Genomic DNA, 52004 nt, shown 5'->3' with positions numbered 1-52004 from the left:
AATGATTATGAGTTGTTTAGCAACAATCACTATATCACCGTGGTCGCGTCCGACGGGGTTAATGAAACCCCAATCAACGTGTTATTGATTGAGCGTGATGTTAACGAAGCACCTGTGTTTGAGTTGCCTGATGGTGAAGAAGAGTACTGTTTCCACTATGACGAAAACTCCGCTGAAGAGTATGTCATTGGTACGGTGAGTGCGTTAGACCCTGAGGGGGGCAATGTCACTTACAGTATTGATTACGCGGCGAATGATCCGCTCAATGGCTTGTTTGAGGTGAACAATAACGGTCAAATCAGTTTAACCGATGCTGGCGTAGAAGCGTTTACCAATGATTATGAGTTGTTTAGCAACAATCACTACATCACAGTGGTCGCATCTGATGGAGTAAAAGAGACCCCGGTTAATGTGCTACTTAGTGAGCACAATGTTAACGAAGCCCCAGTTGCGAAGGATTTCAACATAAATGGTATGAATCAGACAATCATTCCGATTATTTTTGATTCTGCAGATGACTTGCTTGACCGGATTTCTGATGAAGATGACGATTTTGATGATGTTCCACTGAGTATCATGATCACCTCACTGCCGAGTGAGGGGCAGTTACTTTATACCGATGATAATGGTGAAACTCGAATTTTGACCGAAGCGGATCTGCATATTTCTGGAAGTGCGGTCGACCCCTCTCTATTGCTAAATCCTAATAGTTTAGTTTATGTCCCAGGGGGCGGAGCACCTTTTGAAATTGGTTATAGTGGTGATCCCGATGATATTGTTCCTGATGATGATTGCTTTTATAACTGGGGTGTCTATGTGTCTGACACCGAGCGTCTAGTGACATTAGATAATGGAAATACTATCGGTCTAAGTTTGACCGATAACAATGGTAAGGCTTTTAAGCAGTACTTTAATCAACGCAGTCACGTAGGCTATGGATTAGGTGATACGGATGGTTATGGTATGAACAAAAATGAGACCATCGTTATCGACTTGAGCAATAACCCATTAGGTACGGTTAATTTTGGACTTGATGGTTTGGGTGGTCTATTTGTGGCAAATTGTGGTATTTATGTTGAAGTAACTTATTTGCTTGCCGATGGGTCTCAACATATTGAAAAATATCAAAAGGATGTAGGAGATACCGGTAATTCGCAATTGTTGTATGACTTTAGTTATTCTTCACCAGAAAATCCGATCGTTGGGATGGAAATGCGATCCAATGGTGGTAGTTGGGAATTGCGTTATTTGTCTGGAGAACAGTCTCCTGTTGATGAAGTGACTTTTGATTATCTTGCCGTTGATTCGGATCATGCGGTAAGCAATGAAGCGACGGTCGTGATTGATACCTCAGACTCACCAATTTATGAGGTCTTGGCTGCTGCCAATGGCGATGAATTGTATGCCGATTTAGGTAATCAGTTATTGGTGGGGGATGAGCAAGAAAATGTGTTCCAGTGGTTAGATAATTCATTGGATAGCGGTGTTGATGTGATTCTTGATTTTGAATTGGAAGAGGACATCATCGATCTTGACCTCGTGCTTGATGATACAGAAAGTGCTGATATGGCGGAACTATTGGCAAAAATTGGGGTTGATATTGTTGATCAAAATATAGAATTAACAATCCCATTTTCTGATGGAATACAAACCATCGTTATTCAAGATGGAGCCACAATTTTAGATGACTATATTGCTCCTGATAATTCGTTTGACTCAATAGAGGTGCTAACTCACTTGATTAAAAACGATGCAGCTTAGTGTAGCGTTTGGTTAGAAAACTCAAAATTAAGTTAATTAAAAAGAGCAGGTGAATAAACCTGCTCTTTCTATTTGAGGAATCGAATCTCGATAGTTATTCATACATACATCATTAAAGGTTACATCTATGGGTGAAAATTATTGCAAAAAGGTTTCTTGGTGTGGTATTTTTTTGCGCAATCTCGGAGGGGTAAAGGTATTACCTATTTTCTGGGGGATACGCGTAATAATAACTCAAGTTAACAGTGTTATTACGTAGGGTAGGTATTGGCCAGGCTTGAGCCAATAGACGGGATACTTATGCTGCGTAACCGCAGTATGTAAAAGGGAAACCCAACATTGAAACCACATAAAAAACACACATTTATCCACTTCATTCGACCGAAGTGCCCCGTAGTACAAATCAGCTGTATTACAGAACCGTGATCTCCCTGTAATTTCATAACGTCATGTTTTTATGACGGTTTTCCTGTGTTTGTTAGTTAGCCATTTCATTAGAAATGAATTTTGGTATTAACATCGCAGTCAATAAACTACGCCTCCAAATAAGCCATCCCTTTATAAGAGTTTGGATAGAGAGGCATGATTACTATTCAAGGGATTATGGTATGAGTACTGCTTTTGACGTCGATAGCCTTATCGCAACTGGAAACAGACTAAGTCCTATAAATAAATTAAGTTCTATAAATAAGCAGCGTACTGCGAATAAATGGAAAGAGCACTTTATCCACACTGGGCAACAGAGTGGAGAAGAGTTTTCGTCGATGATGAATTACACAACGCACGTGATGGCCGATCTATTTTCGCAAGTGAAAACGCCTTACTCTGGACTTGCTCCTCAAGTACTGGAAGAGGCGATCAACGCGATTGATATGGATAAAGGTAATCAACCATTATCGTCGGTTATTGATCAAACTGCTGATTTAGTGGCGAAGCATGCCATATTCACTCAGCATCCTCATTGCATCGCGCACTTACACACGCCACCATTGCTCTCTTCTGTGATTGCGGAAGCGATGATTGCTGCACTTAATCAATCGATGGATTCTTGGGATCAAGCGTCATCCGCAACTTATGTTGAACAGAAAGTTGTGGATTGGCTTTGTGACAAATTTGAGTTAGGACAATACGCAGATGGCGTGTTCACCAGTGGTGGGACTCAAAGTAATCAAATGGGCTTGATGTTGGCTCGTGATTGGATAGCAGAACGTATTAGTAATCACTCAATTCGAGAGCAAGGTTTACCTGATTACGCCAATAAGCTTCGCATCATTTGCTCACAAAAATCCCACTTTACTGTGCAAAAATCGGCTGCATGGATGGGGCTTGGGGAACGGGCGGTATTGACAGTTGATACGCACCCGAACGGTACATTAGACGTCTCAAAACTGGATAGCACAATTAAGCAGTTAAAAGCACAAGGATTGATTCCTTTTGCCATTGTGGGAACCGCTGGTACGACAGATCACGGAGCGATTGATGATCTTGATGCAATTGCTGATATTGCCCAGCAACAGACTTTGTGGATGCATGTCGATGGCGCATATGGAGGGGCACTGATCTTGAGTCGCCATAAAGACCGTCTCAAGGGGATTGAACGAGCAGATTCTATCAGTGTTGATTTCCACAAATTGTTTTATCAAACCATTAGTTGTGGTTCGTTACTTCTGAAACAAAAATCCCATTTTAAATACTTACTTCATCATGCTGATTATTTAAATAGAGAACATGATGAGTTGCCTAACTTAGTCGATAAATCCATGGCGACCACTCGACGTTTTGATGCGCTGAAAGTCTTTATGACGATGCAAAACGTTGGGCCTGATGCTCTCGGTGAAATGTACGATCACCTACTTGAACAAACGTTACAAGTCGCAGATTTAGTGCGAGAGCATCCAGGATTTGAACTGTTAGCGGAGCCGGCATTATCGACAATACTATTTCGAGTAAAGCGTCGGGAATTGTACCGTAATGATTTAAGTCACTTGTATTTGGATAGTGGCAGCTTAAATCGTAATCAGATAAACGACGATGGTTTGAATAAAGCAGTGCGCCTTGAAGCGTTAACTCGAGGTATTGCAGTCCTTGGCGAAACGAAAGTTGGTGACCAAACCGCACTTAAATTTACGATTTTAAATCCTTGTCTTGAACTGGCAGATTTTGAATCACTACTTTCTAAAATTGATCAGCTAGCGGTTGAGCTAACGAATAAAGGTGATGGATAACTATGGCAATTTTACAGATTGGTGCTGGCGGCGTTGGTTGGGTTGTTGCACATAAAGCAGCGCAGAATAATGATGTCTTAGGCGATATCACTATCGCATCTCGTACCCTGAGTAAGTGTGAGGCGATCATTGAATCGATTCATAAAAAGACCAACCTCAAAGATAGGGGTAAAAAACTCACTGCACGAGCAGTGAATGCTGATGATGTAGATGCACTAATTCGATTGATTGATGATGTTCAACCTGATCTTGTTATCAATGCAGGCCCTCCATGGGTGAACATGACAATTATGGAAGCATGCTATCAAGCCAAAGTCTCTTATTTAGATACGTCAGTAGCGGTTGATTTGTGTTCAAAGGGACAACAAGTTCCACAAGCGTATGATTGGCAGTGGGCGTATCGTGAAAAATTCGAACAAGCAGGGATTACAGGAATTTTAGGCGCAGGTTTTGATCCAGGCGTGGTATCTGTCTTTGCTGCCTACGCGGTAAAACATCTATTTGATGAGATTGATACCATCGACGTTATGGATGTGAATGCGGGCGATCACGGGAAGAAATTTGCGACTAACTTTGATCCAGAAACTAATATGTTGGAAATCCAAGGTGATTCCTTTTATTGGGAAAGTGAACAATGGCAGCAAGTCCCTTGTCATTCAAGAATGCTTGAATTTGATTTTCCTAATTGTGGAACCCACAAAGTCTACTCCATGGCACATGATGAAGTACGATCGATGCAAGAGTATATCCCTGCAAAACGAATTGAGTTTTGGATGGGCTTTGGTGACCAATATTTGAATTACTTTAATTGCATGCGTGATATTGGACTACTAAGCCCTGAACCACTCACTTTACATGATGGAACAGTTGTCCAACCTCTACATGTATTAAAAGCACTCTTACCTGATCCAACTTCATTGGCTCCCGGTTATACCGGTTTAACTTGCATCGGTACTTGGGTTCAAGGCCGTAAAGATGGTAAGCCTCGCTCAGTATTTATCTATAACAATGCCGATCACGAAGTGGCTTACGAAGATGTTGAGCACCAAGCAATTTCTTATACAACAGGTGTACCTGCCATAACTGCTGCTCTACAGTTTTTCCGAGGCGAATGGGCAGCTCATGGTGTATTTAATATGGAGCAGCTTGATCCAGATCCTTTCTTAGAAACCATGCCTCTAATTGGTCTTGATTGGCGAGTGCAAGAATTAGAGCCAAAACAGCCAGTGATTCATCTTTTAAAATAGTGAAATTCTAAAACACAACAGTCACAAAGCTAAAAGGCAGTATTTCAGCTTTGTGAAAGTGAGGAATGAGAGCATGCAAAAAGATCAGATGAAGACGCCATATTTTATGATCAACGAAGATAAGTTGATTGAGAACTTGGAAAAGGCAAAACAGCTTAAAGAGATGTCAGGAATAAAACTGGTGCTGGCGCTCAAGTGTTTTTCGACTTGGGGCGTATTTGACATTATTAGCCCCTATTTGGATGGCACGACAAGCTCGGGACCGTTTGAAGTTAAGCTGGGTTATGAAACGTTCGGTGGAGAAACGCATGCTTATAGCGTTGGCTATAGTGAGGATGATGTTCGTGAAGTCGCTAATATTTGTGACAAAATGATTTTTAACTCTCAAAGTCAATTAGCCGCTTATCGGCATATTGTCGAAGAAAAAGCATCGATTGGCTTACGGCTCAATCCGGGGGTAGGCTATGCGGGGCAAGATCTAGCAAACCCCGCTCGACAGTTTTCTCGTTTGGGCGTGCAGGAAAATCAGATTGACCAGAGCGTTTTCGATACGATAGATGGCGTGATGTTTCATATCAATTGTGAAAATAAAGACGTAGACGCTTTTATTCATTTGCTTGAATCGATATCGGAGCGTTATTCAGAGCACTTAAATAAATTGGATTGGGTGAGTTTAGGCGGTGGCGTGTTTTTTACATGGCCGGAGTATGATATTCAAAAATTGGCATTAGCATTAAAAGCATTTTCTGAAAAATATCGGGTACAGCTCTATCTTGAACCTGGTGAAGCGATCATTACTCAGACGACGGATTTAGTCGTTACTGTGGTTGATATTGTTGAAAATGGTATGAAAACAGCCATTGTAGATTCAGCGACAGAAGCCCATAGATTAGATACCTTAATCTACAATGAGCCGGCGACGATTTTTGAAGCAAGCGATAGTGGTGAATATCGATATATTATCGGCTCTTGCTCCTGTTTGGCGGGTGATCAATTTTGCGTAACAAATTTTGATAAGCCTTTGGAGATAGGGCAGCAATTGCGCATCCAAGATAGTGCAGGATACACCATGGTGAAACTGAATTGGTTTAATGGTTTAAGAATGCCCTCAGTCTATTGCGAACGTTCAAATGGTCAAATCCAGAAATTGAATGAATTCACTTATGAAGATTTCAAACGGTCACTTTCACAATGGAAAGTGACCTAATTATTTGAGTCGCCTAGTGTTGAATGTAGGAAAAATGGTATAGCTGATATTTAATAGCACAAAAGAGCAGCGAGAGGCTGCTCTTTTGTGCTAAACGGTCAGTGGATATTTAATAAGAGAAGATTAGGACTCGACGATGACTCGAGTATCTTCACCGAGAGATTCGAGCTCTTTCGCAATATCTTTAATGAGCAAGTCTTTCGGTAGTCTTAGAGCGATGTTTGCTGTAAATAAACTGGAACTGATGCCGCCACCACCAGCGATGAAAACACGTTGGCAATCCATATCGAGAATTTGAATGTTTTGGCCATCCAATACTTGCGTGATTTCGTTAACGATACCGGAACGATCACTAGCATCGAGACGTAGCTGATAGATTGTCTCTTCACCATGTCGACTTTGACCCGCATCGGCAAATTGTACGATTAAGTCAGGTTGACTGCTGAATTCAGCTTTCACGGCGGCTTCATTCTGTTTCGGTAATTCGACTTTAATTACAGCGGCAACTTGGTCTTCAATGAAATTCACTTTACTGATAAGCCACTTACCATCATTTTCATGAGTCGTAGCCGCGAGATGCTTGATGGTAGCAGGGGTTGCTTTTCCGACGAAGTTGACAATAAAAGTACGGTTCATATAGGCCTCCTGAATGCAGCTATAGGAAAAATGTTGCTTAATTTTTCGTGGATTCATCCTTGAATCAACATAAATTGATTAAATTTAAATACTCAATTTATAGTTTCAGTGTAGAAGCCTATAGGGGAATATGCTTGATTTAGGTCAATTTTTTCACCTAATCTGAGTTTGCAGTTGTGAGAATCAAACGCTGGACACAAAAAAACGGCACTAGTGCCGTTTTTGAGTTTATGTTGCGTAGTTAGATAAGGTTAGAAAGTGATTTTCATTTCCATACCAACAAATTGCGAGTCATAGGCGGCGCCAGCATCTAGTGCAAATTTAGCGGCATCTTGATTGCCAAACCATGGCTTACTGCTAAATTGGAAATCAGCAGAGCCACCCCAAGCATTCGTAACCCAACCATGGATATGACCAACAGGGTTTAAGAAGAACAGCGTCACATCACCCATACTGCGAGATCCCCAGACTTCGCCGCCAGTCGCAACAATATCTTGTTCAGCTTCAAACATCATTTCACCGACAATGGCACCAAAGAACGGCGTAATGAACAGGTCTTGCCAAGATGGGACTTCTGCAAACGACTCAACACCATATTCCCAGAAAAAAGTAGAGAGAAAAGCAGAGTATAAAAATGAGTCGAATTCATTGAAGCCAGCGTGACGTGCAGCAGTATAGTAAACACCACCAAAATATGGGTGCATCACATAATTTAGGTAGTGTTCGTCGCGATCCCAAACCGGACCTGCGCTGACATTGTCTTTCCATTTCTTACCTAAACCACTTATGTTACGAGATTCACCATCCCATTTCGTGATTGATTCAGGAAGTAGAGTCATCAAACCGACAGTTGCGACACTTAAACCAAGAACAGTATAGGTCTGCTCTTTTAGGTAGTCCCAGTCTTCTTCTGATTGTACAGTTAAGTATTTTGGTAGGGGCGCTTCATCAAGAGTTAATTCATTCTCATCTAAAGCCAAGGAAAAGTTCGACTTAGGTTGAGAATAAGAATAGGTATTGATATAAAGGTCAGAGTCTGGCCCTGAGTCTACCGTATAAGAGAACTCAATGTGTTGGTTGACGTTGTAATTATTAGCGTTTGCGCAAGCCGAAAACAGTAACACCAACGTAGCGATGCTCTTTTTATACACGGATGACTCCACAGTTATATTTTTTAAGATCAATTTCACAATTATCTAATAAAGCGTACTACTTTGAAACTAAAAACTTGGTAGGGCCATAAAAATAATTTGAATTCTCAGCATATTATAGTCAAGTGCACTCGAAATTCTTGGGACCATAAGAATGGTTAGATATGACAGTTTAGTCATTCTAAATTAATGCCCAGTCATGTTGCTGCGAATCTAATCAACTTGTTCTTTGGTGTCGGTCAATGATCCCCGTATCTTTAAGCCACTTAGGTATATAACTTTAGGTTACTCGTGCATAATTGTCTCATCAATGTTTCGCCAAAAAGTGTGAACTTATAAAGGAAGTCTTATGTTAAAAATCGCGATGCTAAGTACTGGGGAAGAAGTGCTGCACGGTGATATTTTAGATACCAACGCTGCTTGGCTGTCGAAACGCTTTTTTGAACAGGGGTTTTCTCTAACAAAACGCTCGACTGTTGGGGATGCGCAATCAGCATTGATTGAAGAACTATTGATGCTGAGCTTTAACACCAATATTGTCGTCGTGAATGGTGGCTTAGGCCCAACGTCCGATGATCTAAGCGCAGAAGCCGCCGCAGAGGCTGCTGAAGTTCCTCTGGTTTTATTCCCTGAATGGTTGGAAAAGCTGACCGCATTTTTTGCGGCGCGTGGTATGACAATGCCAGAAAGCAACCATAAACAGGCTATGCTACCGCAAAATGCGACCATTATAGATAACCCAATAGGTACAGCCTGTGGTTTTAAAATGGAGATCAACGGCTGTACGTTCTATTTCACCCCAGGCGTTCCAAGTGAATTCAAACGCATGGTTGATGAGCAAATATTGCCAGACATGAGAGTAAATTACCCTGATGTTCTTGGTCAGGAGTGTAGCCGTTGGTATACGTTCGGAACGTCAGAGTCTGGCTTGGCAGATAAGCTAGATAAGATGGTATTACCGGATGGTTATATGCTTGGCTATCGCTCTTATTTGCCTTATATCGAAGTGAAGCTTTTTGGGCCTAAAGGTGATCTGGATGTGCGAATTAAACTGATGCAGATGATCACGCGTTTAATTGATACGCATGTTGTCTCTATTGATCAACCGATGCAGCATCATGTTGGACACCTAATTAATGAGCGAAAGCAATCCATTTCAGTTGCAGAACAATCTACATTAGGCCGATTATCAACTTGGCTTCATTCTAGTCCTGAGGCTTCGAACTATTGTGGTCATGGCTGGGTATTAGGACATCAGGTTGATGTGGGCTATGCCGGCAGTGATTCGCTGGCTGCGGTATTGGCTTTAGTTGGAGCTACACGAGATAAGTGCGCTACCGATATAGCGCTTGCGACCGGAAAAGTGACGGATCGTTCTTTCTCTGTTGCTATTGCTACTCCAGAGGGGGAGTGGGGGCAGATGTTGTCATTTAATCGACAGTTCAGCGCCGATGATCAAGCGACACTCATTACAACGGTAAGCGTTGATATGTTGCGTCGCTACTTATCCGGAAAAACGATGTTTGTTAGCTATAGCTCGCTCAACAGAGAAAAAGAAATGTACGTGCCTCATAACTTATTAGCCAATTAGGTGCGATTCAATTTGGCAAGCAAACTAGCCGATAGCATTTTATTTTGTTGTTGTCGATTTGGGTACTCAGGAGCGCTATGTTAAGCGCAGTAGTTTTTGAAAATTTGATTCATTTTTGGTTGTAACTATAACCAAATATCATAAGGGTTAACTAGCTGATTTATTTTAGATTTATAGGTTGTGATTAAAATAGTCGCTTTTCTCAGCGACTATTTTTCAATAAGGATCCTAAACTGAGAGTTGTTTCGATGTTTTGCGCAGGGAGGGCATTGCATGGTTCATCAATCTCGCATTCAAGTCTGGTATCAAATCGCGAGTCAAAAGGTGATATTGGGTGAAGCACTAAGTAGTGAACGACTCAATGTGTTATCCCTTTGGCGTACATTACCTCATGAGAGGAGTGCCATAGCACATATGGGATATCGATTATCATTGTTTGATGATGATGGGCGAGAAATTGGTGACAAATCCGTCTCAACATCGACGGTTGATTCATTTCTTTTAGAGATAAAAAAGACCAGCGTTTAGCTGGTCTTTTTTTAGTCGATTCATTTTCTATGTCGATTAAGCGCGTTTTTCTTTCAACTTGTAAACTACGTCTTCAAGTTCAATATCGCTCTTTGCTCTGCAAATACAAGGCAGTACTTCGCGTCCTTGAGTGTAAGCCATAGCAAAACCAACGTATTCAACCTCACCTGAAACTAGGGTACAACGACAAGCACCGCAATGCCCATCACGACAATTATATTCAGGTGCAAGCCCAGCACGCTCCATCGTTTCCAACAAAGTATTTGAAGGGTTTGATTGGAGGTTAGTGACTCCGTTGATTTTGATTGATGGCATTACAGTTCAAAGTCCTTAAAGTCATCAGCACGAACATCACTTTCAATTTGACCAACAAGGTAAGATGAAATTTCTGCTTCTTGTGGTGCAACTTGTACGTTATCTGAAGATAGCCACGCATTGATCCAAGGGATCGGGTTTGATGTAGCGCCCGGATAAGCGATACCTAAACCGACTGCTTGCATGCGAACGTTAGTAATGTATTCCACGTATTGACAAAGAATATCTTTGTTTAAACCAATCATAGAGCCATCTTTAAATAGGTATTCTGCCCATTCTTTTTCTTGCTCTGCTGCTGCTTTAAATAAATCGAAACACTCTTGCTTACATTCTTCAGCAATTTGCATGAATGAAAAATCATCTTGGCCGTTACGTAGCAAGTTGATCATGTGCTGAGTGCCGGTTAAATGAAGAGCTTCATCACGTGCGATTAGCTTGATGATTTTTGCATTACCTTCCATCAGTTCACGTTCTGCGAACGCAAACGAACAGGCAAAACTCACGTAAAAACGAATCGCTTCTAGTGCGTTTACTGACATTAAGCATAAGTAGAGTTGCTTTTTCAGCGCATGCAGAGAAACCGTGACACTCTCACCATTGATCTCGTGTGTACCCTCGCCATAACGATGGTAATCATTAGTCAGTTGGATCAGAGTATCGTAATAGTGAGAAATATCTTCAGCACGCTTTAGAATGTGCTCGTTCTCTACGATGTCATCAAACACAATACCCGGATCATTAACGATATTACGGATAATATGCGTGTATGAACGAGAGTGGATTGTTTCAGAGAATGACCATGTTTCGATCCATGTTTCAACTTCAGGAAGTGAAACTAAAGGCAATAATGCAACGTTAGGGCTGCGGCCTTGAATGGAATCAAGTAGTGTTTGGTACTTCAAGTTTGAGATGAAAATGTGTTTTTCATGATCAGGTAACTTGTTGTAATCAATGCGGTCGCTTGAAACGTCTACTTCTTCTGGACGCCAGAAGAAAGAGAGTTGCTTTTCAATTAACTTCTCGAAGATCTCAAATTTTTGTTGATCGTATCGTGCAACGTTGACCGATTGACCTAAGAACATTGGTTCTTTTAGTTGGTCGTTTTTGTTCTGGTTAAAAGTACTGTAAGCCATGATGCTCAATTCCTTTTAAGCCCCTTGATACTCAAGGGGCGATAGTTCTGTTTATACTTTGAAACGCTAGCTTTAAGCTCAAACTGCCATTTTTCCCCAAGAGGAATAGGGCTTGTCAAAGTACGTTAAATCTTACAACCGCCGCCTTCACAATCTTCATCTGCAGGTTGTACTGCGTCTTTCTGATCGTCTTTAGCGCCATCACGGGTGTTATGGTAGTAAAGCGTTTTTACACCATATTTGTAAGCGGTTAATAGGTCTTGAATCAGTCTTGTCATCGGCACTTTGCCAGTTTCAAAACGTGATGGGTCATAGTTTGTATTTGCAGAAATTGCTTGGTCAACAAACTTTTGCATGATCCCAACTAAATGTAGATAACCATCGTTATTACCGATGTCCCACAACAGTTCATAGTTCTCTTTTAATGAGGTGAACTCAGGAACAACTTGCTTCAAGATACCGTCTTTTGATGCTTTAACCGATACATAGCCACGTGGTGGCTCAATACCGTTAGTTGCATTCGAAATCTGAGATGAAGTTTCTGATGGCATTAGCGCTGTTAGCGTTGAGTTGCGTAGACCATGTTCCATGATCTCTTTACGTAACTCGTCCCAGTCGTAATGCAATGGTTCATCACAAATTTGGTCAACCGCACTTTTGTACGTATCGATTGGGAGTAAACCTTTCGAATAGTTGGTTTCGTGGAACAACGGGCATTTGCCTTGTTCTTTTGCAAGTGCAACCGACGCTTTCAGCAAGTAGTACTGAATCGCTTCAAAAGTACGGTGAGTTAAGCCATTTGCGCTGCCGTCTGAGTACTTCACACCATTTTTCGCAAGGTAATATGCGTAGTTGATTACGCCTACACCTAAAGTACGACGATTCATGGTTGACTTATACGCCGCTGGTAGCGGGTAGTCTTGGTAATCAAGTAGTGCGTCTAGTGCGCGTACCACTAGATTGGATAGCTCTTGTAAATCGTCTAGTGAAGTAATAGCACCTAGGTTAAACGCAGAAAGCGTACATAGGGCGATTTCACCAGATTCATCTTCAACGTTAACCAAAGGTTTTGTTGGCAAAGCAATCTCTAAACATAGGTTCGATTGACGAACAGGTGCTACACGTGAGTCAAACGGACTGTGTGTGTTGCAGTGGTCTACGTTTTGAATATAAATGCGGCCTGTTGAAGCGCGTTCTTGCATAAGAAGCGAGAACATTTCGACAGCTTTCATTGTTTCCTTCTTGATAGAAGGATCATTTTCATAGCTAACGTATAGACGTTCAAATTCTTCTTGGTCTTCGAAGAATGCATCATACAAACGTGGTACATCTGATGGTGAGAACAAAGTAATGTTGCCACCTTCAACCAAGCGTTGATACATCAGACGGTTCAGCTGTACACCATAATCCATATGACGAACACGGTTCTCTTCAACACCACGGTTGTTTTTCAAAACAATCAGTGATGGAGCTTCTCGGTGCCAAATTGGGTAAAATACAGTCGCAGCACCACCACGAACACCGCCTTGAGAGCAGCATTTAACGGCTGTCTGGAAGTATTTGTAGAATGGAATACAACCCGTGTGGAATGCTTCACCACCACGGATTTCAGAACCTAGCGCACGAATACGACCAGCATTGATACCGATACCGGCACGTTGAGAAACGTAACGAACGATAGAGCTTGCTGTCGCATTAATTGAGTCAAGGCTGTCACCACACTCAATCAGAACGCATGAGCTGAACTGACGAGTAGGGGTACGCACACCTGACATAATCGGTGTAGGCAAAGAAATTTTGAACGTTGACGTCGCGTCGTAGAAACGTTTGATGTAATCAAGACGAGTTTCTTTTGGATAATTCGCGAATAGACATGCCGATACAAGAATGTATAGGAACTGCGCACTTTCGTAGATCTCACCAGAAACACGGTTTTGAACGAAGTACTTGCCCTCAAGCTGTTTAACTGCAGCGTAAGAGAAATCTAAATCGCGTTTATGATCAAGATAAGCATCAAGTTCATCCAGTTCTGCTTTTGAGTAGTCTTCTAGAATATGCTTGTCGTACTTACCTAAGTCGACTAAACGAGAGACGTGATCAAATAGCGTCGGTGGCTCATATTGGCCGTACGCTTTTTTACGCAGATGGAAAACAGAAAGACGCGCAGCCAAATATTGGTAATCAGGCGTTTCTTCTGAAATCAGATCAGCGGCGGATTTGATGATAGTCTCATGAATATCCGATGTAGTAATGCCGTCATAGAACTGAATGTGAGCTCTTAGTTCTACTTGTGATACTGATACATTGTCTAAGTCTTCCGCTGCCCAAGCAATTACGCGGTGGATCTTTTCAAGATCAATGTTCTCTTTACGGCCATCACGTTTAGTGACGGTGAGTTGTTGATTCATTCTGCTTTATTTCCCTAGAAAAACTGATAAAAGCCGTATTTTTGTGTAATTCTTGTAAATAATGTCTCGGCTTTGTGATCGAAATCTATTCATACATTGTAGTGCAAACACAAGATATAGGGGTAGCTTGCTCTGCGGATTACAAGATAGTGCTATCTGAGGATATTTTCAAGGAACAGATTTGGGATGAGTTGTGGATAACTAGCAAAATAAAAAAAAAGCGTAAGTAGTCACTAACTGATGGAAATAGGTGTGGTTTGACGGCAGATAATTGGAGTTTTTGAATCGCTTTATTGTTAACCACGATCAAAAAAAAACTTCTTGATCTTTGACTAAAGTTGAAGACGAATAATAGCTTGATTATTTTGAGAGCGATCGCGCGAAAACTACGCAAACTATGGTTAAAAAGCGGCGCATATATGCGACCGCCTTCATTGGAAATAATAGAATGGTACTAAGGTGATTTTTGACCATTCAATTTCGACAATCAAAATCGTTGAGTATGAACAATGTAATTTACATCGACATTGTTTCCGAGTTTATAGCTGTCGGTTAACGGGTTGTAATGTAATCCTGTAATGCCTAATTCAACTAACTCCGTCTGGTCGACCATTTTGATAAGTTCTGATGGGCGGATGAACTTATCATGGTCGTGGGTACCATCAGGGACAATCTTGAGGAGTTTCTCTGCACCTACGATTGCAAACAGATAAGACTTGATATTGCGATTCAACGTAGAAAAGAATACATGTCCGCCAGGCTTGACTAATTTCGCACACGCTTGAATAACTGAGAGGGGGTCCGGAACGTGCTCTAACATTTCCATACAAGTGACGACATCGTAATGACCTGGGTTCTCTTGCGCATGATTCTCAATGGTGCTTTGAATATAAGTTAGCTTAGTTCCCGTTTCTAACGCGTGTAGACGAGCGACTTCAAGTGGTTCTTTACCCATATCTAGCCCAGTTACGGTCGCGCCTTCTTTTGCTATACTTTCTGATAATATGCCGCCACCACAGCCTACATCCAATACGACTTTGCCAAAAAGACCATCAGCGTTATCAAGGATATAGTTAAGACGCAGTGGGTTAATTTGATGCAAGGGTTTAAATTCTCCCTCTAAATCCCACCAGCGCGATGCCATGTCTTCAAACTTCTTGATTTCATTCGGGTCGACGTTTTGTACTTTGCTCATAACTGCTCTTCTTAGTTAGCCAGCGTCCATAGAGTGGTAGGTTATTATAACCATGCAAAAACGTCACTGCCTAGTTTGCAATAATTGCGGGTCTAATTGGTGGAAATGTAACCAATAATCAGAAAGATAAATAACGAGTGTGCAAATTGTCGGCACTTGATCCACAACAAAGCTCACAACCTGATAAAAGGAGAGGGAAAGTGATGCCTCCGCATAGTGTTGTGTGTTATATTTTTGCACCTTAAGCGTATTAGAAGATACGAAACAATAGAGGGATAATGGCTCTATGAGCGATCTAGCTAAAGAGATCACGCCCGTAAACATTGAAGATGAGCTACGAGGTTCGTACCTAGACTATGCGATGTCAGTAATCGTTGGTCGTGCTCTTCCAGATGTGCGTGATGGCCTTAAACCAGTGCATCGCCGCGTTTTATTCGCGATGAATGTACTAGGCAATGATTGGAATAAACCATACAAAAAATCTGCCCGTGTTGTTGGCGATGTAATCGGTAAATATCACCCACATGGTGATAGTGCAGTATACGAATCTATTGTTCGTATGGCGCAGCCGTTCTCACTACGCTATATGCTGGTTGATGGTCAAGGTAACTTTGGTTCAGTCGATGGCGACTCTGCTGCGGCAATGCGTTACACCGAAGTGCGTATGTCAAAAATCGCCGGTGAATTGTTGACTGATCTTGAGAAAGAGACCGTTGATTTCGTACCGAACTATGACGGTACTGAGCAAATTCCTGCGGTTCTACCGACAAAAATTCCTAACCTATTGGTAAACGGTTCATCCGGTATCGCAGTAGGTATGGCAACCAACATTCCTCCGCACAACTTGACGGAAGTGATTGACGGCTGTTTGGCTTACATCAATAACGAAGATATTACTATTGATGAGCTGATGGATTACATTCCTGGTCCTGACTTCCCGACGGCAGCATTAATCAGTGGTCGTAAAGGCATTGTAGACGCGTACAAAACAGGACGCGGTAAAATTTACATGCGTTCGAAAGCGGATATTGAAACTGAGAAAAACGGCAGAGAAACGATTGTTGTTACTGAAATTCCGTACCAGGTTAACAAAGCGCGTTTGATCGAAAAGATCGCTGAATTAGTAAAAGACAAGAAAGTTGAAGGCATCAGTGCACTACGTGACGAATCTGATAAAGACGGTATGCGTATTGTTATTGAATGTAAGCGTGATGCAGTAGGCGAAGTGGTTCTAAACAACCTATATGCACAAACTCAACTGCAAACGACTTTCGGTATCAACATGGTTGCGTTAGACCATGGCCAGCCAAAGCTATTCAACTTAAAAGAAATGCTGAAGTGCTTTGTGGATCACCGCCGTGAGGTGGTGACTCGCCGTACTATCTTCGAATTGAAGAAAGCTCGTGAACGCGCACATATTCTTGAAGCATTAGCACTTGCTCTTGCAAATATCGATGAAATTATCGAATTGATCCGTAATGCAGCAACTCCAGCAGAAGCGAAAGCTGGCTTGGTTGCTCGCGGTTGGGATCTTGGTAATGTCGCAGCTATGTTGGAAAGTGCTGGCAACGATGCTGCTCGTCCAGATTGGCTAGAACCAGAATTCGGTATTCGTGACGGTCAGTACTTCCTGACTGACACACAAGCACAAGCGATTCTAGAGCTTCGTCTACACCGTTTAACTGGCCTTGAGCACGAGAAAATTCTAGACGAATACAAAGCACTTCTAGAAGAGATCGCTGAGTTACTGCACATTTTGGCAAGCACAGAACGCTTGATGGAAGTGATTCGTGAAGAGCTTGAGTTGGTTCGTGAAAGCTATGGCGATGCTCGTCGTACCGAAATCACAGCAGCTAGTCATGATATCGACATGGAAGAGCTTATCGCTCGTGAAGATGTTGTGGTCACACTGTCTCACGCAGGTTACGTTAAGTACCAGATCCTAAGCGATTACGAAGCACAGCGTCGTGGTGGTAAAGGTAAGAGTGCGACTAAGATGAAAGAAGAAGATTACATCGAGCGTCTGCTTGTTGCTAATACTCATGACAACATCTTGTGCTTCTCTACTCGTGGTAAGACATACCGCCTGAAAGTTTATCAGCTACCATTAGCAAGTCGTACTGCTCGTGGTAAGCCAATCGTGAACATTCTTCCTCTGGAAGATGGTGAGCGTATTACAGCAATTCTTCCTGTTTCTGAATTCAGCGCTGAAAAGTTCATCTTTATGGCGACGGGTGACGGTACAGTTAAGAAGACACCGCTTAACCAGTTCTCAAATGTTCGTGCAAACGGCTTGATTGCGGTTAACCTACGTGATGACGACTCTCTAATTGGTGTTGACATTACTGATGGCGAAAGCGAAATCATGCTGTTTTCGAAGTTTGGTAAAGTAGTTCGCTTTAAAGAAGCGGAAGAGACACCAGTTCTTGATGAAAATGGAAATCCAGTTCTTGATGAGAACGGTAAGCCAGAAGTTAAGTTCAAAGGCGTTCGTCCAATGGGCCGTACCGCTTCAGGTGTCCGTGGTATGAAACTTGCCGCTGGTGACCAAGTTGTGTCGTTGATTGTTCCATCAAATGATGGCGACATTCTGACTGTGACACAAAATGGTTACGGTAAGCGTACCGAACTTGCTGAATACCCTACCAAAGGTCGTGCTACGCAAGGTGTTGTTTCTATCAAAGTTTCAGAACGTAATGGCCCAGTTGTTGGCGCTGTTCAAGTTGAAGTTCGCGATGAAATGATGATGATCACTGACGCAGGTACGTTAGTTCGTACACGCGTTGCGGAAGTTAGCCAAGTAGGCCGAAACACTCAAGGTGTAACTCTTATCCGTACTGCATCTGACGAAAGTGTCGTCGGTCTACAGCGTATCGATGAAATTGAAGAAGTGGAATTACCGGAAGGTGAAGAAGCTGAAGTTGTAGATGGTGAGCAAATCGTTGATGCGCAAGCGCCAGTACAACAAGCTGATACTGATACTGATACTGATACTGATACTGATGCAGATAACGATGGTGAAGTTAAAGAGTAATTCTTAAATTTGAATCGTTAATCGTTGATGAAAAGCCGAGTGATAAACTCGGCTTTTTTTATGCAAAAAAATGATGAATTAGCGATGAAATCTGCTTAACTATGGACATTTAGTGCGTAATCTGGTCAATTGGTAATGTTACATGGAAGTAACATTACTAAATCAATGATAATTAGCTTAAGGATGAGAATATGAATTTTGACACATGGGTACTCTATTTTTTGGCCATTTTAGTCTTAACGGCATCGCCGGGACCAAGTTCTTTATTATGTATGACGAAAGGGGTCGTCTCTGGTTTTAGAGTCGGATTTTATACGGCGCTTGGTAGTCTTTGTGCAATTACACTTATTTTAACTTTGTCGTTTACCGGGCTTGGGGTTGCTATCGCTTCTTCAGAACTGACTTTTAATATCATTAAATATCTGGGAGCTGCTTATTTGATCTATCTTGGGGTTCGCGCTATTGCCTCGAAAGAACAAAGCTATCAACCCAATTTGAAAGGTGGAAAGGCGACGGATACAGTAAATCCTATTCAACACTTCATCAGTGGTTTTATTGTCGGAGGAAGCAATCCTAAAGCGATTCTTTTTTTTACCGCACTCTTTCCTCAGTTTATTGACCCTACCGCTTCTTTATTGGAACAATATGTTGTGTTTGTTAGCACTTTTATGGTGATGGAATTAAGTTGGTTATTGGTTTACGCCAAACTGGGTGCAAGGTCATCAAGTTGGTTGTTTGCTAAAGGTCGAGCCAAAATGTTCAATCGTATCACTGGTGGTGTTTTTATTAGTGCGGGCGCGTTGCTTTCGACTTCAGCAAGAGCGCAATAGAGTGGTTTTGTAGACTTAATACATTAGGGTTGTATTGGAATTGGCATAGTGTGAGCTATCCTCAAATAAGCGGGATGAAAGCTCACACTCCTATAAATAGTTAGTATGCATCTTTTTTCTTATGTCAAGAAAATGGCGTCAATTCAGTGTCTTACATTTATTTTCTAGTGATATTGCGTGAAAGTTCACGCATTTACAGGTAATATTCGAACATACCGAATATCATCTAGCCACTATTAATCATGAATCTTACTCTAAAACAGAAACTGATCAGTGCCAGTCTTATTGCTGTTGTGCTAATGGCGAGCGCATTGACTTGGCTCTCTGCTGATCAACTTTACCAACAAACGCAAAAAGGCGTCTACTCTAGGGTAGAAAGCTATGCATCCACAGCCACTAAAGGAATTTCTGACTGGATCTCTGTACGTGAAGATATCGCAACTGCTTTTAACGAACATAGTAATGCCGTTGATGTGGTACCGTTTTTAGTACAAGCCCGTAATGCTGGTGGCTTTGATGATATCTTCCTAGGTACGCCTTCTGGGGAAATGTATCGTTCACACCCAGAGCGTAATCGCGCAGATTATGATCCTCGTACTCGTCCTTGGTATCAAGATGCACAAAGAGCCGGTAAACAAATTATTACTACCGCTTACCAAGATGCGATCACCAATGCATTACTGGTTACCATTGCTGAGCCTATTCGTAGCAATGGTAAAATCGTAGGGGTTGTTGGTGCGGATGTCTTAATTGATCAACTTATCGATGACGTGATTAGTTTGGACGTGGGTCCAAATGCTTATGCGATGTTAATTGATAAACAAGACGGTACATTTTTAGCTCACCCAAATACATCTCTTAACCTTAAGCCTATTGCAACGTTATCACCAAAATTGACCATGAACATGGTGAATGGGGCGGCAGATGCGGGGCGTATCGAAAATGTAACCCGTGGCGGTAAAGAGAAACTCTATTTCTTTAAAAATGTAGCGAACACTGATTGGGTCTTTGCGATTGAATTAGATCGTGAAGCTGAACTTGCTGCACACTCTAAGCTACTTACTGAACTCATTATTACTGCTGTTTTAATCACACTATTTGTTATTGCCGTCCTTTCGTGGTTAGTGAGCTACCTATTTCGCGACTTGCTACGAGTTTCTAAAGCTCTCGATGAAATCGCATCGGGCGAGGGTGATCTAACACAGCGTTTAGAACCTCGCAGCGATGACGAAGTTGGCCAGTTGGCTCGTAACTTTAATGTGTTTGTTGGCAATATGCACCACATGGTGACAACGCTAAGCCACATTTCTACTGCTTTATCTGAACAGTCAAAATTGACTGCTGAACAAGCTGATTCTCGTCGTTCACGAATCCGTTTACAGCAAGATGAAATCAATATGGTTGCGACCGCGATTGACGAAATGGCAGCAGCAACACAAGAAATTGCTGGTAATGCTGATAGTACAGCACAAAACTCAACAGAAGCCGTGACGGCATGTGCTCATGGCAGTCAACAAGTCGTGCAAACCCAATCATCAATTCAAAACTTGGCGCAAGAAGTTCAAGTAGCGACGACTGTGATTCAAGAGTTAGAAGCTCACGGAAATAGCATCAATACGATCCTATCGACGATTCAAGATATTGCAGAGCAGACAAACTTATTGGCACTTAATGCGGCTATTGAAGCGGCTCGCGCTGGTGAGCAGGGTCGGGGCTTTGCTGTGGTCGCAGATGAAGTACGTGTGTTAAGTCAACGTACGCACTCTTCGACTAAAGAAATTCAGCAAATGATTGAAACTCTTCAAGGGACCACGCATAAAGCGGTTGGCATCATGGGCGATAGCCGTCAGTTAGCTGACACTAGCGTGATCGATGCAGATTCGGCTGCTGTGAGTTTGACTCAAATTCAAAACGCCGTTGAACGCATCAGTGACATGGCCATTCAAATCGCATCGGCAGCGGAAGAGCAAGCATCAGTAACGGCGGAAGTTACGCGCAATACAGTTGGTATTCGTGATGTGTCGGAAGAACTTGCGTCCGAAGCTAATGAGGCGGCGATGCAGGCAACGCAGTTATCAGATTTGTCTGAAGAGTTAGAGCAAGAGATTCGTCGTTTTAAACTTTAACTAGTTGAAAGTTAAAGTTTATTAAGAATTCTCGTTTTAAGCCCGGTATTTACTATTGATAAATACTGGGCTTTTCCATTTTGGAAATATAGTGTTCACTTAATTTCAATTGTCGAAATTGGCATAGCTGAATAAAATCCTTAAAAATTATAAGGAAAACAGCATGTCTTATTCTCTTGATGACTTTCAACAACGTATCCAAGCTATCGTCACGGACGCTAACTTATCTCCTAAGCAAAAAAATCAATTCCTCGCGTTAGAAGCTGAAGCGTCGCTGCCTTATATGCCGGTTTCTCACGCTGTTCGTGATGCAATGGCCTCTGGTGTGCTATGTGACATGTTTGAAGGACATGCTCCTTTTAAGCCTCGTTACGTTCTTCCTGATTATGCAAAATTCTTGGGCCAAGGTTCTGAATATCTCGAATTAGCAAAAGCACAAGATTTTGATGATGCGTTGAATATGTTGACCATCATCTATCACCATGTTCCTTCGGTTACCAATATCCCGGTTTATCTAGGACAGCTTGATGATGTATTACTGCCATACGTTGGCGATCTAGATGAAGAGCAAATTTATCAGAAGCTAAGACGTTTTTGGGTGATGTTGGATCGTACTCTGCCAGATGCGTTTATGCATGTGAACATCGGCCCTACAGACAATATTATTTGTCGTACGATTTTACGTGTTGATGCTGAATTGAAACAAATCGCACCAAATTTAACGTTCATGTACGATCCAAGTGTGACGCCAGACGATCTACTTCGCCAAGCGGCAAGTAACATTTGTGAGTGTAGTAAGCCTCATATTGCTAACTACCCAATGCACGCGCAAAGCTATGGTGATAAACAGTTTGGTATTGTAAGTTGCTATAACTCTCTGCCTTTGGCAGGTGGTTCAAATACTTTAGTACGCATGAACTTAAAGCTTGCTGCGCAAACAGCAAAGAGCCAGAGTGATTTTATTGATAATGTGTTACCAAGTTACTGCGCATTAATGATTGAATTAATGGATGCACGTAGTACTCACCTTCATGAGAAATCAAACTTCTTTAACAGCTTCCTAAGCATGGAAGGTTTGATTGAAGAGCGTCGTTTTGCTCCAATGTTTGGTATTTACGGCATGGCTGAGGCTGTCAATATTCTATTAGGGAAAGATGGCATTGAACTGAAGTATGGTCATGATGATAGAGCTAACCAATTAGGGCACAAAATCTCAGCCAAATTAGCCGAAATTGTGGAAACATCACCTGTGAAATATGGCTATAACGGTCGTGCTCTGTTGCATGCTCAAGGCGGTATTAGTCTTGATGATGAGGTCACTCCAGGGGTGCGTATCCCTTACGGTACCGAACCTGATCCAGTGACTTATGTGCAAGCGAATGCCGCGCATCATCAGTATTACACGTCAGGTATCAGTGATATTCTCACGATTGATGAGACCGTAAAATCTAACCCAGAAGCGATGTACAATCTGTGTAAAGGGGCATTAAATCTAGGTTATCGTGAGTTTACAGCGAACGTTGCTTCCAACGATTTGGTTCGTATCACGGGCTATATGGTGAAACTGTCTGATATTGATAAGTTTTCAGCTTCAGGTTCACGAACAAATACCACTTTCTTGGGGGCAGAAGCCGCTAAAAATACTGGCGTTCTTGACCGCCTTCCTCGTGTTGTGAGTTTTGAATCTACGCCAATCTTTAAATAGTTATGATGAAAACGCACACTGAAAAACAGGCTTTAGTCAGCCGGATATTGACGTTTTCTTGTGTGGATGGACCAGGCAATCGCTTGGTCATTTTCTTGCAAGGCTGTAACTTCAATTGCCTCAACTGCCATAACCCTCATACGATTAATCACTGCAACGATTGTGGCGACTGTGTCGCGGTGTGTCCAACAGGTGCGTTGGGAGTGACAAGTAAAGGTGTCATTAATTGGGACAGTAAAAGTTGTACCCAGTGTGATGCCTGCATTGATGCTTGTACATACAACTCTAACCCAAAAGTAATGCGTTACACCGTCACTGAAATATTGGCAGTTATCCGCCAGCATTACCACTTTTTAAGTGGTGTGACCATTTCTGGTGGAGAAGCGACCTTACAACTACCATTTATTGTTGAGTTGTTTAAACGAGTGAAATCCGATCCAGAACTAAAGCATTTAACCTGTTTTATAGACAGCAATGGTGAACTGCCTTTGACAGGGTGGGATAAAGTGATGGATTACCTTGATGGCGCTATGATTGATTTAAAATCCTGGCAGCAAGAAACCCATCAATGGCTTGTTGGACGAACTAATCACAGAGTGGTGAAAACCATTGAATATCTCGCTCAGCACGACAAACTGTTCGAGCTCAGGCTACTCCATATTCCGGGCAGAAGTGACTTAGATTCAGAAATCGAGGGAGTGGCAGGGTTAATTAATCGCTTACCTATCACGGTGCAAATTCGCCTCAATGCATTTCAACATCATGGCGTCAAAGGTATCGCACTAACTTGGCCAAAGTGTAGTAAAGAGCAGATGTTAGCGTTCCATGCGTTACTCACGTCAAGAACGCAGCATACTTACCTCTTACCAACGATCTATACCTAGGATCAAAACGATTGGCATGACATTTACTTTCCACTTTGCCGTATAGATATTCGGAGCATAACCTCTAACGGGGTTATGCTTTGTCTGAATTTAAGTGAGTGAGTTCGGTATGTAACCAACGCAAGGCCGGATCATTCAGACTCGCCTGATTCCAAACCAAACTATAACCGACTTTACCATATTCAAAAGGTAACTCTTTTTGAATTAGGCCTTTAGCTTGTAATGCATTATCCGCCCAGCGTTTAGAACAAGTTAACAGGTAGGTTGAGTGATGGCACATTACAGCGGCAGCTCCAAAATCAGCCACAGAAATCGCAACGTTTCGTGAACCATGTTGCTGGGTTAGATTCTGCTCAAAAAAAGGCTCAGCCAGGTCTCTATCGTGAATACCAATATGTTGATGTTGCAAATAACTTTCTATCGTTAGCGGCTGGTTTGCAAGAGTATGATTGGACGCCATTAAGCAGACCATCTCATCATCTAAAACTTGTGCCCATACTAAATCACGACTACGTGTCGGTGGTTGGCTAATATCGTGAGGTAATAGCATAAAATCAACCTGTCCCCGAATCAGCGCGTCGAAACTGAGTTGTTCTTTGGCGAAAATCTGGATTCGATTCGCAGCGGCGAGCTGCTTTGATAATTGGCTAATTTTATCGGCAAAAAGTTCAAAAGTGCTCTCGCGCATGGATAGCGATAAGGTCCCACTAAAGAGTTCTGGCTGAAAATCTCCTTGGTGGAGGATGCCGTTCATACTCGATAGGATTTTATGAATGTCTGGGCCAATATTGATTGCAAATGGTGTTGGGACCAATTGGGGACCATCGCGATAAAAGAGTTCATCATGAAGTTGAGTTCTGAGTTGGCTCAAGATTTTACTCACGCTGGATGGCGTTACACATAATGTTTTTGCGGTGGTCGTAACACTATGCGTACTAAGCAAAACATGTAAAACGGTAAGATGTTTTAAACTGATGCGCGAAAGGGCAATGTAATCCATGTTGTCGTCGTGTGGTGGTTGGGGCGACAGTTATAGCATCAGTTCCATTTCAATCAAATCCCATATTTGATCTTTATATTGTCGAACGTTTAAGTGGCTGGAGAATGGTTTAAATCCTAACGAATAGTAGCAGGCGAGGGCGGCTTTATTTTTAGAAAAAACCCGAAGCGTTAAATGTTTCGCATTATGCTGTTGTTTTGCTCTTTGGCACACCATTTCTAACATCCGATGGCCGAATCTCAGTCCTCGATGATTTGGGTGAATAAACACGCGCGCAATACGAAAGTGGTGTTTCGTCATTTTAATCAATTCAATAAAACCAATGGAAACGTGATTATTCTTCAGAATATAAGCATGTGTATCCACATCTTGGCAGTGTGCCGCAATCTGCTCAAAGTCGAGAGGGAACTGGTAACAAGGGCCACCCCATAAGTAATTTAGTTCTTCACTATTTATCCAATCAATTAGTAACGAGTAATCTTGTGGTCTAAAGGGAATTAACTCCAAACTACTTCCTTGTGTTGATTTTTTATACAGAACGTTGCGTCATAGTATATATAAAACAGCGCCCTCAAATCGATGAAGGCGCGTATTATCTTAATTAGGTATTGTGATGGTGAAGCTCATGAGTAGTGATACACCAACGTTGAATATCTAAGCTATATATCAGTCAATCAGGCCATACTGCTCTGCGAGTATATTGATGATTTCTTGTTTTGGATTCTCACTGAGAACAATTTCTTGTCCGGTGATCTTTTCTGCAATCCCAATATAAGTGGCAGAAATAGCATAAAGCGCTTCTAACGGTAATGCATTGTCACGGGCGAGCGCATCACGTTCTACCATTCGATTCTTATTGAGCAACACATCGGGATCTGGGAAGTAGTTTAATAAAAATTGACGGAACCCCTCTTTAGAGTTCTCAACGATTTTACCTTGTTGGTAGGCCGGTTCATCCCAAATCCGCGATGAATCTGGTGTGCCGACTTCATCCATGTAAATGAGTTTTTCATTACCGTCTGCGTCATGGACATAACCAAACTCAAACTTGGTATCGACAAAAATTTGTCCAACATTTGCAAGTGCGTGACTGATGACGTTAAAGCCCTCTGCCAGTAATTTTTCATATTGCGCGACATCATGTGCAGAAGAAAAGTTAAATGCTGCGAAATTGTCTACGATGTTTTGGCGAGTAATATTGACATCATCGGCTTCTGGAACATCAGGGATACCTTGTAAAATACCTTTCGTTGATGGTGTCATCAGCAATTCAGGCAGAACCGAATCTTTGTTCAAACCCTCTGGTAATTCGATACCACAGAACTCGCGTTCTCCGTTTTGATAAGCACGCCACATGGAGCCGGTAATGTACTTACGACAAATCGCCTCAATCATAATCGGTTTGGCTTTTTGAACAATCCAAACTAATGGGTGAGGGATATCTAGAATGTGGCTGTCAGCGAGGCCATTATCTTTAAATAGCTTGAACCAATGATTGGAAATGGCATTGAGAGCGGCACCTTTGCCGGGCACACCGTTCAAATTACCCTCGCCATGCCAGATACAATCAAAAGCAGAAATTCTGTCGCTGATCACCATGATAGCAAGAGGTGCGTCTGGGGCAACATTGTAACCTTTTTCTCGAATTAGACGCTGGCTGTCCTCTTCGGTTAACCAATAGACAGAACGAACTTTACCACTATGAACAGGCTTGTGGGTACGGATTGGAAGATCGTCATTAACAGCGAGGACTTGATTGGCGAGACTCATTTAGACATTCCTATCTTGAACAAAACGGATACGATCGACTACTTAGTTTACTCACCCAGTGTTAGACATTTTGGCCACCTAGCGATGATATACACTCTCGCTGTGAATGGAATTGTCATTATATTAGGGGGTAACATAGTAATAAGGTCGTTGATTTGTTCTGCATCATACCAGAATTTATGGTCGTCGCCAGACAAAAAGCAAACGTTTGCTTTTATTTTTTATCTCAGATTTAACGGGAAGATTGTAGCAATAACAAAAAGCCTCTTAAGAAGAGGCATAAAGGCAGCGTAACTATATAACAGCGCTATGTAGTGATAACGCTGTTATTAAGAGGGATAAGTCAACGCAGTTGGCTTATCTGATATTCATAAGTGCCAATTTTGTCTATCAACTTATCGACAGCAAGATCGATTGATACATTGTTTGGCCAACATAGGGTGATAATTAGTGGTATTGGTTGCGACGACTTTCAACGAAGAAAACTTCACAATGGTATTCGAACGCTAATTCTTGGAGGAAGTCTTGATCCACAGCTGCAATTTGGTCTGAAGCGATGATCGCACTCGCATTGCCTGATTTAATCGCTTTAATAACGATTTCGAGTTCAGATTGACGTTGAGATGAACGCATCTGGATGATTTTTTTACAGCTGATGTTATGGGTTTCAAACTGAGCATAGTTAGGGCGAGGACACTCCGCCGTAAATAAGATCCACTGCTGACTATTCGATAAACCAGCAAGACGATTTAAATCGCGGTTATCAATATTCATAGGATAAGTCTGCTGGGCTAAAACATTGTACTTTGAAAAGGTAGTGTTTGAAGTTTGTCTGCGTTCCATAATACTGTTCCCATATACATGCTGTGTGCATATACAGTAGTTTGGTTGTGCAATTTGATCAAGTGTTTTTTGTTTTTCCGCGATTCAATTTAAGTGACTTTTGCCATGAATTGTATTGTAAGTAATTGTTTATTAATAGGTTATATCGTTTGTGGTGATCAGTTATTGAGAAATAAGAGAGTTTATTTTTGTGATTGGAATCACCCTGTCTATACAGTGCTATACAGTAGTGAACAGTAGGTGTGAGAGCAGTGACCTACTGTATATAGATTAAGGTGTCAGTTTGCTTTTGCTATATTGATGTAAAGCGTTGAGGGAAATCGCTAAAAATAGCATCTAAGGTAGGAAGGTGTTTAAGTTTCCGTGGATTGTTAACGGTATAGCACCATACTTGATAGCCATCTTGGTGCAGGCGATTAATCTGCTCACGGTTAACCCAACGAAAATTGAGATTACAGCTGAATGCTTGGACTTCTTTAAGTAGATCAATATCTTGGCTACGTAAACGTTCGGAAAGCACAGCCAGTTTATATTTCGGGCAAAATTGATGTAGTGCTCGAATAACCTCATGACTAAAGCTTGAAAGTAGCACAGTATCCTGATGGACATTACAGCGTTGGAGTTCTTGCTGAACCAATTGAGCTACATGGCTAGCATCGTGATGGTCAATTTTAACTTCTAGGTTCAAATGTAAGTTATGTTGCTTAGCTAAAGCTAACAATTCTTGCAATGTCATTATTGGTTCGTTGTCGAATTGCGGAGAGAACCAAGCTCCAAAATCAAATTGACGAAGTTGTTCAAGTGTTAGCGTGTCGATTCGACCATGCCCATTACTACAACGCTCGATACTATGATCATGAGCGACTACCAAAATATCATCCTGGGTTGGTTGTATATCTACTTCTACCCATAAGAGGCCCTGTCTAATTGCTGCTTCAATGCTCACGCGAGTATTTTCTGGATAACATCCTGCTACCCCTCGATGGCCAACAATAATTGGCGCCATATTATTCACCTTTGAGTTCAAGAATTTCAGTTTCGACATTATCGCCTATTCGTGTTTCACATGGTGTAAAAAATCACGTATCGATTAAATAAATATGACTGCATTTGATATTTAGTGTGGATTTGAAGTTATTTAATGGAATTAATGGCTTCTTATTGGTTGCTGGTTGGTTTATTTGTATAGATTTGTATCTTGTTTTTGAAGCTTTATTGCTTTTGGTTGATTTGGTGTTAATTCTTGCAGTGTGAGAATGCGTGGAAAATGCGCAGGCTTGATTTCTCAAATGTTCTGTTAAATTCGAATGGAACTACAAAATAAGTAACAAATAATTGTCAACTTATTCTAGTAATAAAATGGACTAGTGTAGCTATAAAGTTGCGAATAAAAGTATCTGTTTAGTGGTTTTGTTTGTATGTGTGATTGATTTTAGTGAATAGCTTCGCAGTTAATCATAATGGAACTGTGTTTTTTGTTAAAAAACATCTGCAACACGGATAAGTAGCCCTTGACTGGTTTGCGGATTATTAAAAGGAATGAATAGATGAAGGGAATATCACTGACGACCATCTTGGCGGCGTCAACTTTGTGTTTCTCGGTTAGTGAGAACGCGTTGGCGAGTGAAACGTTTGTTACTGTCGGTACTGGTGGGCAAACGGGGGTCTACTACGTTGCTGGTCAGTCTATTTGTCGTTTTGTGAATCGCGGAGCTGACACTCATAATATTAAGTGTAATGCCCCTGCGAGTGGTGGTGGTGTTGCCAACGTAAATGGCTTGCGTAGTGGCGAATATAATTTCGGTATTATGCAATCTGATCACCAATATAAAGCTTTGAACGGCGTTGCGCCTTTTCAAAATACACAACCTATGACGGATATTCGCGCCGTATTTTCTCTTCAGAGTGAAGTCTTTACCATTCTTGCTCGTAAAGATGCTCAGATAAAAACATTCGAAGATTTAAAAGGAAAACGCGTCAATATTGGCAATCCGGGTTCAGGTCAGCGCGATACGTTTGAACAAATCATGACGGCTAAAACATGGGACCGTGATGTATTTAGCCTAGTCTCAGATCTTAAGCCTGCCGAGCAAGCATCGGCGATGAGCGATAACAATATAGATGCGATGAGCTATTTTGTTGGTCACCCAAATGGTGCGATTCAAGAAGCCTCAACGACGACTGACGCAGTATTAGTACCAGTCACCGGGCCTGAAATTGATAAACTACTTAAAGAGAAATCGTATTTTACTACTGCGATCATTCCGGGCGGAATGTATCGTGGTAACCCTAACGATACCTTGTCGATTGGTGGTAAGGCCGTCCTTTCAACCACAGCAGACACAGACCCTGAGTTGGTCTATCAACTTGTAAAATCGGTTTTCGATAATCTAGACAGATTTAAACGTTTACATCCAGCATTTAAAGATCTCAAAGAATCAGAAATGATTAAAGTCGGCCTAACAGCACAACTTCATGAAGGTGCAGTTCGATACTACAAAGAACGCGGCTGGTTATGATGTAACTGAGTCAAGCTCTAACACATAACTCGGTTAGGGCTTGGCCTTTGTTTTAGAGATAATTTTATGGAAAATCCGATGTCTACGACACAGACCTCTACTGGGGCCATGCCGACTTCGGCAGAAGATTTAATCGCTCAAGATGTGGGTGCCCGTTTACCCGGTGGTGTGATGGAAAAGACCATCGCAGCACTGGCGTTAATTTGGTCACTGTTTCAATTATGGATAGCTTCGCCATTACCGTTCATATTCGGTTTCGGCGTGATGAACGATACAGAAACCCGAGCTATTCATTTAGGTTTTGCACTGTTATTGGCTTTCTTAGTTTTCCCTGCGCGAAAAAGTTCACCTCGAGATCGCGTACCGATCACTGATGGGATGTTGGGATTGATTGCCTGTGCAACTTCACTTTATTTGTTTGTCATGTACGAAGCGCTCGCGCAGCGTCCTGGAAGTTTAACAACCGCTGATTTTGTGACAGCGTTGATTGGCTTACCTCTTTTATTAGAAGCGGCTCGCCGAGTACTGGGCTTAGCGCTGCCTTTAATTGCGATAGGTTTTTTAGTCTACAGTATGGCTGGCCAGTGGATGCCAGGTTTACTTTCTCATCGAGGTGTTCAACTTGACGCCCTAGCGAATCATCAATGGATCACCACAGAGGGTGTATTTGGTATTGCTTTAGGTGTATCAACGAGTTTCGTATTTCTGTTTGTTCTTTTTGGTGCGCTACTCGAACGTGCTGGTGCAGGGCATTATTTTATTCAGCTTGCTTTTAGTATGCTTGGCCATTTACGTGGTGGCCCAGCGAAAGCTGCGGTTGTTGCGTCTGGTTTAACTGGCCTAATTTCTGGTTCCTCAATTGCCAATGTGGTGACCACTGGTACCTTTACTATTCCCATGATGCGCAAAGTGGGTTTTAGTGCTGAGAAAGCTGGTGCGGTAGAAGTAGCATCATCGGTTAACGGTCAGATAATGCCACCGGTAATGGGTGCAGCGGCATTTCTCATGGTGGAATATGTCGGTATTCCTTATGTTGAAATTATTAAGCATGCATTCTTGCCTGCGGCAATTTCATATATTGCGCTGCTTTATATTGTCCATTTAGAAGCATTGAAGTTAGGCATGGAGCCGATTGATGCGGCGAAATCTAAACCATGGTTAGTACGATTAACCGGATTTGCTTTTGGTACCTTGTTAGTCAGTGGGTTATCACTGGCAGTGTACTACGGTTTCGGTTGGTTGAAACCGCTACTAGGGGATTACACGATAGTCGGTGTGGCCCTGATCCTATTTATTACCTACATCGGGTTACTCAAGATTGCTGCCAGTCATGATCCACTTCCTGAAGAAGATCCTGATGCTCCACTAGATAGCCTGCCGAACACCAAAGCTGTGCTGTTATCTGGGCTTCATTACTTATTACCCGTGGTGGTGTTGGTTTGGTGTTTGATGGTGGAACGCTTATCTCCAGGGCTATCAGCTTTTTGGGGCTCCATCATTCTTGCAGTTATTGTGTTGACGCAAAGACCGTTGCTTAATTGGCTACGTAAAGATGGTAAGCATGATTATGGTAGTTTCTCTGATGGTTGTATCGATCTGAGAGAGGGCCTAATCGCTGGTGCGCGTAACATGATTGGTATTGGCATCGCCACTGCGACTGCAGGTGTGATTGTTGGAGCGGTATCTCAAACAGGCGTTGGCTTGGTTTTAGCCGACCTCGTTGAAATGCTGTCGATGGGTAATTTATTGCTCATGTTGATTTTAACCGCAGTACTTAGCCTTATCCTTGGCATGGGGCTACCAACAACAGCAAACTATATTGTTGTGTCGAGTCTATTAGCGCCCGTGATTGTGACGTTAGGTCAACAGCATGGTCTTATCGTGCCATTAATAGCCGTTCACCTATTTGTGTTTTACTTCGGCATTATGGCGGATGTGACACCTCCTGTTGGTTTGGCTTCTTTTGCCGCTGCTGCTGTATCAAAAGGAGACCCAATTAAAACGGGCCTGACCGCTTTTTACTACAGCTTACGAACTGCTGCGTTACCATTTCTGTTTATCTTCAATACAGATTTGTTGTTGATTGATGTCGATTGGATACATGGTATTGCGATATTTATTGTATCGACGATAGCAATGCTCATCTTTGCCGCGGCGACTCAAGGTTGGTTCTTGACCCGTAATAAATGGTATGAAGGGGTATTACTATTATTGGTGGCATTTACGTTGTTTCGTCCAGGTTTTTGGGTCGATATGGTGGTTGAACCTTATCAATCATCTCAACCGGTTGAACTTGCGCAAACGTTGGAATCTCTTGAGCCCGGCAGTGTTATACGTATGCGCGTGAGTGGCGAAGATGCAGTGGGTAAGATGCGTGAATTTTCAGTATTACTCTCTGTCCCGGAGGGGAGTTCTGGGCAAGATAAATTGGATTCCATGGGGATTGCGACTTATCAACAAGGAAGTCAGACACTCATCGATGTGGTGGGCTTTGCTAGTCCGGCAGAATCAGCAGGATTACAATTTGATCAGCAAATCGTCGATGTACGAGTCCCGGTTGAACGAATTCGTAAAGAGTGGGCTTGGATTCCGGCACTGTTCTTGTTCGGTTTAGTGGTTTGGATGCAAAGACGCAGAGTAGGGGTATTAACAGAAAAACCGAAAGAGGTTGTCCTGACATAATCACAAAAATATAAAAAGCTCAGAATTTCTGAGCTTTTTTTGTATAGGTCTTTTTTGCTTGAGTACTTATTTTGAATCTCTAATTCGGTTTGTTTCATCACTATCTTGATACTAGACCGATGTAACAATCTTAATTAAAGGGGACGAGGATAAATACCGTGCCTTGATCACATTAGTAGTTGTATTGAGAATTATTTGTTCTTAGAATCGCCTCTTGATTTTTTATTCGATAGAGCAGAAATGTCCCGTATTTTACTTGTTGATGATGATATTGAATTGTGCGCTTTGCTAACGGAAGTTCTTTCCATGGAAGGCTACAAGGTAGATGCAGTCCACTGTGGTGAGAGTGCTCTGCAGTATCTTGAAAAGAAAACCGCGGACTTGGTTTTATTGGATGTCATGTTGCCAAAATTGAATGGTATGCAAGTGGCTAGACGAATTTGTCAGCGGTTTGCTACACCGATCTTGATGCTAACGGCATTAAATGATGAAGCGTCGATGCTCGATGGTTATCAAGCGGGTGCTGATCAATTTATGGCCAAACCATTTAAAGTGCCTGAGCTGCTTACGCGTGTAAAAGCAATATTTCGCCGAGTAGGCTTAGAGAAACAACGTCAGGTGCATTGTGCTTCGCAAACTGGATTGGAAGAACAAATAGCCAGCTTACCTTTGACCGGTACTGAAGCGGATTTGTTAAGTTATTTGATCCGAAATCAAGATATTGTTGTTTCAAAAGCCGAATTACAAATAAATGTGCTTAAAAAAGAACTCAGTCCATTTGATCGTAATTTGGATATGCACATTAGTAATGTTCGTCGCAAATTTGTTGAGGCGGGGATGTCCAAACAGCACATTAAAACCGTTCGTGGAAAAGGTTATAGTTTTATCGAAAGCGTTAGGGATTAATCATGCTACGCTGCCCCAAATTTATTGTTGCTCGCAAAGATGGATTGGCGTTTCAACTGTTTATGTACATGATGGCCGTGATAGTGAGTATTTTGCTGCTTCAAGCCGTTGCGGAACAAGCACTGATCAAAACCGTACTAACATTGCCTGATAGCGTAAAGCAACCGATGTTATCCCTTGCAGAACAAGCCGATGTGCTGATTGAAGAGGGGGATATGGATGAACTGGCTGATTGGGCCAACGCACAGCCGTATTATCTTTTCGTTTTAGATAGTAATTATAAGCCGCTAACACATCGTGATATGCACCCTCATTTTGAGTTCAAGTTACGATTTCTTCGTGAATTGGATGCGCCTCTTAGTGACCGAGTCAGTAAGCCGTTAATTGGGTTACCACTTTCTAAGGGCAATACGCTCGTTGTGCAACTTCCTAGTGACGCGCATCCGGCACATCAGTTTTTCCTCTATTTCAACGCAATTAAAGTGGTTATCGCCTTTGTCATTCTTGCGATGTTTTCTTTGATTTTAGCGAGAAAGCTCAATCAACCACTGAATCGACTGCGTGAAGCAAGTCATCGACTTGCCCAAGGTGAGTTCAATGTCAATGTTGTCTCTGAATTGCATTCGACGACGCGAGAGTTTAATGAGCTCGCAAGAGATTTTGATGATATGGCTCATGAGATTCAATCACTGGCGAAAAAGCAACGCCGCCTTATTCGCGATGTTTCCCACGAACTTAGAACACCACTTGCACGACAGAATCTGGCTCTGCATCTATTACGCTCAAAACTCGCACCAGAAGAACAGGGGTTAGCTGACCGAATTGAACACGAAGTTGATCAAATGAACGACTTAGTGGAGGAAATCTTGGAGCTCAGTCGTCTCGAAAGTCAGCGTTATGATGCTAGATTACTTCCAATCGACTTAGAAAGTTACGCGAGTGCGTTAGTGAATGAGGCGCAGTTACAACTTAAGCCTAACCAGACATTGTCTCTACATCTTGAGGATGATATTTCTGCAGTAAAAGGTGATGAACGCTTGGTGAGCCGCTGTATACGTAACCTCATTACCAATGCAATAAAGTATGCTGGTGATGATGCGTATATTGATGTCACATTATATGGGTGGCAAGAACATATCGTATTGGTGATTTCTGATGATGGTGCGGGTATTGCTGAGTCTCAATTGGAACAAATATTTGATCCTTTTACTCGTCTTGAAACGGCGCGAGACAAACAATCCGGTGGTTATGGTTTGGGTTTGGCGATAGTAAAAGAAGCGATGCATCTCATGGGTGGCAAGGTCACCGCCTGCAATCGAAAGCAAGGTGGGTTACAAATTCAACTTTGGTTTGTTATCAGCGAAAGTAACGAGCATCCTTGAAATTCCACTTATTTCTTCGTTATTCATACCTCTTGAGTATTTAACAAAAGCAACAAATGCAAAGAATGTAAATTCAATGCTAATGATATTAATTATCACTTATATTTACGTCCGCAATAGGAAGAGCAGGGATGGGATCTCTGCTGAATCATTCGGAGAGTAGTATGTTTACCAAGAGTCAGTTAGCACTCGTTATCGGTGCTGTTTTAGCGGCTCCAGCCGTAATGGCAGAAACAGTTCAAACAGATGAGCAAATGGTGGTTGAAGGCCGTGGTTACGGTTATAAAGCGGACAGCAACGCAACAGCGATGCGTATGGAAGCGACGCAACTTGAAACCCCAGGACAAGTAACGGTTATTGATGAGCAAATTATCGATGAACAACGTGCCAGCACTCTTGGTGAAGTATTAAAGAATGATGCCTCTGTTAGCGCGGGTGGTACTAGCCGGAACCGTGAGCGCTTTTCGTTGCGTGGTTTTGAGGTAGACAGTTCAACTGGTTTTCTTCGTAACGGCCAACAACACTGGTCTCACTACCGCCAACCTGTCGAATTACTAGAGCGTGTCGAAGTTCTCAAAGGGCCTTCAAGTTTACTGTACGGCTCTTCTGCTCCGGGCGGTTTGATCAATATGGTCTCTAAAAAGCCGACGTACGATACGCAAATCCAAGTTAGCCAAGATATTGGTTCAAACAATCATTCACGCACAACGGTTGATGTGAGTGGTTCATTAAATGATGCTCAAACTTTACGTGCACGAACTGTTATTTCAAAAGAAAGCTACAGCTCATGGCGTGAATATGGTGATGGGTCTAAACCACAAACGGATCGTTTGGTTGCTGGTATTTTCGTTGACTATGACGTTACTGAAGATGTGATGTTGTCAGTCTATTATGACAAAACCAAAGATGAAGGTAGTGTTGATTCAGGCTCGCTATACACGCTTGATGGTAAGCCTGTTATTGGCGATGATCGAATTTGGGATGCCCAATGGTCAAAAATTGATAACGATGTAGAAAACATCGGCTTTGATGTTAACGCTATCTTAACTGATGTTTGGTCAGTAAAAACAGGCTTCAACTACCAAGATTTTGAACGCTTAGATGTTGAAAGCTACCCATCATTCGGAAAATTAAACCCAGATGGTTCCGGTACGGTGACTCAAGGTGGTAATCATCGTCAGGATAAGTGGCGCTTTAAAACTGCTTATATTGATCTGTTAGCTGATACAGAACTAGCGGGTATGCAGCACCAATTCCTTATTGGTTCTAACTGGCTTGGTTATAGCTACGATCGAGGAATGCACAAGTTCGCAAGTGGCGAGTATGCACCTGATGCAACGATCCCTGTTCAAGATGTTGCTAATGTGACGATGAAACAGATGAGTCGTTATGATACATGGGGCTTCTATGCACAAGATTTGCTCACCATTAACGAACAATGGCAGGTATTAGCTGGTTTACGATTTGATCGTAAAGTTGAAGAAGGTGTTGCTGAAGAGAATATCTCACCAAAATTGGGTATTATTTTCCATCCAGTAGATAATGGCAGCATATACGCATCGTATTCAGAGAGCTTTGAACCGCAAGGTCAAGTAGCAAACGGCAGTCGTGAATACACGAATGACGGCGCTTTGTTAGATGCGGCGGTTGGCACCTCTTATGAGATTGGTACTAAGTGGGAGTTGTTCGACAATGCTCTGTTTGTTTCGGGTGCTGTGTTCGATATAACTCAGGATAACATTGCGTTAGATGTTGAGAACTCAGGTTCAAATGATTGGACTAAGACTCAAGGTGGTCAACAAAAACACCGTGGTGCTGAATTGGCGTTGCAAGGTTTCGTGACTGAGCGTATATCTTTGTCAGGTACAGCAATGTACCTTGATGCAGAAATTACCAACCATGAAACGTATGCTGGTAATCGCCCTGTGGACGTACCTGAGTTTGCTGCAAGTGTTTGGTCATCTTACGCGGCAACAAATGCAGTTGACGTTAACTTGGGCGTTATTTATGAAGGTTCTCGTTACGGTGATGCTTCAAATACATTCAAGAAAGATGGCTATACACGTGTAGACATGGGCGTTGCATACACTTATCAGTATGATGCGGATCTTGACGTTGTTGCTCGACTAACAGTCGAAAACCTCTTTGATACAGATTACTTAGCTGGTGGCGGTACGACCTCTGGTAAACATCAGTATGCTGAAGACGTTACAGTCGGCGAAGGCCGCAACTACATGGCGACGTTGCAGGTTAAATATTAAGACTGAGGCCTAATAAAAAGGGAATGGATTGCCATTCCCTTTAGTCGTTGGTAAAACAGCAAAAAATCGCTACTATGTAAAACTTGTTGATAATGATATTTATTGGCAATAACTTTTTTAATCTTCTTTCCTCATTTTAATCAGAATAATAGGGGAGAAATCGACCATTTTTCTAAGTTGGTATTGCAGCTAATTACTTATGAACTTAATTAAAACCAGTGCAGCCGTACTGATGGCGACTTTCTTGTCATCAGCTCAGGCAACAAGCCTTGATAAGGCTCAATCAATTCAGAGTCAGACTAACGCATCATCAGCCTCTAGTCAGAACCGCATTTCTCAAAGTGCTGATAATACATTGGCGTTGCAAGCTGAAATTGAACAGTTAACAGAAGAAGTAAAAAACCTAGACATTTATCAGAAGCATTTAACGGCTTTGGTAAATAGTCAGCAGCAAGAAACAGCTAGCTTAGAAGCTCAGATAGAAGAGATTAAAGTAACCCGTCAAGGTATTGTGCCTTTGATGTACCAAATGCTTGATGGTTTACGCGTGATCATGGCAGAAGATGCTCCAATCAAATTAGCCCAGCGCGAAGAACGCATTGAGAAGCTAGATAGCATGATGACTCGTGCAGATATCAGTGATGCTGAGAAGTACCGTCGTATTTTAGAAGCGTATCAAATTGAAATGGATTACGGCACCAAGATTGGTTTATATCAAGGTCAAATTGCGCTGCCAAATATGTCTATTGAAGCAGATGTGCTTCACCTTGGCCGAATTTCTCTTGTTGCTAGAAGCTTGAATGGTAATAAGTTTTGGGCATGGAACCAATCAAGTAAGCAGTGGCAAGAATTGGATTCCGGTTTGAAGCCAGAATTGGATAAAGCCTATGCTGTTGCGGCGAATCAAACGGCACCAAGTTTAATTACACTACCAGTGTCACTTAACGTTACCTCTCTTGACATTAAGGAGACAAATTAAGATGTCTCATAAAATGATGCTTCCATTTATTCTAGCTTCTTTGATGGCATTTCCGAGCCTGGCGTCAACAGACTTGGTTACCAAAGCCAGTGCGGAAAATAAACAGCAAGCACAGCACAACCAAGTTCGAGAAAGCGAATTTAAAGCGACAGAAAAACAGTTAAAAGCGTTAAAAGCGCAACTGGTTGAGCAACGTAACACTTTGCAAGCACGCAACGACCAGTTAGCGACCCAATTTAGTGAAAATGAAAACACGCTTGCTCGACTAGAAGAAAAACTGCGCTTAGACACGGGTAGTTTAGGCGAAGTGTTTGGTGTCGTTCGCCAAAATGCGAAAGACCTTCAAGCTGAGTTATCAACGTCGGTAACGGGTGCTGATGCTCAAAGCTACAATAATGAAATTGATCAGGTTGTTTCAGCGACAACATTGCCATCAATGCCTCAACTAACGGCATTGTGGAAAGCGATGGAGCAGCAAATAGTTGCAAGTAGTCAGCTGAAAATGGGTACAGTGTCACTGATTGATGGGGATGGTATCGCGCAACAGATAGACGTCGCTCGTATTGGTGCCATTAGTTTGGTGGGAGAAAACGGTTATTTAAATTGGAATGGCGCTCGTCAAGAAGCGAAAGTGTTCACTAAGCAACCAGAAAACGCTCCGACGTTAGAACGTATCTCGTCAATTGAAAAGGGTGAAGTACTAAGCTTGGCGGTCGATCCATCTCGTGGGGTCATGCTAGAACAACTGGCGCTAACACCGAGTTTAACGGACCGTCTACAAGCTGGCGGTGTAGTCGGGCAAATCATTCTAGGGCTATTAGCTGTTGGTATGATTATCGCACTTGTTCGAGGAGTGAGTTTGACAATAACTCACCAGAAAATTCGCGCTCAACTAAAGAATCCGCAACAACCGGGTGATAACGCTTTGGGGCGTATTTTAGCGGTTTATAACAAAGAGCAAGCTCGTAGTGTTGAAGCGTTAGAATTGCGTTTGTTAGAAGCAGTGGTTGATGAACAAGCTCAATTAGAAAAAGGGCTATCGATGCTAAAACTACTGGCGGCTTTAGCTCCAATGCTCGGTTTGTTAGGTACGGTAACTGGTATGATTGAAACATTCCAAGTGATCACGCAATTCGGTAATGGCGATCCTAAAGTCATGGCCGGTGGTATCTCGATGGCGTTGGTGACAACCGTACTGGGCCTAATCTCGGCAATGCCTCTTCTTCTAGCGCACAATATTCTGAGCTCTCAGGCTGAAAATATTCGTAATATTCTAGAAAAGCAGGGTATTGGACTGGTTGCTGAAGAAGCGGAGAAACAACTGCCAGCAACCGTAATGAATTCAACGATGGGGAACGCAGCGTAATGGACGCGCTGTTTTCAGCCTCATGGCTTCCTGAAATTTTACGCACCAATGACTGGATGCTCTCATTGCAGAGCTTCATGGAACAAGGTGGGCAAATATTGTGGTGGCTTGGCGCAATTGTATTACTGTGCTGGTTATTGATAGTGGAACGAGTCGTTTTTTTGCTCGTACATTTCCCTAAGCAACGAAAACAGTGGCTGACGTTATGGAATGAACGCCATGAGCAGCATTCTTGGTATGCGCATGCCATCCGCGAAAGTTGGTTAGCTCAAGCCCATATGGCACTCTACCAGCATCTCAATATTATTAAGGTGCTGGTGGCTATTTGCCCTATGTTAGGTTTACTTGGAACAGTAACGGGTATGATTTCAGTATTCGATGTTATGGCGAATCAAGGCAGTAGTAACCCTAAATTAATGGCATCAGGTATATCACTAGCGACATTGCCGACCATGGCAGGAATGGTTGCGGCATTGGCCGGGATGTTTGTACATGCTCGATTGGCTAAAGCATGCCAACTCAGAGAAATTAAGTTAGAAAAATCTTTAAGGAGTCGCCGATGAGACTCGGTAGACGTCAACGTCATCAAGAAGAAGCGCAAATCGATCTTACTTCAATGCTCGATATTGTCTTCATTATGCTTATCTTTTTTATTGTAACGAGTTCATTTGTTCGCGAATCTGGCGTGGAGGTTAATCGACCACAAGCTGCTAATGTGACTAACCAAAAAGACGTAGGTATTTTTGTCGCTATCACGTCGGCCAATGATATCTATATCGACAAACGTGTGATTGATGTCGAACGCGTACAAGCAACTCTTGAGCACTTGTTACTGGATAAGCCCGACGCATCAATGGTTATACAAGCTGACGAACATGCGTATAGCGGTACGGTTGTTAAGGTGATGGATGCGGCGAAAGGTGCGGGCGTTAAGAATATTGCTTTGGCTGCGGAGAAGAAGTAGTGACTCGATTGTTACTTGCGTTTCCTATTGCAGCTCTATTTACCATCTCGCTTTTTAGTTTTATGGCTTGGATGGTCGATAACGGTCATCGCCGAGCACCAGAGCAAAGTGAATCGTTGAGCTTTAACATGGTAATGGTTGAACAAGAGCAAGCGTTGCAACGCCGTCAGCGAAGTATTCCTGAGCAACCTAAAGCTCCTGAAGTGCCACAAGAAGCTCCTGTGTCTCAAGCGCAGGTGAATACCGCACAACTGTCACCGATGGCGATGCAATCCGCCCTTGGATTAGACACTGCTATTGATGGTATTCAAGTGAGCACTCCAACTTTTGGTGATTTTGGCGTAACTCAACAAGCGATGCCTTTGTATCGAGTTGAACCACGTTATCCGGCGAAAGCACTAAAACGTGGCGCTGAGGGTTACGTTATTATGAAGTTTACTATCGATCCGACAGGAAAGCCGGTAGACATTCAAGTCTTGGATGCGAAACCAAAACGTATGTTTGAGCGTGAAGCTGAGCGAGCACTACGTAAGTGGAAGTACCAACCACAAGTGGTGGAAGGGAAAGCACTTCCTCAAGTCGGGCAAACAGTTAGGTTGGAGTTTAAAATCGCAAAATGAGATCAAAAATTTTAATCCTAGTTGGCTTATTAATGTCTCCGATGAATGGTTTTGCTCAAGAACTCAGCCAATATACGGCGGTTAGGGTTCAAAAAGCGCATCAATTGGCACAAGACGATAAATTGCAACAAGCCATTGAGCAACTATCGAGCATAAATGTGAGTAAAGCTTATGACCAAGCATTTGTTTCAAGAATGCTTGGTGTCTTTCTATGGCAAGATGGTAAAACGAAGCAAGCCATTCAACATCTCGAAAAAGCGGTGACTTCCGGTCAATTGCAAGATGAGCAAGCGTGGACGACTCGGAAAATGCTGGCTGATATCTATTTATCAGATCAGCAGTTCCAACACTCACTGCCTCACTATTATCAACTAACCAAACAAGTGCCTAAAACACAAAAACCGGATGAATTGTGGCTACGAATAGCACAAGCGCATTATCAAATCGAGCAATGGGGTAAAGTGATCCCTGCGATAGATACTTATGATCGCTATCATCGAAAAGATGAAATACAACCCTTGTCATTAAAGTTGGGGGCTCAACTGCAGTTGAAGCAGTGGAAAGCGGCGATCCCTACCTTAGAGCGATTGATTGCTTTGGAGCCACAAAAAGCGAATTGGTGGCGACAGTTAGTCAGTCTCAAATTGCGCGTAGGTCAAAATAAACAGGCATTGGATACGTTAGCTTTGGCAAAATTACAAGGCGTACCATTATCTGAACAAGATCAACGATTGCTTGCACAACTTTACGCTCAACGTGGTATTCCAGAACGAGCAGCCCTTGAACTTTCTGGATTAGAAAATGCTCAAAAAGACGTTGAGTTACTGGTTGCTCAAGCCTCTTATTGGCAAATGGCACGAGAGTGGAATAAAGCGATTGATTACTGGCAATTAGCCGCTAATTATAATGATAAATACCAATGGAATGTTGCTCAGTTATTAGTACAAGAGGGGCAATATCAAGAAGCGCTGACTGTTTTAAACCGAGTGAAAGGTCGAAAATCAGAGGTTGCTTTGGCTAAGACACGAGCCTATTACAAGCTTAATCAGTTAGAACAAGCCTTGATTCAAGCAAAGATAGCTGAAAATGCACAGCCATCGAATCAGGCGAAAGGTTGGATAAAATATTTATCCCAGCTACGTAAAAGCATGAGTTAGTCAATCCGCCTTAAATAAGAAACCCAAAGACATTTAAACGTTTGAACTGACCCCCAATAGTTGGACACCAATTATTGGGGGTCTTTTTTATCTCAAAAAAGGCTCAAAAATCAATTTACTTAATTACTGAACATAGAAATTCGGCACGCCATAACAGGCGTTTTGTGGATTGCATATTATTAAGCAGTTCTTCTCCTGAAAGTTGAGGAAAAGCATGCATCACTTTGGCATCTTCGCCATCTAGATCACGTTGATAGGCTCGTACGTGTGTAAACGTGCTAGAAAGATTATTTGATAGCAACGATTTTGAGAGACAAATACCGTAAACGTCCCGTTTCATTGTTCATGCTCCTTTGTATGATTCACCAATCCTTGAGTGACCGATTTAAATAAACTCACATCTATCTGCAATCGTTTGCTAAGTATATAGCGCATCCTGTGTAGTATGAAATTTAACCGAACGTAATTCTGATCTAAATCAAATGCATGATTAATTTATATACGATTGTGCGCGTTATTTGGCGTTAGAATATGTTTAAAACACAGCTGTTGATTTAACGCAATTCAGGAAGTGGTATTGGACGAGAATAGCAAGGATTCACAGTTTCCACCCCCAAACCTCGAGCTAACATCGATTCAATGATAGCCTTATTTCAATAATTTCCCACTGAAACAAGCATCTGAGGCTTCTTGGGTATATGTCACCCCGTCTCTTTTACATAATTCAATCAAAGTATATTTCTTCGTTACACGTTTTTCGATAGACACTCTTACAAGGACAAGTAGAGCAAATGAAATGGAGTAGCATCACTTTTCGTAAACGCATGCTGATTATTATGACCCTTTCCGGTCTGATTGAATTGTTAATCTTAGTTGCAGCTGGATTTCTATACCTTAAACACAATCAAGAAGAAGAGATGGGATTAAAAGCGCTTGGTGTTGCGTCATTTCTTGCTCAATCTCCTCAAGTTGTCACCATGATAGAAGAAAACAGCGCTGAAGAATTCCAGCATCGTTATCGAACTCTGACTAAACAGATCGGCGCTGCGTTTATCGTTATTGGTGATAAGCAGGGTATTCGAATTGTGCACCCTGTTGATGCACGTATTGGTAAACCAATGAAAGGAGGAGATAACCAGAAAGCACTGCTTGAGGGGCGTTCTTATGTTTCTTTTGCTGTAGGATCTTTGGGATATTCCGTGAGAGGGAAATCGGCAGTTGTTAATGATCAAGGTGAGATTATTGGTGTTGTTTCCGTTGGCTATTTGGTGGATCGTTTACAAGACCGAATCGAACCATTTTTGATTTACTTATTAGGTATGACTTTTATGGTGCTTGGCGCCAACGCACTCATTTCTGGATTTGCTGCTCGTCGTTTTCAAAAAGCGATTCTGGGTTTTGAACCAGAGGAAATTGCTCGATTGTACGTTGAACTTGACGTGACTTTAGAAACGCTTAAAGAGGGAATCTTGAGTATCGATGACCAAGGTATTCTTCGCTCAATCAACAAAAGTGCCTGCCAAATACTGGGTTTATCAAAACAAGAAAGTTTGCACAGACCGATCAATGAAGTACTACCAGACAGTGATTTATCGACACTGCTTTGGACGCCAAGAACAGACCAAGATATTAACCTTTATTTGGGTGGGCAACGATTGATTGCTAACCGTAGTCCAATTATCGTCGATGGAAAAGTCGTGGGGGCTGTGTCGAGTTTTCGATTACGTGATGAATTAAACGAACTGAATGAACAGTTAGCGAAGACACAAGAGTACGCAGAGTTATTACGTTCACAAACTCATGAACATCGTAATAAATTGAACGCGATTGGTGGAATGGTCCAGATGGGGGAGTTGGACGCAGTTCAACAATTAATAGGGCAGGAGACAGATCACTACCAAACTTTAATTCATTTTTTACGTGAAACGGTAAAAGAGCCATTAGTTGCCGGCATGCTCCTTGGTAAAACTGAACGAGCAAGAGAGTTAGGGTTAAGTCTGGTCGTGGAAGAAGGGAGTCGTTTGAATCCCTTGCCTAACCGGATCAATGCACAGGATCTGGTCACTATTTTAGGAAACCTCATCGACAATGCATTTGATGCCACACGAAAGGCGATAAATGAGGATCCTACGTTTACTCCAGATAGAATCAAGATAGAAGTGTCCGTTAGCGATTTTGGTAATGAAATTATTCTTGAAGTGAATGATCTAGGCTGCGGACTCCCTATAGAGTTGACGACCGAGTCATTAGTAGAAAGAGGGGTCTCAACTAATAATTGTGAAACACGTGGTGTCGGACTTTTCTTAGTCAACCAACTAGCTCAACGCTATCGCGGTGAGTTAGAAATGACGAATAATAAGGTTTTTGGCGCGAGAATGACGGTTTATTTACCTAAGGAAGAACAGATATGAGTACCAAAGTGAGGGTAATGATCATTGAAGATGACATAACCATTGCTCAGTTGCACCAAAAGTATTTGGAAAAAATGGGCGGATATGAGGTTATTGGCATTGCGACGACGCAAGCTGAGGCTGAGTTGCAGCTCGATATATTTCAGCCAGAATTGATTCTACTTGATGTCTACTTGCCTGACGGTACCGGGTTAGATATTTTGCAAAATCTACGTGGAGAGAACCATCGTTGTGATGTCATTCTTATCACCGCAGCTCGAGACATGGAAACGCTCCAACAAGCCATGCGTGGTGGCGTTGTGGATTATTTACTTAAGCCTGTCGTTTTCCCGCGCTTAGAATCAGCACTACAAAAATATACCCTGCAAAAGCAGCAACTCACTCAAGAGTGCGATCTCAACCAGGGCTTAGTTGACAAAATGTTACAAGCGAATACGGCCAGTACAGGTGGAGTACAACGTTTACCTAAAGGGATAGATGGTGTGACACTGGAAAAAATTAGAGTGTTATTTAGTTCGACAAAAGCGAGTCGTCACATTAGCCTCACTGCGGATGAAGCTGGGGAAAAAATTGGTGCAAGTCGCACAACGGCAAGGCGTTACTTAGAATATCTAATCAGCTCAGGAGAGCTTGAAGCTGATTTAAATTATGGTACGGTCGGTCGACCAGAACGTTGTTATAAAAAAGCTCTCCAGCCAGCTTAATAGTCAATGAGAGTGATGATTCTGGTGCAAAAAAATGGGACTTCTTGCTGTCAGTTGGAATCAATCAAACGGTTTACTATTGTAGAAAGTTGCTAGAGTCACCCCATCGGGTAAAAAAAGAGTACCCAATTGTGGTGTGAAATGGTAAAAATCGCACAAATTTATACGTTAGCAAATCTATATGTCAGTAAGCCGACACGGGAGCCAAGCTATCTGTTGCTGTTGCTGTTGCTGACATGTATGCCAGGTGAATTTAAGTATCTTAGGTGACTTTGTTATTCGTCTTTACTGCTCATCGGGATATATTGATATCCAACCAAACCTGAGGTGATGGTTACATCATGGAATTTATTGTTGTTGTGTTAGTCTTGTTTGTTGCTTGTTATTTGATTATCCATAATCGTTTTTTGAAGCAAGACTCACTCAAAGAGAGTACCTATAAAAAGAAGGGACCTTTGCTGAATACGCAAGAATCAACCTTTTATAATGCGTTGAGGAGCGCAGTCGGTGATCATGGTATTGTTATGTCGAAAGTGCTGATGAGCGCTGTCGTAACACCGAGTGCCACAGATAAAAAGCGTTGGTTTATTGCTCAAAACAGAATTGCAAAAACGCACTTTGATTTCGTGGTTTGTGATGCACGGACCTTGCAAGTGAGAGTCGCAATTGAACTTGATAGTGGTGTTGAACTGACGAAAGGTAAAATTGAACGTCAGAAACTATTAATTCATGCATGTAAGTCGGCCAATATTCCTCTGATTGGCACGTCAATGAAGCATACGTACCAAGTTGGAAAACTTCGCCGCTTACTAGCAGCGCATATTGATTTAATTGAGCCAGAGAAAGAGATTCGATTCTGCAAGCGCTGTAGTAGTCCTATGGTTATCAAAACCGCCTCTCAAGGTGAGTTTAAGGGACATCGTTTCTTCACCTGTAGCAGACAACCACATTGTACCTACACGGAAAATTATAACGTAGTGTTTGACGAAACTACTTAAAACAATAACGGGTTAGTAATTTATTTGAGAGCAGGCCAATTTGTCTTGTTCTGAATTGCATACCATCACTTGATTACGCCCATTGTTCTTTGCTCGGTATAGCTGTTTGTCCGCGATATCGAGAACTTCTTCTAATGACTTAAAATGATCGCACTGATATATGCCGATACTTGCCGTTAGCGAGATCGGTGTTTCAGAATGGTTGAATACGTTTTCTTCAATTGCAATTCGAATTTGTTCTGCTTTGATTCGCGCTTGCATGATATTTGTATTGTGTAACGCAATGCAAAACTCTTCGCCTCCAATTCGATAGACTAAATGCTCATCAGTAAACGAGTCAATCAGAGCTGCTGTTTGAACCAGAACCCGATCTCCAGTTGTATGGCCGTATCTGTCATTAACATCTTTAAAGAAATCTAAATCAAGTACCAATAGCGAAAGTGGGAGTGTTGCACTCTCTTGACGATAGCGTTCAAAATTATGAATCAGTGCCAATCTGTTATGTACACCAGTTAATGCATCTCTTGATGCTAACTGGCCGAGAGATATTTCAGACGTCTGGCGCTTTGCTTCTAACATGTGTGCGGCAAGCCAAATACAGAGATAGCAAAGCACGAAATTAACCAATAATTGGATATGAATGTAACCGTCATTACTTTGCTCTTTCATGCTTAATACAAATAACTGTATGGCTAGGGCAAATGAGGCTGCTGTTGTACTCTGTTTTTTATTTAATACCAAATAGAACAATATTGGGAATAGGCAAGCCCAAACATAAACCCCATAATTTAAAGGGCGAATGAATGTAGCAATACCAACAACGATAATACTGGCAAGGCAATAAACAATAGCGAGGGAAAAAGAACAATCTTGTTTATAGCTCTGATAACAGACATACGTTGAGATACAAGCAAAAATAAGTTGTACTAGAGCAAGAATGAAATGCTGGTCAATCATGAAGCTTAGATAAGAAAATAACGATGTGAATATCGCTAACAACATACTTAACCAAAAAAGCACGATGCGCCGAATATGGCGAGATGGGTTAAATATGTCTAACTCCATGTAGATCATTTCCTAAACGTGATATACCTAAACTCTAATATGGTTCAATAGTATGTGTTTAAGTATTTCGATCAATAGGCAAATGAGATGGGCTTCACACTTTTGTAAGTTTTGACATCATAATTAAATAGAGAACTAAACTTGTTTTGGGGAGTTTTGTGAGGAGATGAATATTATTAGGCTCTATGTCAGTAAGGCTACCTGAATAATCAAAGATAGCCTGTTTGTATTAACACCTTGAACTTAGTAATTAACGTGTGCTTCGATGGGTTTTTGATTCTTAATAGACAGCCAGGTTTTAAGTTTCGTAAGTCGCCATACATCGATTGTCATAAACAAAGTGCTCACACAAAGACTAATCGCAACAGCGAATGCCGCTCCCATTTCGCCGTATAATGGGATTAAAATAGCAAGTAATATCACGTTGATAGAGAGTGATATAAGCAAGGAACGTAGCGTTTTATTTTCATTACGAGTCATATTCAAGACCAATCCGGCTGAACCCTGTATAACATTAACTAATTGTCCTACACACAAAACCACTAGTGCAGGATAGGCACTAAGGTATTCCGCACCAAATAAAAACGTAATTAAGTTATCCCCCCAAAGTACTAAGATAAGGAATATAGGTAGGGATACGACGACCGTAAGTTGAACCGAGCGAGTGAGAAGCGTCTGACTATTTGCCAAGTCATCGTTTTGATAAGAACGAGCAATATTGGGCATTAGCACAGCGTTAACGGATGAAAGAACTATCGAAATCAACATGACCGCTTGCATGGCGACCCGAAAATAAGCAACTGCTTCATGGTCAGATAACCAACCAAGTAAAACAATAGCAAGCTCCGCATTTAAAGTGACTACAAGTGTCATAATAGAAAAAGGGATTAAGGCTTTTTGCCATGCTTTAACGTTGTAACGAGCTTTCGCTTCTACGGCATTACTTTTAATGGTTTTTCTAACAAGAAAAATACTAAGTACGCAAGTGAATATGAGAGCGGTTATTGAAATGTTCACCAATGTCATTGAGGTTAATTGGCGATCAGTAACAATATAATAAGCAAGAATGCCAATTGTGATTAAAGGAGCAAGAAGCTTGGAGGGAAGTTGTGCAAGGATGGGTTTTCTAAATCCATTAAGAAGCGCATCTTGCTGGGTTGCAATGCCGCGTAGCGGAATACTCCAAACGGCAATGAATAATAGAGCTGCAACTTGCTCATCATAATAGTTTTTATAGATCAGCATAAGTACTATTGACACCATAATCGCCGCCATTATCAGCACATAACTTCGTGACCAGCGAATGACTCCTTTAAGCAAAGCCCAATTTTTGTCTAAATGAAAGCTAGCGATCTCGCGAATCAGTAAGTTTGGAACCCCAGCTAAAACGGGAATCCCCATAATAGCAACAATAGAAAAGACATAGGTATAAAGACCATATTGTTCAGCACCAAGAAAGCGAGCGAAAATAACACCAGATACGACAGAGATTCCCTTGCTTAGAAACTGTAAACCAGCGGTTCCAACAAACTGTTTCAGTAATGACTTCACTTCTCAATCCCTTTTATTTCTATATCTGTCCTTCATTCGTCAACACTGGTACTCGTGTGAACTACAGTGGCTACACGATAAATGGTCTTACGAATAAGCTGTTTTTATTAAGTTGACTAACAATAGTACCTTGTTCCAAGTCTGATAGATGAGACAGTTTGGCGTTCTTTTTGAGCTTCTAGACAAATGGGTATCTGAGAGAGATATAAAGATTAAAAAATTCCCCATCGAATGCGAAAAGAGTGTAGGAAGATTTCCTTGTATCTATGTGAAAAATTTGTCGTTAGAACTGCATCGTAATAAATCCATAAATAAATTAAGGTTTATGATGCAAAGGGGTATTTAAATATGAAAGTATCAATATAAGTAACTCTCTTTCTGAATAATATTTGATATTAACTCAATATTTAAATCGATAGTTGCTTGTATATTTCAGTCAATTTGTGATCTTGAATAGATTCCTAGTGTTGTGATAATGGCTTGAATATTGCTGATTTGTTTGGCATTTGTTCTTGGAGTGTTTTTTATTATGTGAGTTTAATGCTAAATTATTATCAAAATAAGCAGATAACTAACTATAGATAATAATTAGAGTGATTATTATTTAAGTAATAAGGATGAGTTTTATGGGATTTGGGGCTTACATTTCGATGGGTAATATTGCGGCAGGTCAAATCGTTGTTGTCAATGATGAAGGCACAGTGCGCGTTCTTTTGGATGGTGAAATACCGAAACCAGGAGAGGTTGTCATGCAACAAGGCAATGAATTACCAAATGTAAATAAAGCCCCAATCGAACTCGCGGTTGTTCAAGGAGACGGAACGTCACGTGGTATTACTGAAGATGTTGCTGAAATCTTTGCAGCTTTAGAGTCAGGGCAAGACCCAACTCAGTTAGGTGAGGAGTTTGATACGGCTGCTGGTACGGATGCGGGTTCAAGTTTAACGAGTTTAGAGACTGTTCAAAGAGTAGCCGATGAGTCTATGGCTAAAACTGAGTTCATTACTGAGGGTTTAGAGGCTCTGGGTTTATCAAGAACTCAGAGTTTGAGTGTTTTAGAGCAGTATCGTTTCGCTTTTAAAGATCCTGTCTTTGTTGATGCGAATACTCAAGCGCTTGGCGCGGCTTTGGCTGTCGTAACAGATGAAGATACGCAGCTAAATGGGCTACTTCTTGCTACAGACGGCAATGAAGATACATTAACATTTGAATTAGATAGTGGGCCTGGCAATGGGACTGTTGAGGTTAACACCGATGGTTCATGGACTTATACTCCTAATGAAAACTACAACGGTTCTGACAGTTTTGTCGTGACGGTTGATGATGGAAATGGGGGCACAGATAGTTTAACCGTTGATGTCACGATTAACCCAATCAATGACGCTCCTGTTTTTGTCGATGGAGATCAACCCTTGGTTGACGATATTCAAGTGACGACAAAAGAAGACCAAGCGGTTAACGGACAAGTGACCGCAACAGATATAGAAAACGACACGCTCTCTTATACCGTTACCACCCAACCTGAAAATGGTACGGCCTCCGTAGACTCGGAGGGTAATTGGGTCTTTACCCCAGAACAAGACTTCAATGGTGAAAATTCATTTATCGTTCAAGTCTCGGATGGCAATGGCGGGTTTGATTTTGTCACCGTAAATGTTGACGTGTTAGCCGTCGCAGATATGGAAGTGATAGGTGGTGAGCCTGTTACTGAATCTGATGACGCTTACCTGTCATTTAACGTCAACTTAGATGAAGTGGTTTCTGAAGACGTTTTGCTTGCTCTGACTTTGGGTAAAGATGGAGATTCAGCGACAAAAGGGATTGATTATGAAGAGCAACTCTACGTTTCTGATGGTGCTGGTGGTTATAGAGAACTAACTGATGCGGATTTAGTTATTCTATCTGGCGGTACGAATTTAGAGGTGTTCGTTAAAGTAATTGATGACCGCTTGCTTGAGGGTAATGAGACGGTTTCGTTAACGGCAGAAACTACAAGTGGATTTGTGAAGAACGATACTGCTGACGGTACCTCTTCTATTGTTGATGACACGCCAAATTCAGACGACACCGTGTACGTGAAAATTAGCGTGGATGCTGACAGCGTCAGCGAGGGTGGTGAGCTAACTTACACGCTCACACTGGTTGATAGCGATGGCAATCCAGTGACGCCTCCGGCAGGCACGCTCGTGTCTGGCGATCTCAATTGGTCCGGTGCGGCCGCTGGCGGTGCTGACACCAGCGCACTTCCTGAGAGTTTCACCATTGGCGACTCAGGCTCGTTTGAATTCACCATCGACGCGATTGATGATTTCTTAAAAGAGGGCTCTGAAGCACTGAATGTCGCCGTCGACAATGTCACTGATAACGGTCAGTTTGAAGCGGTGGCTGCCGATCCCGATCATGGCTCGGTCAGCAGTGCGATTGTTGATGAAAATAATCCAAATTCCGATGACACTGTGTATGTCAAAATTAGCGTGGATGCTGACAGCGTCAGCGAGGGYGGTGAGCTGACTTACACGCTCACACTGGTTGATAGCGATGGCAATCCAGTGACGCCTCCGGCAGGCACGCTCGTGTCTGGCGATCTCAATTGGTCTGGCGCGGCCGCTGGCGGCGCTGACACCAGCGCACTTCCTGAGAGTTTCACCATTGGCGATTCTGGCTCGTTTGAATTTAAAGTCGACGCGATTGATGATTTCTTAAAAGAGGGCTCAGAGGCACTGCATGTCGCCGTCGACAATGTCTCCGATAACGGTCAGTTTGAAGCGGTGGCTGCCGATCCCGATCATGGCTCGGTCAGCAGTGCGATTGTTGATGAAAATAATCCAAATTCCGATGACACTGTGTATG

At 42.1% G+C, this 52004-nt stretch carries 39 protein-coding genes and 2 pseudogenes; 27 read left to right on the top strand and 14 right to left on the bottom strand.

What is annotated here, in order from left to right; all coding sequences use genetic code 11:
• From DZ860_RS21405 to nspC, 5 genes and pseudogenes are all read left to right on the top strand, one after another.
• Nucleotides 1–1761: cadherin repeat domain-containing protein (locus tag DZ860_RS21405; protein WP_207890664.1), on the top strand; the 1761-nt coding region annotated here is incomplete at its 5' end.
• Between the two features lie 707 nt (nucleotides 1762–2468).
• Nucleotides 2469–3710: pseudogene (locus tag DZ860_RS21400) on the top strand (pyridoxal phosphate-dependent decarboxylase family protein); the annotation flags it as partial.
• A gap of 81 nt (nucleotides 3711–3791) precedes the next feature.
• A pseudogene (locus tag DZ860_RS24985) lies at nucleotides 3792–3986 on the top strand (hypothetical protein); the annotation flags it as partial.
• A 2-nt stretch (nucleotides 3987–3988) separates the two neighbouring features.
• Nucleotides 3989–5233, top strand: a complete 1245-nt coding sequence (locus DZ860_RS21395) for a carboxynorspermidine synthase (RefSeq protein WP_120035079.1) — start codon at nucleotides 3989–3991, stop codon at nucleotides 5231–5233.
• A gap of 73 nt (nucleotides 5234–5306) precedes the next feature.
• Complete coding sequence (gene nspC / locus DZ860_RS21390; RefSeq protein ID WP_120035077.1) at nucleotides 5307–6440, top strand: carboxynorspermidine decarboxylase; 1134 nt, start codon at nucleotides 5307–5309, stop codon at nucleotides 6438–6440.
• A 123-nt stretch (nucleotides 6441–6563) separates the two neighbouring features.
• Here the strand turns inward: nspC and DZ860_RS21385 are convergent, their stop codons facing one another.
• A complete protein-coding gene (locus DZ860_RS21385) occupies nucleotides 6564–7076 on the bottom strand; it encodes a glycine cleavage system transcriptional repressor (RefSeq protein ID WP_120035075.1) in 513 nt (170 codons plus the stop codon).
• A 251-nt stretch (nucleotides 7077–7327) separates the two neighbouring features.
• The gene (locus DZ860_RS21380) at nucleotides 7328–8227 is read right to left on the bottom strand and encodes a DUF3943 domain-containing protein (RefSeq protein ID WP_120035073.1); all 900 of its coding nucleotides are present in this window, start codon (nucleotides 8225–8227) and stop codon (nucleotides 7328–7330) included.
• Between the two features lie 349 nt (nucleotides 8228–8576).
• Between DZ860_RS21380 and DZ860_RS21375 the strand changes: the two genes are divergently transcribed.
• Both DZ860_RS21375 and DZ860_RS21370 read left to right on the top strand, forming a co-directional pair.
• Complete coding sequence (locus DZ860_RS21375) at nucleotides 8577–9818, top strand: CinA family nicotinamide mononucleotide deamidase-related protein (protein ID WP_120035071.1); 1242 nt, start codon at nucleotides 8577–8579, stop codon at nucleotides 9816–9818.
• A gap of 273 nt (nucleotides 9819–10091) precedes the next feature.
• Nucleotides 10092–10346 carry a 30S ribosomal protein S6 modification protein gene (locus DZ860_RS21370; RefSeq protein ID WP_120035069.1) on the top strand — a complete coding sequence of 85 codons (255 nt, stop codon included), beginning with the start codon at nucleotides 10092–10094 and terminating at the stop codon, nucleotides 10344–10346.
• A gap of 36 nt (nucleotides 10347–10382) precedes the next feature.
• Here the strand turns inward: DZ860_RS21370 and yfaE are convergent, their stop codons facing one another.
• The 4 genes from yfaE to ubiG all read right to left on the bottom strand — a co-directional run bounded on the left by yfaE (nucleotide 10383) and on the right by ubiG (nucleotide 15397).
• Entirely contained in the window at nucleotides 10383–10661 is a 279-nt protein-coding gene (yfaE, locus tag DZ860_RS21365) for a class I ribonucleotide reductase maintenance protein YfaE (protein WP_120035067.1), read from the bottom strand.
• On the bottom strand, nucleotides 10661–11794 hold the full coding sequence (nrdB, locus tag DZ860_RS21360) for a class Ia ribonucleoside-diphosphate reductase subunit beta (RefSeq protein ID WP_120035065.1): 1134 nt from the start codon (nucleotides 11792–11794) through the stop codon (nucleotides 10661–10663). The genes yfaE and nrdB overlap by 1 nt, the downstream gene beginning before the upstream one ends.
• A gap of 125 nt (nucleotides 11795–11919) precedes the next feature.
• Complete coding sequence (gene nrdA / locus DZ860_RS21355; RefSeq protein ID WP_120035063.1) at nucleotides 11920–14202, bottom strand: class 1a ribonucleoside-diphosphate reductase subunit alpha; 2283 nt, start codon at nucleotides 14200–14202, stop codon at nucleotides 11920–11922.
• A 487-nt stretch (nucleotides 14203–14689) separates the two neighbouring features.
• Nucleotides 14690–15397: a bifunctional 2-polyprenyl-6-hydroxyphenol methylase/3-demethylubiquinol 3-O-methyltransferase UbiG gene (gene ubiG / locus DZ860_RS21350; RefSeq protein ID WP_120035061.1), complete on the bottom strand. Its 708-nt coding sequence runs from the start codon at nucleotides 15395–15397 to the stop codon at nucleotides 14690–14692.
• A gap of 286 nt (nucleotides 15398–15683) precedes the next feature.
• Between ubiG and gyrA the strand changes: the two genes are divergently transcribed.
• From gyrA to DZ860_RS21325, 5 genes are all read left to right on the top strand, one after another.
• On the top strand, nucleotides 15684–18431 hold the full coding sequence (gene gyrA / locus DZ860_RS21345; protein ID WP_120035059.1) for a DNA topoisomerase (ATP-hydrolyzing) subunit A: 2748 nt from the start codon (nucleotides 15684–15686) through the stop codon (nucleotides 18429–18431).
• Nucleotides 18432–18622: 191 nt separating this feature from the next.
• The gene (locus DZ860_RS21340; RefSeq protein ID WP_120035057.1) at nucleotides 18623–19261 is read left to right on the top strand and encodes a LysE family translocator; all 639 of its coding nucleotides are present in this window, start codon (nucleotides 18623–18625) and stop codon (nucleotides 19259–19261) included.
• 242 nt (nucleotides 19262–19503) lie between these two features.
• Nucleotides 19504–21387, top strand: a complete 1884-nt coding sequence (locus DZ860_RS21335; RefSeq protein WP_120035055.1) for a methyl-accepting chemotaxis protein — start codon at nucleotides 19504–19506, stop codon at nucleotides 21385–21387.
• Between the two features lie 163 nt (nucleotides 21388–21550).
• The gene (locus DZ860_RS21330) at nucleotides 21551–23092 is read left to right on the top strand and encodes a YjjI family glycine radical enzyme (RefSeq protein WP_120035053.1); all 1542 of its coding nucleotides are present in this window, start codon (nucleotides 21551–21553) and stop codon (nucleotides 23090–23092) included.
• Between the two features lie 5 nt (nucleotides 23093–23097).
• Nucleotides 23098–23976, top strand: a complete 879-nt coding sequence (locus DZ860_RS21325) for a YjjW family glycine radical enzyme activase (protein ID WP_439333176.1) — start codon at nucleotides 23098–23100, stop codon at nucleotides 23974–23976.
• Between the two features lie 73 nt (nucleotides 23977–24049).
• Here DZ860_RS21325 and DZ860_RS21320 read toward each other — a convergent pair whose 3' ends face one another.
• The 5 genes from DZ860_RS21320 to DZ860_RS21300 form a co-directional block, all read right to left on the bottom strand.
• On the bottom strand, nucleotides 24050–24976 hold the full coding sequence (locus DZ860_RS21320) for a LysR family transcriptional regulator (protein ID WP_120035049.1): 927 nt from the start codon (nucleotides 24974–24976) through the stop codon (nucleotides 24050–24052).
• Nucleotides 24977–25006: 30 nt separating this feature from the next.
• Nucleotides 25007–25483, bottom strand: coding sequence for a GNAT family N-acetyltransferase (locus DZ860_RS21315; protein ID WP_165862952.1), 477 nt, complete (start codon nucleotides 25481–25483; stop codon nucleotides 25007–25009).
• A gap of 159 nt (nucleotides 25484–25642) precedes the next feature.
• Complete coding sequence (locus tag DZ860_RS21310) at nucleotides 25643–26746, bottom strand: phosphoribosylaminoimidazolesuccinocarboxamide synthase (RefSeq protein ID WP_120035045.1); 1104 nt, start codon at nucleotides 26744–26746, stop codon at nucleotides 25643–25645.
• Between the two features lie 447 nt (nucleotides 26747–27193).
• Nucleotides 27194–27589, bottom strand: coding sequence for a hypothetical protein (locus DZ860_RS21305; RefSeq protein ID WP_120035043.1), 396 nt, complete (start codon nucleotides 27587–27589; stop codon nucleotides 27194–27196).
• Nucleotides 27590–27881: 292 nt separating this feature from the next.
• Nucleotides 27882–28595 carry a glycerophosphodiester phosphodiesterase family protein gene (locus tag DZ860_RS21300; protein WP_120035041.1) on the bottom strand — a complete coding sequence of 238 codons (714 nt, stop codon included), beginning with the start codon at nucleotides 28593–28595 and terminating at the stop codon, nucleotides 27882–27884.
• Between the two features lie 541 nt (nucleotides 28596–29136).
• On the opposite strand from DZ860_RS21300, the gene DZ860_RS21295 reads away from it, so the two are divergent.
• From DZ860_RS21295 to DZ860_RS21245, 11 genes are all read left to right on the top strand, one after another.
• Entirely contained in the window at nucleotides 29137–30108 is a 972-nt protein-coding gene (locus DZ860_RS21295) for a TAXI family TRAP transporter solute-binding subunit (protein ID WP_120035039.1), read from the top strand.
• 78 nt (nucleotides 30109–30186) lie between these two features.
• Nucleotides 30187–32790: a TRAP transporter permease gene (locus tag DZ860_RS21290; protein ID WP_207890663.1), complete on the top strand. Its 2604-nt coding sequence runs from the start codon at nucleotides 30187–30189 to the stop codon at nucleotides 32788–32790.
• A 240-nt stretch (nucleotides 32791–33030) separates the two neighbouring features.
• A complete protein-coding gene (locus DZ860_RS21285; RefSeq protein ID WP_120035037.1) occupies nucleotides 33031–33696 on the top strand; it encodes a response regulator transcription factor in 666 nt (221 codons plus the stop codon).
• Between the two features lie 2 nt (nucleotides 33697–33698).
• A complete protein-coding gene (locus DZ860_RS21280) occupies nucleotides 33699–35078 on the top strand; it encodes a histidine kinase sensor domain-containing protein (protein WP_120035035.1) in 1380 nt (459 codons plus the stop codon).
• Between the two features lie 164 nt (nucleotides 35079–35242).
• The gene (locus DZ860_RS21275; protein WP_120035033.1) at nucleotides 35243–37339 is read left to right on the top strand and encodes a TonB-dependent siderophore receptor; all 2097 of its coding nucleotides are present in this window, start codon (nucleotides 35243–35245) and stop codon (nucleotides 37337–37339) included.
• A gap of 199 nt (nucleotides 37340–37538) precedes the next feature.
• Entirely contained in the window at nucleotides 37539–38318 is a 780-nt protein-coding gene (locus DZ860_RS21270) for a DUF3450 domain-containing protein (RefSeq protein WP_120035032.1), read from the top strand.
• A 1-nt stretch (nucleotide 38319) separates the two neighbouring features.
• Entirely contained in the window at nucleotides 38320–39684 is a 1365-nt protein-coding gene (locus DZ860_RS21265) for a MotA/TolQ/ExbB proton channel family protein (RefSeq protein WP_120035030.1), read from the top strand.
• Nucleotides 39684–40247, top strand: coding sequence for a MotA/TolQ/ExbB proton channel family protein (locus tag DZ860_RS21260; RefSeq protein WP_120035028.1), 564 nt, complete (start codon nucleotides 39684–39686; stop codon nucleotides 40245–40247). The genes DZ860_RS21265 and DZ860_RS21260 overlap by 1 nt, the downstream gene beginning before the upstream one ends.
• Nucleotides 40244–40648: an ExbD/TolR family protein gene (locus DZ860_RS21255; RefSeq protein WP_120035026.1), complete on the top strand. Its 405-nt coding sequence runs from the start codon at nucleotides 40244–40246 to the stop codon at nucleotides 40646–40648. Before DZ860_RS21260 ends, DZ860_RS21255 begins: the two co-directional genes overlap by 4 nt.
• Nucleotides 40648–41268 (top strand): energy transducer TonB, encoded by a 621-nt coding sequence (locus DZ860_RS21250; RefSeq protein ID WP_120035024.1) that lies wholly within the window; start codon nucleotides 40648–40650, stop codon nucleotides 41266–41268. Before DZ860_RS21255 ends, DZ860_RS21250 begins: the two co-directional genes overlap by 1 nt.
• On the top strand, nucleotides 41265–42425 hold the full coding sequence (locus tag DZ860_RS21245) for a tetratricopeptide repeat protein (RefSeq protein ID WP_120035022.1): 1161 nt from the start codon (nucleotides 41265–41267) through the stop codon (nucleotides 42423–42425). The genes DZ860_RS21250 and DZ860_RS21245 overlap by 4 nt, the downstream gene beginning before the upstream one ends.
• A 115-nt stretch (nucleotides 42426–42540) precedes the next feature.
• On the opposite strand, the gene DZ860_RS21240 is transcribed toward DZ860_RS21245, so the two are convergent.
• Entirely contained in the window at nucleotides 42541–42765 is a 225-nt protein-coding gene (locus tag DZ860_RS21240; protein WP_120035020.1) for a hypothetical protein, read from the bottom strand.
• 451 nt (nucleotides 42766–43216) lie between these two features.
• Between DZ860_RS21240 and DZ860_RS21235 the strand changes: the two genes are divergently transcribed.
• From DZ860_RS21235 to DZ860_RS21225, 3 genes are all read left to right on the top strand, one after another.
• Nucleotides 43217–44836 carry an ATP-binding protein gene (locus DZ860_RS21235; protein WP_120035019.1) on the top strand — a complete coding sequence of 540 codons (1620 nt, stop codon included), beginning with the start codon at nucleotides 43217–43219 and terminating at the stop codon, nucleotides 44834–44836.
• A complete protein-coding gene (locus DZ860_RS21230; protein ID WP_120035017.1) occupies nucleotides 44833–45540 on the top strand; it encodes a response regulator in 708 nt (235 codons plus the stop codon). The genes DZ860_RS21235 and DZ860_RS21230 overlap by 4 nt, the downstream gene beginning before the upstream one ends.
• Before the next feature lie 341 nt (nucleotides 45541–45881).
• A complete protein-coding gene (locus DZ860_RS21225) occupies nucleotides 45882–46538 on the top strand; it encodes a DUF2726 domain-containing protein (protein WP_120035016.1) in 657 nt (218 codons plus the stop codon).
• 12 nt (nucleotides 46539–46550) lie between these two features.
• Here the strand turns inward: DZ860_RS21225 and DZ860_RS21220 are convergent, their stop codons facing one another.
• A complete protein-coding gene (locus DZ860_RS21220; RefSeq protein WP_120035014.1) occupies nucleotides 46551–47603 on the bottom strand; it encodes a GGDEF domain-containing protein in 1053 nt (350 codons plus the stop codon).
• A gap of 243 nt (nucleotides 47604–47846) precedes the next feature.
• Nucleotides 47847–49154: a flippase gene (locus DZ860_RS21215; RefSeq protein ID WP_120035012.1), complete on the bottom strand. Its 1308-nt coding sequence runs from the start codon at nucleotides 49152–49154 to the stop codon at nucleotides 47847–47849.
• Nucleotides 49155–49780: 626 nt separating this feature from the next.
• Between DZ860_RS21215 and DZ860_RS21210 the strand changes: the two genes are divergently transcribed.
• Nucleotides 49781–52004, top strand: a 2224-nt coding sequence (locus DZ860_RS21210) for an Ig-like domain-containing protein (RefSeq protein WP_120035010.1), incomplete at its 3' end; no start/stop codon positions are given.

The sequence above is a fragment of the Vibrio sinensis genome, from assembly GCF_003605645.1.
Classification (GTDB): Bacteria; Pseudomonadota; Gammaproteobacteria; order Enterobacterales; family Vibrionaceae; genus Vibrio; species Vibrio sinensis.
Note: the sequence above shows the minus strand (reverse complement) of the source record. Positions and strands in the feature narration are given on the sequence as shown.

Bases quoted from the DNA above. Each gene is read 5' to 3' on its own strand.
- DZ860_RS21270 (WP_120035032.1), top strand. From the start codon at position 37,539: ATGAACTTAATTAAAACCAGTGCAGCCGTACTGATGGCGACTTTCTTG.
- DZ860_RS21245 (WP_120035022.1), top strand. From the start codon at position 41,265: ATGAGATCAAAAATTTTAATCCTAGTTGGCTTATTAATGTCTCCGATG.
- gyrA (WP_120035059.1), top strand. From the start codon at position 15,684: ATGAGCGATCTAGCTAAAGAGATCACGCCCGTAAACATTGAAGATGAG.
- DZ860_RS21230 (WP_120035017.1), top strand. From the start codon at position 44,833: ATGAGTACCAAAGTGAGGGTAATGATCATTGAAGATGACATAACCATT.
- nspC (WP_120035077.1), top strand. From the start codon at position 5,307: ATGCAAAAAGATCAGATGAAGACGCCATATTTTATGATCAACGAAGAT.
- DZ860_RS21375 (WP_120035071.1), top strand. From the start codon at position 8,577: ATGTTAAAAATCGCGATGCTAAGTACTGGGGAAGAAGTGCTGCACGGT.
- DZ860_RS21225 (WP_120035016.1), top strand. From the start codon at position 45,882: ATGGAATTTATTGTTGTTGTGTTAGTCTTGTTTGTTGCTTGTTATTTG.
- DZ860_RS21260 (WP_120035028.1), top strand. From the start codon at position 39,684: ATGGACGCGCTGTTTTCAGCCTCATGGCTTCCTGAAATTTTACGCACC.
- DZ860_RS21265 (WP_120035030.1), top strand. From the start codon at position 38,320: ATGTCTCATAAAATGATGCTTCCATTTATTCTAGCTTCTTTGATGGCA.
- DZ860_RS21330 (WP_120035053.1), top strand. From the start codon at position 21,551: ATGTCTTATTCTCTTGATGACTTTCAACAACGTATCCAAGCTATCGTC.
- DZ860_RS21275 (WP_120035033.1), top strand. From the start codon at position 35,243: ATGTTTACCAAGAGTCAGTTAGCACTCGTTATCGGTGCTGTTTTAGCG.
- DZ860_RS21290 (WP_207890663.1), top strand. From the start codon at position 30,187: ATGTCTACGACACAGACCTCTACTGGGGCCATGCCGACTTCGGCAGAA.
- DZ860_RS21305 (WP_120035043.1), bottom strand. From the start codon at position 27,589: ATGGAACGCAGACAAACTTCAAACACTACCTTTTCAAAGTACAATGTT.
- DZ860_RS21300 (WP_120035041.1), bottom strand. From the start codon at position 28,595: ATGGCGCCAATTATTGTTGGCCATCGAGGGGTAGCAGGATGTTATCCA.
- nrdA (WP_120035063.1), bottom strand. From the start codon at position 14,202: ATGAATCAACAACTCACCGTCACTAAACGTGATGGCCGTAAAGAGAAC.
- DZ860_RS21280 (WP_120035035.1), top strand. From the start codon at position 33,699: ATGCTACGCTGCCCCAAATTTATTGTTGCTCGCAAAGATGGATTGGCG.
- DZ860_RS21395 (WP_120035079.1), top strand. From the start codon at position 3,989: ATGGCAATTTTACAGATTGGTGCTGGCGGCGTTGGTTGGGTTGTTGCA.
- ubiG (WP_120035061.1), bottom strand. From the start codon at position 15,397: ATGAGCAAAGTACAAAACGTCGACCCGAATGAAATCAAGAAGTTTGAA.
- DZ860_RS21340 (WP_120035057.1), top strand. From the start codon at position 18,623: ATGAATTTTGACACATGGGTACTCTATTTTTTGGCCATTTTAGTCTTA.
- DZ860_RS21310 (WP_120035045.1), bottom strand. From the start codon at position 26,746: ATGAGTCTCGCCAATCAAGTCCTCGCTGTTAATGACGATCTTCCAATC.
- DZ860_RS21295 (WP_120035039.1), top strand. From the start codon at position 29,137: ATGAAGGGAATATCACTGACGACCATCTTGGCGGCGTCAACTTTGTGT.
- DZ860_RS21220 (WP_120035014.1), bottom strand. From the start codon at position 47,603: ATGGAGTTAGACATATTTAACCCATCTCGCCATATTCGGCGCATCGTG.
- DZ860_RS21235 (WP_120035019.1), top strand. From the start codon at position 43,217: ATGAAATGGAGTAGCATCACTTTTCGTAAACGCATGCTGATTATTATG.
- DZ860_RS21325 (WP_439333176.1), top strand. From the start codon at position 23,098: ATGAAAACGCACACTGAAAAACAGGCTTTAGTCAGCCGGATATTGACG.
- DZ860_RS21385 (WP_120035075.1), bottom strand. From the start codon at position 7,076: ATGAACCGTACTTTTATTGTCAACTTCGTCGGAAAAGCAACCCCTGCT.
- DZ860_RS21255 (WP_120035026.1), top strand. From the start codon at position 40,244: ATGAGACTCGGTAGACGTCAACGTCATCAAGAAGAAGCGCAAATCGAT.
- DZ860_RS21285 (WP_120035037.1), top strand. From the start codon at position 33,031: ATGTCCCGTATTTTACTTGTTGATGATGATATTGAATTGTGCGCTTTG.
- DZ860_RS21335 (WP_120035055.1), top strand. From the start codon at position 19,504: ATGAATCTTACTCTAAAACAGAAACTGATCAGTGCCAGTCTTATTGCT.
- DZ860_RS21240 (WP_120035020.1), bottom strand. From the start codon at position 42,765: ATGAAACGGGACGTTTACGGTATTTGTCTCTCAAAATCGTTGCTATCA.
- DZ860_RS21370 (WP_120035069.1), top strand. From the start codon at position 10,092: ATGGTTCATCAATCTCGCATTCAAGTCTGGTATCAAATCGCGAGTCAA.
- nrdB (WP_120035065.1), bottom strand. From the start codon at position 11,794: ATGGCTTACAGTACTTTTAACCAGAACAAAAACGACCAACTAAAAGAA.
- yfaE (WP_120035067.1), bottom strand. From the start codon at position 10,661: ATGCCATCAATCAAAATCAACGGAGTCACTAACCTCCAATCAAACCCT.
- DZ860_RS21320 (WP_120035049.1), bottom strand. From the start codon at position 24,976: ATGGATTACATTGCCCTTTCGCGCATCAGTTTAAAACATCTTACCGTT.